The organism is Flavobacterium sp. UGB4466 (assembly GCF_903469665.1).
Classification (GTDB): Bacteria; Bacteroidota; Bacteroidia; order Flavobacteriales; family Flavobacteriaceae; genus Flavobacterium; species Flavobacterium lipolyticum.
This window is the reverse complement of sequence record NZ_CAGKLC010000019.1, coordinates 1-57,671: the sequence shown is the minus strand read 5'-3', so window position 1 is coordinate 57,671 and position 57,671 is coordinate 1. Positions and strand designations below refer to the sequence as shown.

General features: G+C 35.8%; 52 protein-coding genes (1 of these 52 running past the window's edge). 34 read left to right on the top strand and 18 right to left on the bottom strand.

Going from position 1 to position 57,671, the window contains the following annotated elements:
• The 13 genes from sprA to JO950_RS07555 all read left to right on the top strand — a co-directional run.
• On the top strand, positions 1-6,458 hold the 3' portion of the coding sequence (sprA, locus tag JO950_RS07615; RefSeq protein ID WP_202702109.1) for a cell surface protein SprA. Its footprint begins 766 nt before the window's first position; the window shows 6,458 of its 7,224 coding nt (coding positions 767-7,224); its start codon lies off the left edge, out of view; it ends in the stop codon at positions 6,456-6,458.
• Positions 6,459-6,546: 88 nt separating this feature from the next.
• A complete protein-coding gene (gene gcvH / locus JO950_RS07610) occupies positions 6,547-6,927 on the top strand; it encodes a glycine cleavage system protein GcvH (RefSeq protein WP_026110132.1) in 381 nt (126 codons plus the stop codon).
• 4 nt (positions 6,928-6,931) lie between these two features.
• Entirely contained in the window at positions 6,932-7,303 is a 372-nt protein-coding gene (locus JO950_RS07605; protein WP_237732309.1) for a VanZ family protein, read from the top strand.
• Between the two features lie 368 nt (positions 7,304-7,671).
• Positions 7,672-8,415: a deoxyribose-phosphate aldolase gene (gene deoC / locus JO950_RS07600; protein ID WP_202702107.1), complete on the top strand. Its 744-nt coding sequence runs from the start codon at positions 7,672-7,674 to the stop codon at positions 8,413-8,415.
• An 18-nt stretch (positions 8,416-8,433) separates the two neighbouring features.
• The gene (locus JO950_RS07595) at positions 8,434-10,557 is read left to right on the top strand and encodes an energy transducer TonB (RefSeq protein ID WP_202702106.1); all 2,124 of its coding nucleotides are present in this window, start codon (positions 8,434-8,436) and stop codon (positions 10,555-10,557) included.
• Between the two features lie 160 nt (positions 10,558-10,717).
• Positions 10,718-11,620, top strand: coding sequence for a heme o synthase (gene cyoE / locus JO950_RS07590; RefSeq protein ID WP_017497889.1), 903 nt, complete (start codon positions 10,718-10,720; stop codon positions 11,618-11,620).
• A 2-nt stretch (positions 11,621-11,622) separates the two neighbouring features.
• Entirely contained in the window at positions 11,623-12,222 is a 600-nt protein-coding gene (locus JO950_RS07585; protein ID WP_017497890.1) for a cytochrome c oxidase subunit 3, read from the top strand.
• A 42-nt stretch (positions 12,223-12,264) separates the two neighbouring features.
• A complete protein-coding gene (locus JO950_RS07580) occupies positions 12,265-13,251 on the top strand; it encodes a cytochrome c oxidase subunit 3 (protein ID WP_202702105.1) in 987 nt (328 codons plus the stop codon).
• Positions 13,252-13,269: 18 nt separating this feature from the next.
• Positions 13,270-13,620, top strand: a complete 351-nt coding sequence (locus JO950_RS07575; protein WP_202702104.1) for a cytochrome C oxidase subunit IV family protein — start codon at positions 13,270-13,272, stop codon at positions 13,618-13,620.
• Positions 13,621-13,698: 78 nt separating this feature from the next.
• Positions 13,699-14,340 (top strand): hypothetical protein, encoded by a 642-nt coding sequence (locus JO950_RS07570; RefSeq protein ID WP_202702103.1) that lies wholly within the window; start codon positions 13,699-13,701, stop codon positions 14,338-14,340.
• A gap of 10 nt (positions 14,341-14,350) precedes the next feature.
• Positions 14,351-15,040 (top strand): SCO family protein, encoded by a 690-nt coding sequence (locus tag JO950_RS07565; protein WP_202702102.1) that lies wholly within the window; start codon positions 14,351-14,353, stop codon positions 15,038-15,040.
• Between the two features lie 2 nt (positions 15,041-15,042).
• Entirely contained in the window at positions 15,043-15,582 is a 540-nt protein-coding gene (locus tag JO950_RS07560) for a DUF420 domain-containing protein (RefSeq protein ID WP_017497895.1), read from the top strand.
• Complete coding sequence (locus tag JO950_RS07555; RefSeq protein ID WP_202702101.1) at positions 15,575-15,877, top strand: hypothetical protein; 303 nt, start codon at positions 15,575-15,577, stop codon at positions 15,875-15,877. Before JO950_RS07560 ends, JO950_RS07555 begins: the two co-directional genes overlap by 8 nt.
• A 71-nt stretch (positions 15,878-15,948) precedes the next feature.
• Here JO950_RS07555 and JO950_RS07550 read toward each other — a convergent pair whose 3' ends face one another.
• Positions 15,949-17,355, bottom strand: coding sequence for a DUF4403 family protein (locus JO950_RS07550; RefSeq protein WP_202702100.1), 1,407 nt, complete (start codon positions 17,353-17,355; stop codon positions 15,949-15,951).
• 180 nt (positions 17,356-17,535) lie between these two features.
• Here JO950_RS07550 and JO950_RS07545 point away from each other — a divergent pair, with 180 nt between their 5' ends.
• The 7 genes from JO950_RS07545 (at position 17,536) to tsaB (ending at position 25,369) form a co-directional block, all read left to right on the top strand.
• Positions 17,536-18,237: an ABC transporter ATP-binding protein gene (locus JO950_RS07545; protein WP_017497898.1), complete on the top strand. Its 702-nt coding sequence runs from the start codon at positions 17,536-17,538 to the stop codon at positions 18,235-18,237.
• Positions 18,230-19,474, top strand: a complete 1,245-nt coding sequence (locus tag JO950_RS07540; protein ID WP_202702099.1) for an ABC transporter permease — start codon at positions 18,230-18,232, stop codon at positions 19,472-19,474. Before JO950_RS07545 ends, JO950_RS07540 begins: the two co-directional genes overlap by 8 nt.
• 2 nt (positions 19,475-19,476) lie before the next feature.
• A complete protein-coding gene (locus JO950_RS07535) occupies positions 19,477-20,742 on the top strand; it encodes an ABC transporter permease (protein WP_202702098.1) in 1,266 nt (421 codons plus the stop codon).
• 40 nt (positions 20,743-20,782) lie between these two features.
• The gene (locus JO950_RS07530) at positions 20,783-21,898 is read left to right on the top strand and encodes an efflux RND transporter periplasmic adaptor subunit (protein ID WP_202702097.1); all 1,116 of its coding nucleotides are present in this window, start codon (positions 20,783-20,785) and stop codon (positions 21,896-21,898) included.
• A gap of 80 nt (positions 21,899-21,978) precedes the next feature.
• On the top strand, positions 21,979-23,361 hold the full coding sequence (locus JO950_RS07525) for a TolC family protein (RefSeq protein ID WP_202702096.1): 1,383 nt from the start codon (positions 21,979-21,981) through the stop codon (positions 23,359-23,361).
• A 6-nt stretch (positions 23,362-23,367) separates the two neighbouring features.
• Complete coding sequence (locus JO950_RS07520) at positions 23,368-24,660, top strand: efflux RND transporter periplasmic adaptor subunit (protein ID WP_202702095.1); 1,293 nt, start codon at positions 23,368-23,370, stop codon at positions 24,658-24,660.
• Positions 24,661-24,694: 34 nt separating this feature from the next.
• Positions 24,695-25,369 carry a tRNA (adenosine(37)-N6)-threonylcarbamoyltransferase complex dimerization subunit type 1 TsaB gene (gene tsaB / locus JO950_RS07515; RefSeq protein WP_202702094.1) on the top strand — a complete coding sequence of 225 codons (675 nt, stop codon included), beginning with the start codon at positions 24,695-24,697 and terminating at the stop codon, positions 25,367-25,369.
• Positions 25,370-25,375: 6 nt separating this feature from the next.
• Here tsaB and JO950_RS07510 read toward each other — a convergent pair whose 3' ends face one another.
• The 3 genes from JO950_RS07510 to JO950_RS07500 form a co-directional block, all read right to left on the bottom strand.
• Positions 25,376-26,188 carry a mechanosensitive ion channel family protein gene (locus JO950_RS07510; protein WP_202702093.1) on the bottom strand — a complete coding sequence of 271 codons (813 nt, stop codon included), beginning with the start codon at positions 26,186-26,188 and terminating at the stop codon, positions 25,376-25,378.
• Positions 26,189-26,275: 87 nt separating this feature from the next.
• Entirely contained in the window at positions 26,276-26,683 is a 408-nt protein-coding gene (locus tag JO950_RS07505) for a YtxH domain-containing protein (RefSeq protein WP_202702092.1), read from the bottom strand.
• A gap of 161 nt (positions 26,684-26,844) precedes the next feature.
• Complete coding sequence (locus tag JO950_RS07500; RefSeq protein ID WP_202702091.1) at positions 26,845-27,744, bottom strand: NifU family protein; 900 nt, start codon at positions 27,742-27,744, stop codon at positions 26,845-26,847.
• Between the two features lie 146 nt (positions 27,745-27,890).
• Between JO950_RS07500 and JO950_RS07495 the strand changes: the two genes are divergently transcribed.
• Positions 27,891-28,880, top strand: coding sequence for a type IX secretion system membrane protein PorP/SprF (locus JO950_RS07495; protein ID WP_202702090.1), 990 nt, complete (start codon positions 27,891-27,893; stop codon positions 28,878-28,880).
• A gap of 9 nt (positions 28,881-28,889) precedes the next feature.
• Positions 28,890-29,408 carry a gamma carbonic anhydrase family protein gene (locus tag JO950_RS07490; protein WP_202702089.1) on the top strand — a complete coding sequence of 173 codons (519 nt, stop codon included), beginning with the start codon at positions 28,890-28,892 and terminating at the stop codon, positions 29,406-29,408.
• 81 nt (positions 29,409-29,489) lie between these two features.
• Here JO950_RS07490 and JO950_RS07485 read toward each other — a convergent pair whose 3' ends face one another.
• From JO950_RS07485 to JO950_RS07465, 5 genes are all read right to left on the bottom strand, one after another.
• Positions 29,490-30,206 carry a LytTR family DNA-binding domain-containing protein gene (locus JO950_RS07485; protein ID WP_202702088.1) on the bottom strand — a complete coding sequence of 239 codons (717 nt, stop codon included), beginning with the start codon at positions 30,204-30,206 and terminating at the stop codon, positions 29,490-29,492.
• A 137-nt stretch (positions 30,207-30,343) separates the two neighbouring features.
• Positions 30,344-31,450 carry a sensor histidine kinase gene (locus JO950_RS07480; RefSeq protein ID WP_202702087.1) on the bottom strand — a complete coding sequence of 369 codons (1,107 nt, stop codon included), beginning with the start codon at positions 31,448-31,450 and terminating at the stop codon, positions 30,344-30,346.
• Positions 31,451-31,723 carry a DUF4907 domain-containing protein gene (locus JO950_RS07475; RefSeq protein ID WP_229999843.1) on the bottom strand — a complete coding sequence of 91 codons (273 nt, stop codon included), beginning with the start codon at positions 31,721-31,723 and terminating at the stop codon, positions 31,451-31,453.
• 49 nt (positions 31,724-31,772) lie between these two features.
• Positions 31,773-32,777 (bottom strand): kelch repeat-containing protein, encoded by a 1,005-nt coding sequence (locus JO950_RS07470; RefSeq protein WP_202702085.1) that lies wholly within the window; start codon positions 32,775-32,777, stop codon positions 31,773-31,775.
• Positions 32,778-32,793: 16 nt separating this feature from the next.
• On the bottom strand, positions 32,794-33,636 hold the full coding sequence (locus JO950_RS07465; protein ID WP_202702084.1) for a DUF6268 family outer membrane beta-barrel protein: 843 nt from the start codon (positions 33,634-33,636) through the stop codon (positions 32,794-32,796).
• A gap of 231 nt (positions 33,637-33,867) precedes the next feature.
• Here JO950_RS07465 and JO950_RS07460 point away from each other — a divergent pair, with 231 nt between their 5' ends.
• Together JO950_RS07460 and JO950_RS07455 are read left to right on the top strand one after the other, a co-directional pair.
• Positions 33,868-35,196, top strand: a complete 1,329-nt coding sequence (locus JO950_RS07460; protein ID WP_237732308.1) for a DUF4270 family protein — start codon at positions 33,868-33,870, stop codon at positions 35,194-35,196.
• Positions 35,197-36,432 (top strand): aromatic hydrocarbon degradation protein, encoded by a 1,236-nt coding sequence (locus tag JO950_RS07455; protein ID WP_202702083.1) that lies wholly within the window; start codon positions 35,197-35,199, stop codon positions 36,430-36,432. It abuts the gene before it with no gap.
• Positions 36,433-36,436: 4 nt separating this feature from the next.
• Here the strand turns inward: JO950_RS07455 and murI are convergent, their stop codons facing one another.
• From murI to JO950_RS07415, 8 genes are all read right to left on the bottom strand, one after another.
• The gene (gene murI / locus JO950_RS07450; protein ID WP_202702082.1) at positions 36,437-37,213 is read right to left on the bottom strand and encodes a glutamate racemase; all 777 of its coding nucleotides are present in this window, start codon (positions 37,211-37,213) and stop codon (positions 36,437-36,439) included.
• Positions 37,214-37,926: 713 nt separating this feature from the next.
• Positions 37,927-38,430, bottom strand: a complete 504-nt coding sequence (locus JO950_RS07445; protein ID WP_017497918.1) for an OmpH family outer membrane protein — start codon at positions 38,428-38,430, stop codon at positions 37,927-37,929.
• Positions 38,431-38,445: 15 nt separating this feature from the next.
• Positions 38,446-39,456, bottom strand: a complete 1,011-nt coding sequence (locus JO950_RS07440) for an OmpH family outer membrane protein (protein WP_202702081.1) — start codon at positions 39,454-39,456, stop codon at positions 38,446-38,448.
• 42 nt (positions 39,457-39,498) lie between these two features.
• Positions 39,499-42,246 carry an outer membrane protein assembly factor gene (locus JO950_RS07435; RefSeq protein ID WP_202702080.1) on the bottom strand — a complete coding sequence of 916 codons (2,748 nt, stop codon included), beginning with the start codon at positions 42,244-42,246 and terminating at the stop codon, positions 39,499-39,501.
• Entirely contained in the window at positions 42,179-42,919 is a 741-nt protein-coding gene (locus tag JO950_RS07430) for an isoprenyl transferase (protein ID WP_070905629.1), read from the bottom strand. Before JO950_RS07430 ends, JO950_RS07435 begins: the two co-directional genes overlap by 68 nt.
• 5 nt (positions 42,920-42,924) lie before the next feature.
• The gene (locus tag JO950_RS07425) at positions 42,925-43,614 is read right to left on the bottom strand and encodes a DUF6089 family protein (protein WP_202702079.1); all 690 of its coding nucleotides are present in this window, start codon (positions 43,612-43,614) and stop codon (positions 42,925-42,927) included.
• 173 nt (positions 43,615-43,787) lie between these two features.
• The gene (locus tag JO950_RS07420; protein WP_202702078.1) at positions 43,788-44,675 is read right to left on the bottom strand and encodes an NAD kinase; all 888 of its coding nucleotides are present in this window, start codon (positions 44,673-44,675) and stop codon (positions 43,788-43,790) included.
• 95 nt (positions 44,676-44,770) lie between these two features.
• Positions 44,771-45,430 (bottom strand): CBS domain-containing protein, encoded by a 660-nt coding sequence (locus JO950_RS07415; protein WP_202702077.1) that lies wholly within the window; start codon positions 45,428-45,430, stop codon positions 44,771-44,773.
• Positions 45,431-45,546: 116 nt separating this feature from the next.
• On the opposite strand from JO950_RS07415, the gene JO950_RS07410 reads away from it, so the two are divergent.
• From JO950_RS07410 to JO950_RS07395, 4 genes are all read left to right on the top strand, one after another.
• Entirely contained in the window at positions 45,547-46,260 is a 714-nt protein-coding gene (locus tag JO950_RS07410; RefSeq protein WP_017497925.1) for a pyridoxine 5'-phosphate synthase, read from the top strand.
• A 34-nt stretch (positions 46,261-46,294) separates the two neighbouring features.
• Entirely contained in the window at positions 46,295-47,281 is a 987-nt protein-coding gene (locus tag JO950_RS07405; protein WP_202702076.1) for a YhcG family protein, read from the top strand.
• A gap of 80 nt (positions 47,282-47,361) precedes the next feature.
• On the top strand, positions 47,362-49,641 hold the full coding sequence (locus JO950_RS07400; protein ID WP_202702075.1) for a TonB-dependent receptor: 2,280 nt from the start codon (positions 47,362-47,364) through the stop codon (positions 49,639-49,641).
• A 7-nt stretch (positions 49,642-49,648) separates the two neighbouring features.
• Positions 49,649-50,545, top strand: coding sequence for a DUF4249 domain-containing protein (locus JO950_RS07395; RefSeq protein ID WP_202702074.1), 897 nt, complete (start codon positions 49,649-49,651; stop codon positions 50,543-50,545).
• A gap of 5 nt (positions 50,546-50,550) precedes the next feature.
• Here JO950_RS07395 and JO950_RS07390 read toward each other — a convergent pair whose 3' ends face one another.
• The gene (locus JO950_RS07390) at positions 50,551-51,927 is read right to left on the bottom strand and encodes a hypothetical protein (RefSeq protein ID WP_202702073.1); all 1,377 of its coding nucleotides are present in this window, start codon (positions 51,925-51,927) and stop codon (positions 50,551-50,553) included.
• Between the two features lie 198 nt (positions 51,928-52,125).
• Between JO950_RS07390 and JO950_RS07385 the strand changes: the two genes are divergently transcribed.
• The 6 genes from JO950_RS07385 (at position 52,126) to clpX (ending at position 57,661) form a co-directional block, all read left to right on the top strand.
• Positions 52,126-52,890, top strand: coding sequence for an alpha/beta fold hydrolase (locus JO950_RS07385; RefSeq protein WP_202702072.1), 765 nt, complete (start codon positions 52,126-52,128; stop codon positions 52,888-52,890).
• A gap of 39 nt (positions 52,891-52,929) precedes the next feature.
• Complete coding sequence (locus tag JO950_RS07380) at positions 52,930-53,418, top strand: YdcF family protein (RefSeq protein ID WP_202702071.1); 489 nt, start codon at positions 52,930-52,932, stop codon at positions 53,416-53,418.
• A 40-nt stretch (positions 53,419-53,458) separates the two neighbouring features.
• Positions 53,459-53,803: a phage holin family protein gene (locus JO950_RS07375; protein ID WP_202702070.1), complete on the top strand. Its 345-nt coding sequence runs from the start codon at positions 53,459-53,461 to the stop codon at positions 53,801-53,803.
• Positions 53,804-53,921: 118 nt separating this feature from the next.
• Positions 53,922-55,244: a trigger factor gene (locus JO950_RS07370; protein WP_202702069.1), complete on the top strand. Its 1,323-nt coding sequence runs from the start codon at positions 53,922-53,924 to the stop codon at positions 55,242-55,244.
• A 306-nt stretch (positions 55,245-55,550) separates the two neighbouring features.
• Entirely contained in the window at positions 55,551-56,225 is a 675-nt protein-coding gene (gene clpP, locus JO950_RS07365) for an ATP-dependent Clp endopeptidase proteolytic subunit ClpP (RefSeq protein WP_017497934.1), read from the top strand.
• 203 nt (positions 56,226-56,428) lie between these two features.
• Positions 56,429-57,661, top strand: a complete 1,233-nt coding sequence (gene clpX / locus JO950_RS07360) for an ATP-dependent Clp protease ATP-binding subunit ClpX (RefSeq protein ID WP_202702068.1) — start codon at positions 56,429-56,431, stop codon at positions 57,659-57,661.
• The last annotated feature ends 10 nt before the right edge of the window (positions 57,662-57,671 follow it).

The window sequence follows — 57,671 nt, the reverse complement described above, 5'->3', positions numbered from 1 at the left end:
GAGTTTTCTCAGAACAGAAGTCACAAACCAAGAGTATAGTTGCAGAAGGTGGCGGTACCGTACAGAACTTTGATTTGTATGCACTGGATTACGATAACGACCGACATTTCTTCTTATCTCAGTATTTCAGAAATAAATACGATACATCATTAAAAAGCTATCCTTTTATCGATAGCCGTGTTCAGGTTACCAGAATAGAAGTTTGGGTAACTAATAAACAAAATAGGGTCGCAACCAACAACAATAACTTACGTAACATTATCGCGCTTCAGGATTTAGGAGAAGGACAGGTTACGGGAGTTCCGGACAATCAGGTGGTGGTGATAAGCAATCCGGTTGGATTTTTTAATAACCCTATCGATACACCAACAAACAACACTAACAATAAATACGATCCGGCTACTATTGGAAAACCAGGAGCCTACCTAAACTCTAATATTAGAGAAATCGTAACGGCAAAATCAGGATTTAATAACGCAAATACCAGCGAAGGAACAGATTATTCTGTATTAGAAAACGCCAGAAAATTAACAGCAAACGAATTTACTTTCAATCCGCAATTGGGATACATTTCCTTACAGCAGCGTCTGGCCAATGACGAAATTTTAGCAGTAGCATTTGAGTATACTGTTGGAGGAAAAGTCTATCAGGTAGGGGAGTTTGGAAGTGACGGGGTTGACGGAACTGTAGTGACCGGAAACAACAATGCCAATAAAGCGATTATTACTCAAAGTTTAGTGTTAAAAATGCTGAAGAGTAATTTGACGAACGTTCAGAATCCGGTTTGGAATCTGATGATGAAAAACGTGTACCAAATTCCTCAGGCGTATCAAATCAAACAAGACGATTTCAGACTAAACATACTGTATACAGATCCTTCCCCAATCAACTATATTTCACCGGTACCGGGAACAACATTCCCTGCAAATCCTACCGCAGATAATAAAGTAGAGCTGACCCCTTTATTGAATGTCTTTAATCTGGACCGATTGAATTATAACAATGATCCGCAAGCCGGAGGAGATGGTTTCTTTGATTATATTCCGGGAATTACAGTAGACGTTCAGAATGCTCGAATTATTTTTAGTACCAAAGAGCCTTTTGGAGAATTGTTATTTAAAAAGTTACAAAATACAGGTTCGGGTGAGAACTACGACGATCCGACGACCTATAATGCCAATCAGAAAAGATATGTGTTCAGAAACATGTACCGAAACACTCAGTCCGGAGCTTTGCAGGACAGTGATAAGAATAAATTTTTACTAAGAGGAAAATACAAATCATCAGGAAGCAATGGTATTCCAATCGGAGCGTTTAATGTTCCGCAGGGATCTGTTGTGGTTATGGCAGCCGGAAGAAGACTGGTGGAAGGGATCGATTATAGCGTAGATTACCAATTAGGACGTGTTCAGATTTTAGATCCTTCGCTTCAGGCTTCTAATACACCAATTGAGGTGTCATTGGAGAATAACTCAATTTTCGGACAACAGACCCGAAGGTTTATAGGTTTCAATGTTGAACATAAAATTTCAGATAAATTTATTGTAGGAGGAACTTATTTGAAAATGAACGAAAGACCGTTTACTCAAAAATCAAGTTACGGTCAGGAATCTGTAAACAATACAATCTTTGGATTCAACGGAAATTACTCTACCGAAGTTCCTTTCTTCACCAGATTAGTTAACAAATTACCAAACATAGATACAGATGTTCCTTCCAATCTTTCGATTAGAGGAGAAGTAGCTTTCCTAAAACCGGATGCTCCAAAAGCCAGTGATTTTGAAGGTGAGGCAACCATTTATATTGATGACTTTGAAGGTTCGCAGTCTACCATCGACATGCGATCAGCGTATGCGTGGAGTCTGGCTTCGACGCCATTTGTAAACTCTATCAATGACAATACTTTTAATGCCAATTCAACTACGTTAGAATATGGCTTTAAACGTGCAAAACTGTCCTGGTATACTATCGACCCTGTCTTTTACGCTTCAAAACCATCGGGTATTTCAAATGATGATTTGTCATTAAATACCACGAGACGTATTTATAGTCGGGAATTATATCCAAATACAGATATTGCTCAGGGACAGATTCAGGTAGTGAATACACTGGACTTAACGTATTACCCTTCTAACCGCGGACCTTATAACAACAATCCGAATTTTGGTGCAAGTCCCGCCGGTTCTAATTTTGGAGGAATCATGCGTGCTTTGAATTCGACCAACTTCGAACAGGGGAATGTCGAGTACATCCAGTTTTGGGTAATGGATCCTTATGTGGGTAATGGAGAAGCAGCAGTTAATAATACCGGAAAAATTTATTTCAACTTAGGAGAAATCTCGGAAGACGTTTTAAAAGACGGAAGAAAACAATACGAAAACGGATTAGGCCCGGATCAGATCATGGTAAATCCCAGACCGCTTTGGGGAGATGTTCCGGCATCACAATCTTTAATTTATGCCTTCGATAATAACGCAGGTAATCGTAGCAATCAGGATGTTGGTTTAGACGGTTTACCCAATTCGAAAGAAGCTTCAGTATATACAAATTACGGTGGAGAAACAGATCCGGCCGGGGACGATTATACCTATTATCTGAATACTGATGGAGGCGTTTTAGACCGCTATAAAAATTACAATGGTACAGAAGGGAACTCTCCCGTAAGTATCGATTCCCCAAACCGTGGATCAACAACTTTACCGGATGTTGAAGATATCAACCGTGATAACACCATGAGTACCATCAATGCCTATTATGAATATAGCATCGATGTAAAACCGGGAATGCAGGTGGGGCAGAATTTCGTTACAGACATTCGTGAAGTAAGCAATGTTGAATTGCCAAACGGATCAACGACAACAGCAAGATGGATACAGTTTAAAATTCCGGTTGCTCAACCGCAAAATACTATCGGAAATATTACCGATTTCAGATCGATTCGTTTCATGCGTATGTTTATGACCGGTTTTAGTGATCAGATGACTGTTCGTTTTGGAGCTTTGGATTTAGTGAGAGGAGAATGGAGAAGATATACCGGTACACTTGATGCCAATGATACAAATCCGGCTGACGATGGAACAGAGTTTGATGTTGCGGCAGTAAACATTCAGGAGAATGGTACAAAATGTCCTGTGAATTACGTGGTGCCACCGGGCGTTCGTAGAGAGCAGTTGTATAATAACAATACGATTATCAATCAAAATGAGCAAGCCTTAGCGGTTAGAGTGAGCGGTTCAGGATTACAATATCAGGATTCAAGAGCGGTTTTTAAGAACGTAAGTGTAGACATGCGTCAGTACAAAAAACTGAAAATGTTTTTACATGCTGAATCATTGCCAAACGAAAATACGTTACTCGATGATGAAATGGTAGGTTTTATCCGTTTTGGAAATGACTTTACACAAAACTTCTATCAGGTCGAAGTTCCTTTAAAAGTGACCAGAACCGGAGGGTCCTGTAGCATAAGTCCGGATCAGGTTTGGCTGGAAGAGAACAATATTGATTTAGCATTGGAGTTATTGACCCGAATGAAAATTAAGGGGATGACTGTTGATATTAATTCTGATAAAAGAGATGTTAATGGGATTTATTATCCGGATGACGATCTGAGTATTGGCGGAGGTGATGGAGACGGCAGATTAAGATTAGGAATCAAAGGAAACCCTAATTTTGGTTTAGTCCGAACATTGATGGTAGGTGTTAAGAGTAGGGCAGATCATAAAACCATCAAAGGAGAGATTTGGTTCAACGAACTTCGAATGGCCGATCTGGAGAACAAAGGTGGTATGGCGGCAATTTTAAATATCGATACCAATATGGCAGATTTTGCTACCGTATCGGCTACCGGTAAAAAGAGTACCATTGGTTTTGGATCTTTAGAACAAGGAGCAAATGAGAGAAGCCGTGAAGATCTTCAGCAGTATAATATTGTTACCAATTTGAATTTAGGAAAATTATTACCACAAAGATGGGGAATCAATTTGCCGTTTAATTACGCAATTGGAGAAGAAGTTATCACACCAGAATACGACCCGTTCAATCAGGATATAAAATTAAAACAGCTGATTAAAGAAACGACCGATGAGGCAGAGAAAGAAAACATCAGAACCAGAGCTGTTGACTATACCAAAAGAAGAAGTATTAACTTTATCGGCGTAAGAAAAGACAGAGCACCGGAACAGAAGCCGCATGTTTATGACGTTGAAAACTTCACCTTTTCACAATCGTACAATCAGGTAGAACGTCACGATTATGAAGTGGCAGATTACGTAGACGAGCAATCGAATAGTGCCGTGAATTATGCGTACACCTTTCAGCCAAAAGAAGTGGTTCCGTTCAAGAAGACTAAATTCATGAAGAAAAGTGAGTATTGGAAAATGCTGAGTGATTTTAATTTTAATTATTTGCCTTCAAATGTTTCCTTTAACACGAATATTTTGAGACAAAGTAACCGCCAGCAATTTAGAGAAGTGGAGGTACAGGGAATTGGTCTTGATCCGTTGTACAGACGAAACTTTGCCTTTAATTATCAGTACGGTTTTGGTTTCAATTTAACGAAATCTTTAAAAATTAACTATACAGCTGCATCCAATAATATCGTAAGGAATTTTCTAAATGATGACAATACACCAAAACAGGATTTTAATATCTGGGACGATTATTTTGATATTGGAACACCAAATCAGCACGTACAACAGTTAGTGTTGAACTATGATATTCCAATTCATAAAATTCCGGTTTTAAGCTTTATCAAAGCAAATTATTCGTATACCGCCGACTATACCTGGCAGCGCGCTTCGACTGCATTATCTGAATATGTTGATCCTGTCAGCGGAGGTACTTTTGATTTAGGAAACACTATTCAGAATGCCAATTCGAATACACTTACGACAACGCTTAACATGAACATGCTGTACAAGTATTTAGGATTAACTCCAGGTCCAAAAACAGGAGCAAAACCTAAAGCGGCAGCACCGCCAAAACCGGGGGAGAAGATTGTAAATACGGCAAAACCGGCTACCACTAGCAGTCCATTCTATGATGGCATGATTGGTGTTCTGACCAGTATAAAAAATGTTCAGGTAAATTATACCGTGAATAGTGGAACCGTTTTACCGGGGTATACACCGGGTGTTGGTTTTTTCGGAACATCGAGACCTACTTTAGGATTTGTTTTCGGAAGTCAGGACGACATTCGTTTTGAAGCGGCGAAAAGAGGATGGTTAACCTCTTACCAGGATTTTAATCAAAGTTTTACTCAGGTAACCAATAAGCTTCTGAAAGTAACGGCGAACATCGACTTATTGCCTGATTTGAAAATTGACCTGAACATGGATCGTAATTATTCTGAAAATAATTCAGAGCAGTATAGTGTTGTTAAAAATAATGTGACCGGAGATTTAGATTATAAGGCTTTGTCACCGTATAATTATGGGATGTTCTCTATTTCAACAGTGCTTATAAAAACAGCATTTTCGACCAGCACTGCAACAGAGTCTGCCGCATTTGATGATTTCAGAAACAACCGTATGATTATAGCAAACCGTCTGGCAGAGGAGCGTTATGGTGCAGGAGCGCCAATTCCGAGATATGGAGATGCTAATAACCCAATTCCGGCTCCTACAGATCCTAATTATAAAGTATATACTGCTAATGAAGGGTATCCGATAGGATTTACCAAAAGCAATCAGGCGGTTTTATTACCAGCATTTTTAGCAGCCTATACAGGTAGTAATGCATCAAGCAGCTCGACAGATATTTTTAGAAGTTTTCCAATTCCAAACTGGAGTATTAAGTACAACGGTTTAATGCGTTATAAATATTTCAAAGACAAATTCAAGCGTTTTTCTTTGCAGCATAATTACAGAGCATCGTATACCATCAATCAGTTCAGATCTAATTTTGACTATATAGAGAAGCCTAATGGACAGGATGTGAATACCAATTTCTTTAACAAAACCATCATGTCTAATATTAACCTCGTGGAGCAATTCAGTCCGTTAATTAGAATGGATTTTGAATTGAAAAGCTCATTACGTGTATTGACAGAGATTAAAAAAGACAGAGCTTTGTCTATGAGTTTTGATAATAATTTATTGACCGAAGTAAAAGGAATGGAATATGTGGTAGGTTTGGGCTATCGTTTTAAAGATGTAATTTTCTCCTCAAGACTTGCTGATTCACCAACGGGAATTATAAAAAGTGATATCAATATTAAGTGTGACTTCTCGTATCGAAATAATGAAACCTTAGTGCGCTATTTAGATTATGACAACAATCAATTAGCGGCAGGACAAAATATATGGTCGTTAAAACTTACGGCAGACTATGCATTCAGTAAAAACCTGACGGCGATATTCTATTACGATCATTCGTTTTCGAAAGCGGTAATCTCGACATCATTCCCTTTAACGAATATTAGATCAGGATTTACACTTCGATATAATTTTGGGAATTAATTTTGAATTTCTAAAGAGGATTTTATTATAAGATTATTACATTTGTGCCTCAATTATTAAACTATCAATTTTCAAACACACAACTATTATGAGCATACCAGCAAATTTAAAGTACACAAAAGATCACGAATGGGTTAGCATCGAAGGAGATGTTGCAACAGTAGGAATTACTCATTTTGCACAAAAAGAGTTAGGAGATATCGTGTATGTTGAAGTAGAAACTTTAGATCAAAAACTTGACAGAGACGAGGTTTTTGGAACAGTTGAAGCTGTAAAGACAGTATCAGATTTGTTTTTACCATTAACAGGAGAAATCATTGCCTTCAATGAAAATCTTGAAAGCGAGCCTGAAACTGTGAATTCTGATCCTTACGGAGATGGATGGATGATTAAAATTAAAATTGCTGATGCATCAGAAATTGATTCTTTATTGTCTGCTGACGCTTATAAAGAACTTATAGGTGCCTAAACAATTGCTCTTAATCTGGGCAATTATCTGCTCAGGAATCATTACTTATTTTTGTTTAACAGATTCCAGTAATATTCCGGCGGTAAATTTTCCGAGTATAGATAAGATTGTCCATTTTTGTTTTCATTTTGGATTTACAATTTCCTGGATTTTGTTTTTCAAAAAAGAGCTGAAAGGAAAAGCACCAGACGATTACAAAGCCTATTTAATTTCATTTATATTTTCTGTTTTTTTCGGAATTACAATCGAAATTCTGCAAGGTGTTTTAACGGTTACACGAGCATCAGATGTAACAGATGTTTTAGCCAATACACTTGGAGCTATTTTTGGCATCTTTGCCGCTATAGTTTTTAAAAAACAAATCGATAAAATTTAAGAATATAAAACCCGCTTCGGTGGGTTTTTTTGTGCTCTAATCTTAACACTTTCAAGGCTGGTTAAAGCTTTGCGGCTTCGCGAGCAATGTTATTTAGTCCGGAAAAAATGAAAAAAAGATTTAATATTTTTGATTAACGATTTTTGATGTCAGATGTTTGAAAGGATATAAAATTGATAATTGAACTATTGAGCAGCATTAGGTCAGAAATCTGCAATCGTTAATCTTCATTCTAAAATCATCTAATTTAATGATGTTCCTTTGTTTTAAAAGAAACCCGTGGCTACTTTACGTAAATCTTCCCGGCCTTTGCAGTTCATTCTAATTTAAAATGTACTTTTGCAGAATTCTCAGAACACGCGCAAATCATGAATGTTAAGCAATATTTGGACTCTACGTATTTAAAAACAGCCTCCCAGGCAGGACTTTCGGAAGCAGAAAATACCCTTGTGGTTAAAAATGCTATTGAAGAGGCGATTCGCGAAGGCTTTAAACTAATCATGATTCGGCCTGAACAGGTGGTTTTGGCAAAAGAAATGATTCATAAAGCCAATTCGACTTTGCTGATCGGTACAGTCATTGATTTTCCTGAAGGGGACTCAGATTTAGAGTCTAAATTAAAAGAAGCCAACAAAGCAATAGAAGACGGAGCAGATGATCTGGATTTTGTTTGCAATTATAAGGCATTCAAAGAAGGAGATGTTGACCTGGTCAGACAAGAGATTTTAGTGGGAACACAAATTGGTCTTGCAAGTAATAAAACAGTGAAATGGATTATTGAAGTTGCGGCCTTAAATGATACACAGATCATTCAGCTTTCGGCATTGATCAAAAATGTAGTGATGTCTCATTTTAAAGAAGAAAACTACGCTTCAGTTTTTGTGAAGTCGTCCACTGGATTTTATAAAACCGAAAACGATTTGCCAAACGGAGCTACCCTTCCAACAATTATAATGATGTTAGAAAACGCATCACCTTTGCCTGTTAAAGCTGCCGGAGGAGTTCGGTCTTATCAGGATGCCATAGAAATGATTCGCTTAGGTGTAAAACGAATCGGAACCTCTGCTGCAAAAACAATTGCGGATGGAGGGAATACCTCAAATCAATATTAAATAAAAACCTAAATTTACGTGAATAAGATTGCCCTGTCTTTTATTTTAACCTTAACCGCTTTGTTTGCTTTTTCGCAGGAAAGTAACAATACTTCAATCAAACCTGGTTTCGCTGCAGAACAGTTTCCGGTTTTTCCAAACTGTGAAAATCTTCAATCCAAGCAACTAGAAAATTGTTTTTATAAAGAAGTGCAGGATTTTGTATTTCAGAATTATCAGGTGCCTGAAAATCTAAAACAAGCCAATTATAAAGGGGAAGTAAAAGTCTTATTTGAAGTAGATGCAAATGGCGAGTTTAAAGTGATTTATGTAAACGCGTTAAACGATGCGTTATCAGAAGAAGCTAAACGTGTTTTTAAGAAGTTTCCCAAGATCAAGCCTTCTACCTATAACGGAAAACCAACTTATTCTAAATACACAATTTCGATCGATATTCCTTTAAAAAGTGCCGATCAGATTGCTCAGGAAGCATTGGCTGCTGCCCAAATTTTAAAGCCTCTGGAAAAGCCAATGACAGAACTGGATAGTATTGTGTATAAAAAATACAACAATCCGGAATTTGAAAGTCATTTGAATATTCCGTTTTCACACAGCTATTATGCACAGTTTGATAAAGCAATGAATCAGGTGGGAAGTAATAATCATACCGCATCAAAGCCGTATACGTATGCTGAAGTTTCAAAATATTATAATTTAAAAGCAGTAAATCAATCCCTTCAGAAAAATGTCTCCAGTTGGCTGGGGAGAAAATTCTGGAATGAAAATATGGTTCAGATTCAGGGAGAAGATTATTGGCTGTCCTTAAATCCTATTGTGGATCTACAAATGGGAAAAGCTTCGGATTTGGATGCTTCCTATACCTACGTAAATACACGTGCCTTAAATTTCAGAGGAGGATTAGGAAAACAAATCAATTTTACCACAACTATCTTTGAAAGTCAGGGGCGATTTGCGGGTTATTATAATGATTTTGCCGAGACACTAAAACCGTCGGGAGGAAATCCGGCTATTCTTCCGGGAATGGGAATTGCCAAACGATTCAAAACGGATGCTTATGATTTTCCTTTAGCAGAAGCAAATATTACCTACGCGCCAAGTAAATTTTTTGATCTGCAATTGGGTTATGGAAGAAATTTTATTGGTGACGGATACCGTTCATTGCTCGAAAGTGACGGAGCAAGTCCGTATCCGTATTTTAAAATCAATACCACCTTCTGGAAAATAAAATATACGAATACTTACATGTGGCTCAAAGATGTTCGTCCGGATGTGACCCTGGAGAGAACTTATGCCACAAAATTCATGGCCAATCATTACTTAAGTTGGAACGTGTCTAATAAACTGAACTTGGGCTTTTTTGAATCGGTAGTCTGGACCGATACAAATAATAGAGGTTTTGATATTAATTTTGTGAATCCAATTATTTTCTACCGTTCTGTCGAGTTTGCATCATCATCAAGAAGTGGAAATGCATTATTGGGAGTAACGTCTAAATACAAGTGGAGCAATACTGTTAATTTGTATGCTCAGTTTTTATTGGATGAATTTTCATTAGGAGATATGAAAAGCGGAGACGGCAGCTGGAAAAATAAATTCGGATACCAATTGGGAGCAAAATATTTCAATGCATTTGAAGTAAAAGATTTGCTGCTGCAGTTAGAATACAATCATGTGCGTCCGTATGTATATGCGCACAGTGCGGTGATTACCAATTATGGGCACAACAATCAGAGTGTAGGACACCAATGGGGAGGCAATTTTTCGGAACTGGTGGCAATCGGACGTTATCATAAAGGGCGTTATTTTGCTGATGCGAAATTTACCGTTGGAAAAAGAGGTTTGGACTTTGATACCGCTGAAGATAGCTTTAATTACGGAGGTAACATTTATAAAAACTATGATGAGAAACGACCGTATGATAAAGGTGTAAAAGTAGGACAGGGGAATAAAACAAATGTTTTTATAGCAGATATACAAGGGGGATACCTGATAAACCCGATGACGAATCTGAAACTGTTCGGAAGTTTTTTATATCGAAATTTTGATCCCACGAAAAATACACCCACAACTTTTAAGCAAAGTACCACCTGGTTTTCTATCGGATTGCGTTCCGATATCTTCAATTGGTATTTTGATTACTAGTGTTTTTAATAAGATTTTTTGATATAATAGTGTTAAAGATTTGCAAGTCCTTATTTTGTAAAGGTTTTATTGAAAAAAATCTAATTTTATAGGTCTAAATTCTACAATCTAATTTGTACATTTGCACCACTCAAAAAAAAACATACAAATAATTACTGTATTGAACGCGACTAAAAATACATTTTCACTAAAATCAATATTTACCGATTTCAAAGAGATTACCAAAGCTGGTTTAGCAATCAGCGTATTGTTCTCTTCTGTGGCCGGATATTTATTGGGAGTTAATGAGGAACATCCTTTTAAATGGAGTGTTTTGGCAGTTTTGGCAATCGGTGGATATTGCATGGTTGGAGCTTCGAATGCATTTAATCAGGTGATCGAAAAAGATATCGATGCTTTAATGGACCGAACCAAAAATCGCCCGGTTCCTTCAGGACGCATGTCTCCAAAAATGGCTTTGTTTGTAGCAAGTTTGCTTACTATTATTGGTATTGCCTTGCTTTACACTATAAATGCTAAGTCGGCTATGTTTGCCGCAATCTCCATATTCTTATACACCAGTATTTATACCCCTTTGAAAACGGTAACTTCGTTGTCTGTTTTTGTTGGTGCTTTTCCGGGGGCAATTCCTTTCATGTTAGGCTGGGTTGCCGCTACAGGAGAATTTGGTATAGAGGCCGGAACGCTGTTTTTGATTCAGTTTTTTTGGCAATTTCCTCACTTTTGGGCAATTGGCTGGTTTTTGTATGAAGATTATGAGAAAGCCGGAATCTTCATGTTGCCAACAGGGAAAAAAGATAAAGGAACCGCTTTGCAGGTTATTTTATATACAGTTTGGTTGATTGTTGCTTCGTTATTACCGGTTTTAGGATATACAGGGCAATTGTTTATTTCGCCAATAGCAGCAATTTTAGTGTTTTTGTTAGGTTTATGGATGTTGTTTTATGCAGTACGTTTGTATCAGTTAAGAACACCAAAAGCAGCGAGAACATTAATGTTGGTAAGTGTTTCGTATATCTCGTTACTGCAAATCGTATTTATAGTAGATAAATTTTTAAGATAGTTATGGAAATGACAATGACAAAAACAGAAACGGCAGCGGAAGAGAAGCTAAGGAAAGCCAAATCGGCAAAACTTATCCTCTTGTTTGCAATGGTAAGTATGACCATGATGTTTGCCGGACTTACAAGTGCTTTTGTGGTAAGTAAATCAAGAGCCGACTGGTTGAAGAATTTTGAATTGCCAACGGCATTTTATTATAGTACAGCAGTTATTTTGGCTTGCAGTGTTACTTTTTACCTGGCTAAAAAAGCCATTCAGAAAGACAATAGAAGTGCTACTACAGCTTTACTTTTGGGAACTTTAGCTTTAGGGATTTTGTTCGTGGTGCTGCAATTTGCAGGTTTTGGACAAATCGTAGAAAGCGGGTATTATTTTACAGGAGAAGGTAGCTCAATTACTACAACATTTTTGTATGTAGTAACCGTGACACACTTGTTACACTTGGCTGGAGGATTAATTTCACTTTTAATTATAATTTATAATCATTTTAAACAAAAATACAATTCGACTCAAACTCTTGGTATAGAACTAGGTGCGATGTATTGGCACTTTTTGGATTTATTATGGTTGTATTTATTTTTATTTTTATATTTCTTTAAATAAGAAAAAAACGTAAATTTGGGAACTTTTTAACGAATATCTTTTATGGGAGCGACAGTTACTACTGCAAACAACGACGAAAAAACTTGGGGAGGCGGTCATGAGATCCAGCCATTAGGAGCAAGTTATGGTAAAATGATGATGTGGTTTTTTATCGTATCAGATGCCTTAACATTCTCTGGATTCCTTGCTGCTTATGGTTTTTCAAGATTTAAATTTATTGAAACCTGGCCTTTGGCTGATGAAGTGTTTACTCACTTTCCTTTTATGCATGGCGTTGCGGCACCAATGTATTATGTAGCCTTAATGACTTTTATTTTGATTTTCTCATCTGTAACAATGGTTTTGGCCGTTGATGCAGGTCACCAATTGAAAAAAACAAAGGTTGCAATTTATATGTTCTTAACGATTATTGGAGGTTTTATCTTCGTAGGCTCTCAGGCCTGGGAGTGGAAAAACTTCATTAAAGGAGAGTATGGAGCAGTTGAAACAGCAGGAGGAAGTTTACTGCAGTTTGTTGATAAAGATGGTAAAAGAGTTGCTCTTGCTGATTTTGCGGTTAAATTACCGGAACAAAGAGAAGCTTTAACAAGAAGCCATTCAACATGGTTTATGGAAGATGCTCAGGCACAGCCAACTTATACAGTTGCAGAAGTTCAGGCAGGTTTTAAAGCTCATCCTGAAGTTTTAATCAGAACAGAACAACTTACAGATAAAAAGAAAAAAACAGTTTTATCAAGAGAAGAGTCTGAAGCTCGTTTAGCAAGTGCTAAATATGTGGTTGAAGGTGCTAATTTGATTAGAAACGAATACGGAAATAAATTATTTGCTGATTTCTTTTTCTTCATCACAGGATTCCACGGATTCCACGTATTTTCAGGAGTTATCATTAATATCATTATCTTCTTTAATGTATTATTAGGTACTTATGAAAAAAGAAGAAGCTACGAAATGGTAGAGAAAGTTGGTTTATACTGGCACTTTGTCGATTTAGTTTGGGTATTTGTATTTACAGTTTTCTACTTAGTTTAATTTTAGATTTTAATTATTATGTCACACGAGCACGTATCAAATACAAAAAGAATCTGGTTTGTTTTTGCATTACTATCAGTAGTAACTACAGTAGAGGTTATTTTAGGTATCTACAAACCTGCATCATTAGAGTTTAATCATTTTGTTGGCTTGAACTTATTGAACTGGATTTTTTACATCCTTACAATTTTCAAAGCTTATTATATAGTATGGGCATTTATGCACATGGAAGGTGAAAAAAGCAGCCTTAGATGGTCTGTTGTAGCACCTGTTATTTTCCTGGTATTATATCTATTGTTTACTCTGTTAACAGAAGGACATTATATTTATGGGGTTTTTAAAGATTCTACTATTAAATGGAATTTTTAACATGATATTAATTCGAAAAGAGTCCCGATAACATCGGGATTTTTTTATTTTTGTACCTCAATAACTTGTACAGATATAATGAAAAAAAATATAGTTCTCTTTGCTCTTTTTGTTTTGCCAATTGTAGCCTATTTGTTTTTTGCTTCAGGGGTTAACAGCTTTACTACACTTCCTGTTATAACGCCAAAAATTAAAGATTTCGGTGATTGGAAATCCCTGAATGGAAAGAAAGTTTTGTTGGATAAAAAGATCACGGTTCTTGGCTTTTCAGGGTCTGAAATTTTAAGCAATCGAGGGAATTACTTTAACTTAAACGAAAAAATTTACAAGCGCTATAACGGTTTTGAAGATCTCCAGTTTGTAATACTTTGCCCGTTAGGAACCGAAGCCGATGCGCAAAAAGTAGTAGATGCTCTTAAACCTTTTACAGACGTGAAAGGCTGGAACTTTGTCTTCGCTTCACCTGAGGAAATTCAGGCATTTTACGATCAGCTAAAGTTAAAAGGAAAATTAGATCAGAATCTTGGAACTCCGAATGTTTTTATCGTCGATAAAGAAAGAAATCTTAGAGGAAGAAAAGATGCAGCTGAATACAAAGAAGGGTATGACACTTTTCATCCTTCAGAGCTAAGCAATGAAATGCTGGATGATTTTAAAATCATTTTATACGAATATCGTGCTGCTCTAAAAAAGAATCACAACGCAACTAAACAACTTTAATCTTTCTATCATGTTTAAGAATAAATCATATATCGGTATTTCGTTTATTATTTTAATTTTTGGAATTTATGCCGTTCCTAAAATTGTTGACAGAGTTAAAAACGGAGACATTGTAAAAGGAAACCGTCTGGACAATGTAGGATTGAAAACTTCAAAGGCTGATGGTAAATTGATGAAAATTGGACCAGCGCCGAAATTTGAATTGACCAATCAGTACAATGCTAAAGTTTCGAATGATACTTACAAAGGAAAGGTGTATGTGTTAGAATTTTTCTTCACAACTTGCCCGTCAATTTGTCCGAAAATGAATTTAAGCATGCTGGAGATCGAAAAGACTTTTTTCGGAAATCCAAATTTCGGAATCGTATCCATCACAATTGATCCTAAACATGATACGCCGCAGGTTTTAAAAGAACATGCTAAGTTATTAGGAGTAAAATCTTCTACCTGGAATTTCTTAACGGGGGATAAGAATACGATCATGGAATTGTCTAATAAAGGATTCAATTTATATGCCGGAGAGAATGAAAAAGTGAGCGGTGGTTTTGAACATTCAGGTTTGTTCGCTTTAATTGATAAAGAAGGAAATATTCGTTGCAGAAAAGATGAATTCGGAAACCCAAATATCTATTATGACGGATTAGATAAAAAAGGAGTTAGAGACATACAGGAAGATATTAAAATATTATTAGAAGAATAGAAATGGAAGATCATTCATTAGAGAAAAAATTTAGTAAGTTTATTGTTGCGGTTTCAATTGTAATTCCACTTGTGGTAGCCATTTTATTTGGTGTAAAATTGAAAGACTTAGGAATTGAAGTTGAGCCGCTTTCGTTTCTGCCTCCAATTTACGCAACAACAAATGGTATTACCGCTGTAGTTTTAGTTTGGGCTGTATTGGCCATTAAAAATGGAAAACGTAAGCTCCATGAACGCTTAATGACTTTAGCGATTGGACTTTCGGTAGCTTTTTTAGTAATGTATGTGGCGTATCACATGACCTCCGATTCTACTAAATTCGGTGGTGAAGGAGCAATTCGTTATATCTATTTCTTTATTTTGGTGACTCATATTTTATTGTCTATTGCCATTATTCCATTGGTATTAATAACGTACGTACGTGCATTGGCAAAACGCTTTGACCGACATAAAAAAATTGCTAAAATAACATTTCCGCTATGGTTGTATGTTGCAGTTACCGGTGTTGTGGTTTACTTAATGATTTCTCCTTATTATGCTTAAAATGGAAAATAGATTAAAGAATAAAGAAAATAGAAAAGCAATTAGAAGTAGGTTTGCGAATTTTTTATCAACGAAATGCTTCTATATTCTTGCATCTATTCTCTTTTCGCTAAGCGCAAATGCTCAATGTGCGATGTGTCGTGCAGCGCTTGGTGGAGATTCAAATGTTAAAAAAGCAGAAGCAGTAAATAATGGAATCGTATATTTAATGGTTATTCCGTATTTATTGGTGGCAGTAATAGGTGTTCTGATTTACAGAATGTACCAGTCAAAAAAGAAAAAAACAGATAATTAGTCAATTAGACAATTAGATAATGTGGCAATTCATTCATTATCTAATTGTCTAATGATCTCATTACCTAATTATTATTTCAAACCGTTAACCGAGACATTTACGGTACCGTTTATTTTGATAAAGGCAATAATGGCCTGATTGGTTAGTTGAATTTTATCAAACTGGATGTCTTCCATTTTTCCATTGACAAAAACACCCGGCAATGGAGAATAGTTTTTAAGATAAGCCGCCATGTTTTTCTTGCCTTCCTCTAAATTGGGTTGTATCGAATAACGACAGCTCTCTTCCATTTTTCTTAAAACATAGCCCTGACCCAACCAGCTTGCCGTGCGCATTAATCTGCTTTTGGTATCTAAAACGTAATCCAGTTTTTCAAAGTAAATTTCTTTAGTCTGAGGATTGTATTGAGGAAATCCGTTTAAATAAAGCGTTCCGTTTACAGAGCCTAAAACATCTAGAGCAATAACCATCTTTCCGTTTTTATGCCAGATGGATACATTTTTTACCGTCACTTTTTTGCTGCCCGAACCAAATTCCTGACCTGCAAAATTCTTAGTCATAATCTTTGAAGCATCAACATAGGTAGATATGGCAGCAATGTTTGCTGAAATCTGATTCGGAATTTTAGCGACAGGTTTCAATATGATTTTATTGGCACTGAATTTAGATTCAGGTTTTTTGCCTACGATGGTTTCCATGTTGCATTTCATTCCCATGTCCAGTAAAAACTGATCATTTTTTAATTTGGCATTGGTTGAATACACTTCAACAGGAACAATTCTAAGCCAGCTTTCGTAAGTGTCACTCAGTTGAAAAGGAGTGCAGATTTTTTCTAAGGCAGTTAAAACATTTGGTTTGAAATCCATTGATTTTTCGATAGCCTCGTCTATTTTCTTTTCAATTTTTGATTTAAAAATAGAAATTGCAGGGTTTATTAGATAGGTAATAGGCATGCTTTTACCAAAAATCTGCATGGTCGGACTTTCGCTCCAGTCTAATGATTTAAACTCCGTTTTAGTGTTTAATTTCCAGTTTGTCAGTGCCACTTCACTGGACAGGGTAATCACACCATTCAGATTAAACTCTCTGATGTCGTAAAGTTCAACGCCCAGTTTTTTGGTACCGATTCGGTATTTAACAGTGGCTTTTAAAGGCAGGATTGTTTTTATCTTCTTGTCTGGGTTTGCGGGGTCATTTTGAATTTTTATAGGCGCCTGCTTCCAGATTTTCATTTCGATATCGTCGTCGTCGATCGTATTGTCTTCATAAATCAATCCGTTTAAAAGTGTATTGGTTTGATTTTCAATATCGCTAAGTTTTACTGTAATTGGTAAATTGATAAAGGAGGGGTTTGCTTCGTAAACTAACGGACTTGCGTCATCCGGCTCCGGTTTTAGGGTTTCCAGTTTTTGGGCTGTAGAGCAGCCTGCAAGTACAGCAAGTAGGGTGAATAAGGAGATAATGGAAGAAAACTTCATCGTTATGATTTTTTTTAGTCTGACAAAATTAATAAAACAATTATATTATTATAAAAATGTGTAACAATTAGCAAACAAGTGAGTCTTATTCAAAGAAGAAGAGATAATTATTAACGTTTTCTTACCATAAAATAGTTAAGAAAAATGCTATTATTGTTTTAAAATTTAACAATAACCACCATGATTGAGATCAAAGATTTGCACAAATCCTATAAAATGGGTAGTTCGGAGTTACATGTGTTAAAGGGAATTAATTTTAATATTGAAGAAGGTGAGCTGGTTGCAATTATGGGATCGTCAGGATCAGGTAAATCAACGCTTTTGAATATTTTAGGAATTCTGGACGAGGCTGATTCCGGTAGTTATATTTTGGATAAAACCCCGATCAAAAAGTTAAACGAAACAATAGCGTCTAAATACCGCAATAAGTTTTTAGGATTTGTATTTCAGTCTTTCAATCTGATCAATTATAAAACTGCTCTCGATAACGTTGCAATGCCTTTGTATTATCAGGGAATCAAAAGAAAAGAGCGTTATGACATCGCGATGAAATATTTAGAGAAAGTTGGACTTGGTTCGCATTCTCATCACTTACCCAATGAACTTTCAGGAGGTCAGAAACAGCGTGTTGCCATTGCAAGAGCTTTGGCTTCAAATCCGAAAGTTTTATTGGCAGATGAGCCAACAGGAGCATTGGATACTAAAACTTCTTATGAGGTTATGGAACTGATTCAGGGGATTAACGATGAAGGAAAAACAATCCTAATCGTAACTCACGAACCTGATATTGCCGCAATGTGCAAAAGAAATGTAGTCCTGAAAGACGGATTAATTATCGATGATAAAAAGGTAGAACAAGTTAGAGCTTCATCTTATGTTTAATATTGAGCGTTGGCAGGAAATATTTGAGGCAATCTCTAAAAACCGGTTGAGAACATTTCTGACCGGAGTTTCTGTAGCGTCAGGGATTTTTATTTTGGTGATTTTGCTTGGAGCAGGAAAAGGGCTTCAGAACGGAATCGAGAAACAATTTGAAAATGATGCAAAAGGAATAATTGAAGTCTGGTCTGAAGCAACAACCAAAGAATATAAAGGACTAAATCCGGGAAGGCAAATTCAGTTAAGAAATAGTGATTATGATCTTCCGGTTAAAAAGTTTGATGATGAGATTGATAAAAAGTCACCTGTACGTAGTACCTGGGGCGGGATTGTGAGTTACGGCAAAGAATCAGGAAATTATCTGTTTAGAGGGATTAGTTCGGATTATGTCTATCTTGAAAATGCAACTATTGTTAAAGGACGTTTCATTAATAATAGTGATATGATACATAATGCGAAAGTGGCGGCTATTGGTTTGAAGGTGGAGCAAGATCTGTTTAAAGGGCAAGAAGCGTTAGGAAAAGAGATTTTAGTCAATAATATTAATTTTAAAGTGATTGGGGTTTTTACAGATCCTTCAGGAGAGCGCGAAGAATCAAGGGTTTATATGCCTATGACGACGAATCAGCGCGCTTATGGAGCTGGTGATAAAATAGACGCAATGCAGTTTGTTTTAAATAAAAAAATGAATTATGAAGAGGCACTGGCGCAATCAAGAAAATTCACAGCAGAGGTAAAAGCCTTGTTGAAAAGCAAAAACGTTATTGCACCTGATGACAATAGCGGCATAGGTGTTTTTAATTCAGTGGAAGAAGCGAAACAATTTTATGATTTAAATCTGTATATCAGATTGTTCTTTTGGTGGGTTGGTATTTGTACGATCATTGCCGGAGTTGTGGGAGTAAGTAATATTATGCTAATCATCGTAAAAGAAAGAACAAAGGAAATTGGAATACGAAAAGCACTTGGAGCTTCCCCTTTTTCAATTATTTCGATGATCCTTCATGAATCTATTTTTATAACCACTATTGCTGGATTTATAGGCTTATTGGCTAGTTTAGCGTTATTGGAATTTGTGGGACCGCTGGTACAAAGTGAATATTTTAGAAATCCTGAAGTTGACTTTAGTGTAGCTTTAACCACGCTTGTACTGCTTGTATTTGCGGGGGCGATGGCAGGGTTTTTTCCGGCATATCGAGCAGCCAAAATTAAACCGATTGTAGCACTTAGAGACGAATAATTATGTTTAAAAAAGATAATTGGGACGAGATTTTACAGGCTCTGACAGCCAACGTTTTCAGAACCATTCTAACGGCATTCGGAGTGTTTTGGGGGATTTTTATTTTGGTCATTTTATTGGCAGCTGGTAATGGCCTGGAGAATGGTGTGAAAAAAGGTTTTGACGGAATTGCGACAAATACGATGTTTATGTGGAGTCAAACCACAACCAAAGCCTACAAAGGTTTGCCTAAAGTACGCCGTTATGATTTCAGAAATAGCGATGTTGCAGCATTAAAATCAGCTTTACCGGATCTGGTGTACGTGTCTCCACGAAATCAGCTGGGTGATTTTAACGGAACCAATAATGTAGTTCGTGGTACCAAAACTTCTGCATTTACCATTTACGGAGATTATCCGGAGTTGATTAAACAACAGCCGATGGATATCATTAAAGGGCGATTTGTCAATCAGCAGGACATTCTCGAAAGACGAAAAGTTGCGGTAATTGGTAAAGGAGTGACCAATGAACTTTATGGAAAAGAAGAAGAAGCGATTGGAACTTATGTGAAAATCAACGGGATCAATTTCATGGTGGTGGGGGTTTATAAATCAAAACAGCAAGGGGGGAATGCAGAGCAGGAGCAAAAAAATATATTTATTCCCTTTACTACTTTTCAGCAGGCTTTTAATTTTGGAGATAAAGTAGGGTGGATGGCACTAACCGCAAAAGACGGTACATCTATTACCGATTTAAAACCAAAAATTTTAGAAAAAATAAAAGCACTTCACTCCGTTAATCCTGCTGATGAAAGAGCGGTTGGGAATTTTGATTTATACGAACAGTACAATAAAGTGCAAAGTTTATTTAACATCCTAAAAATTATTGCCTATTTTGTAGGGACTTTGGTTTTGATTTCGGGAGTAATTGGTATTTCGAATATTATGCTTATTGTAGTGAAAGAACGTACCAAAGAAATAGGTATTAGAAGAGCTTTAGGAGCAACTCCTGCAGCGATTCGTGGGCAAATTTTATCTGAATCTATATTTTTAACGATTATTTCAGGAATGCTGGGTATTGCTGTAGCTACCGGAATTATCGCGCTCTTAAATATGGCTTTAGCTTCGATGCCACCGGATAGTAACACGATGTTTGCTAATCCAAGCGTCGATTTAGGAGTCGTATTTGTAGCTTTAATAATATTAGTAGGATCTGGTTTGCTGGCAGGGTTTATTCCGGCACAAACCGCAATTAATGTGAAGCCTGTAGATGCTTTACGAACAGAATAAATTATCAATCAGAATATAATCGAATTAAACTGAAAACACAATGAAAAAAGGAGTAACCGTAACCATTTTAATCTTTATTGCTATAGTTTTCTTTGGCGCACTGTATTACCTGTACGCTAAGAATCAAGAGTCTCCAATTGTATTTAAAACGGAGAAAGCAGAGATTAAAACCATCATCAAAAATACCATTGCAACCGGTAATATTCAGCCTAATGAAGAAGTCCTGATCAAACCAAACATCTCAGGTATTATCGAAGAAGTGTATATCAAAGCGGGAGAGAAAATTAAAGCCGGTGATCTTATTGCCAAAATTAGAGTTGTAGCCAATGTTTCTAACGTAAGCAGTACACAGAATCAGGTACAGACTGCCAAAATTGCTTTAGACAATCAGGAAAAAATATATCAAAGACAAAAAACATTGTTTGATAAGGACGTAATTTCAGCAAATGATTTTGATGCAGCACAATTAGCGTACAAACAGGCCAAACAAAACTATCTGGCAGCAAAGCAAAGTTTAGATATTGTTAAAACTGGAACAACAACTTCACTTGGAAGTTATGCCAATACGTTAATCCGTTCAACAGTAAACGGAATGGTACTGGCAGTTCCGGTAAAAGTAGGAAATCAGGTTATTGAGAGTAACAATTTTAATGAAGGAACTACTATTGCGAGCGTAGCTGATGTGGGAAGAATGATTTTTATTGGAAAAATTGATGAATCTGAAGTGGGGAAAATCAAAGAAAAAATGCCAATTGAAATTACCGTTGGAGCGATCGAGAATAAAAAATTTGAAGCTGCTCTGACCGATATTGCGCCTAAGGGAGTGGTAGAGAACGGAGCAATTCAGTTTGAAATTAAAGCAGCTTTGGTGAATAGAGATGCTACTTTTATCAGAGCAGGTTTAAGTGCAAACGCTTCAATTATCTTAGAAAAAGCAGATAAAGTTTTGGCAATAAAAGAATCACTGGTACAGTTCGATAAAAAAACGCAAAAACCCTATGTTGAGATTGAAACTAACCCTCAGAAATTTCAAAGAAGAGATTTAGTTTTAGGAGTAAGTGATGGAATTTATGTCGAGGTGAAAAGCGGAATCAAAGCTTCGGATAAAATTAAAATCTGGAATCAGGGTTTGATCAATGAAGAAGAAAATAAGTAATTTGAGCAAATAAAGAATTTTTGATTTTTAAAAAATGTTAAATTTGTGTAGTAGGGTTACTATGCTTTCATTCAAAATATATGAAAATAAATAAATATAATAGTCTGGTTTTTGCGGTGTTATTCGGGTTTGGCTTGTCTGGTCAGGCGCAAACCAAGAAATGGACTTTGGAAGAATGTGTTCGTTATGCATTAGAAAATAATATCACAATAAAGTTGTCAGAACTGGATGTTCAAAATGCAGCGATTGACAAAAGGGCTGCCTTTGGAAGTTATCTTCCGTCAGTAAGCGGCAATGCATCACATTCCTGGAACATTGGTTTGAATCAGGATCTTACAACCGGTCTTTTGCGTAATCAAACAACACAGTATTCTTCTGTAGGTTTAAGTGCGGGAGTCGATATTTATAAAGGTTTGCAAATTCAAAATACGTATAGAAGAACAAAACTTGCCATCATAGCTTCACAGTATCAATTGATGAAAATGCAGGAAGATATTTCGCTGAATGTGGCCAATGCCTTCCTTCAGATCCTTTCGAATAAAGAAGATTTAAAAATAAAAAAAGAACAGCTAACGATTGATGAAAAACGTTTGGCTCGTTCAGAGGAAATGGTTAATGCCGGGACTATTCCCAGAGGTGATTTGTTTGATTTAAAAGCAACTGTAGCAACTGATAAACAAAATATCACCGTTTCAGAGAATAATTTCTTAATCTCAAAATTGAGTTTGGCCCAACTTTTACAACTAAAAGAATTTACAGATTTTGATGTGGTAGATGATACTAACGCAAAAGATGAAAATAACATTATGGCTCAAACTCCCGATGAGATTTACAATAAAGCAAAAGAAACAAGAACTGAACTAAAACTGGCACAAACCAATCTTGAAATTGCACAGAAAAGTGTTACCATTGCAAAAGGAGCTTATCAGCCAACATTAAGAGGATTCTATGGATTCGATACCAGAGCGAGTTACAGTGACCGAACCAGATTGGATGAAAATAATAAACCATACCTAGTAGGGCCGGATCCAATATTTCAACAGTTTAGTGACAATAAGGGACATAGTTTTGGATTTCGTTTAGATGTGCCAATTTTTAACGGTTTTTCAGTTCGAAATAATGTAGAGCGTAGTAAAGTAAGTTTAGAGAAATCTAAAATAGATTTAGAGCAAAAAAGTTTAGATTTGCAACGTAATGTTTATACAGCTTTTACAAATGCAAAAGGAGCTTTAAATACTTACGAATCGTCTACCGTAACATTAGAAGCAAGACAGCAGGCCTATAACTATGCGAAAGAAAAGTATGATGTAGGTTTAATGAATTCTTTTGATTTTACTCAGGCGCAAACATTGTTAACCAATGCACAGTCTGATGTGATCAGAACAAAATACGATTATATATTTAAAATAAAAATATTAGAATTCTACTTTGGAATTCCAATTGTTCCAATTGTTACAAAATAATTTATTATGTCTAAAAAAACGATTTATCTTTTAGTAGGTGGCGCAGTAGCACTTATTGCAGTTTTAGTTGGTCTTTCGAAAGCAGGAGTTATTGGGAATAAGGATGAAGGAACAGAAGTAGAAATTTCAAAAGTAATAGCTTCAACAATTGTTGAAACAGTTTCGGCAACAGGAAAAATCCAGCCTGAAATTGAAGTGAAGCTTTCGTCAATGGTTTCGGGAGAAATTATTGCGTTAAATGTAAAAGAAGGGCAGGTGGTTAAAAAAGGAGATTTATTGGTAAAAATAAATCCTGATTTGTACACCTCCGGTTTAGATCGTACTGTGGCTAATCTGTCAGGAACTAAGGCTGGTTTAACGCAGTCTGAGGCTAGTTATAATGAAGCAAAAGCAAATTACGACCGTAACAAAACGTTATACGAAAAAGGAGTAATTTCAAGATCAGATTGGGATAAGGCAATTTCGACTTATGAAGTAGCCAAGGCCACCAAGCAAAATGCATATTACAATGTTAAAAGTGCTTCGGCATCGGTTACAGAGGCCAGAGACAACTTAGGGCGTACTTTAATTTATGCTCCTGCTGACGGAACTATTTCAGTTTTAAATGTGGAACTGGGAGAGCGTGTCTTAGGAACGCAGCAAATGGCCGGAACGGAACTTTTACGTGTAGCCAACTTAAACAATATGGAAGTTGAAGTTGACGTAAACGAAAATGACATCGTTAAGGTGAAAATTGGTGACGAAGCTAACGTGGAAGTTGACGCTTATCTGAAAAAGAAATTTAAAGGTATCGTAACCAGTATTTCTAATTCGGCCAGTACAGCATTAACTTCTGATCAGGTAACAAATTTTAAAGTTAAAGTACGTATACTGAAAGAATCTTATCAGGATTTACTGGAAGGACAACCAAGTACTTATTCTCCTTTCAGACCTGGAATGACGGCTACGGTTGATATTCGTACCAAAACTAAAAACAATGTTTTGGCAGTGCCAATCAGTTCGGTTGTGGTTAAATCTGATACAGCCGCGGTAAAAGACTTTAAGGTAGAAGATCCAAACGAAGATAAAAAAGCAGCTCCGAAAAGCGATAAAAAGTTTGAGTGCGTTTTTGTAAAAGTAGGAAACAAAGCCCAAATTAAAATTATTAAAACCGGTATACAGGACGATACGAATATCGAAGTAATGACAGGATTGAAAGCAGGAGATGTTGTTATTACAGGACCTTATACCACTGTCTCTAAAGATTTGAATTCCGGAGATAAAGTAAAACTCAAAAAAGCAGATACTTCTAAGAAATAATTTGCGTCATAATAAAAATTTAAAATTACATACATTGTCTTTTATTCTCAATATTGAAACCGCTACCAAAAATTGCTCCGTATCCATTGCTAAAAACGGAGAAACCATTATATGCAGGGAAATTGCCGAAGAAGGTTATTCACATGCTGAAAAACTCCACGTTTTTATCGAAGAGGTAATTGCTGAAGCTGGTGTCGCGATTGAGGATTTAGTGGCTGTTGCCGTGAGTCAGGGACCAGGGTCTTATACCGGTCTGCGTATTGGGGTTTCGGCCGCGAAAGGATTGTGTTTTGCCTTAAATATTCCTTTGATTGCAGTTGATACTTTACAAACATTAGCTTCACAGGCTAAGGTTTCCGAAGGGAAAATTATTCCAATGCTGGATGCCAGAAGAATGGAAGTGTATAGCGAAATATTTGCAGCTGATTTAAAAGTGGAAAGAACAATTCAGGCTGAAATTATTACTGAGGATTCTTTTAAGGGGTATACAGAGACTGTGTATTTTGTAGGTGATTGTGCCGAAAAATGCAAAACAGTTTTAACCCAATCAAATTTTGTGTTTTTGGAAGAGATCAAATATCCTTCGGCTGCTGCGATGAGTAAGATCAGTTATGATAAATATCAAAAAAGCGACACTGTTGATGTCGCTTATTTTGAACCTTATTATTTAAAAGATTTTATGATGGCTCCTCCATCAAAAAAAGCATAAACCTTTTTATTTTTGAAGAGTATACGGCTGAACCGAAATTCCGGCTTCATCTAATGCCGCTTTACAATTCTCTAAAGTCTCAGAAAAAACAGCTCCATAATTAGCGTTTTTTGCCCATGGACGTACGGCAAACTCTACAGAACTTGCGGTTAAGTTTTTTACAAAAACCTCAGGAGCAGGTTTTTTAAGTACTTTTGGATTGTTGTTTAAAACGTTCAAAAGAATGTCCTTTGCCTTTTTTATATCAGAATCATACGAAACCGCAAAAGTCAAATCGGCTCTTCGTTCTCCTTGCATTGAATAATTGATAATGGTACCGTTTGATAAAGCTCCATTTGGAACAAAAACAGTTTGATTGTTAGCGGTTAACATCTTGGTTACAAAAATCTGAATTTCTACAACTGTTGCAATAACTCCACCTTGTGTTTCAATCGTATCGCCTACTTTGAAAGGTTTGAATACGATAATTAACATTCCTCCTGCAAAATTGGATAGAGAGCCCTGTAAAGACAAACCTACGGCAAGACCCATCGCTCCTAATATGGCAACAAAAGAGGAGGTTTCGATACCCAATTTTGAAATAAAGGTCACAAACAATAAAATTCGAAGTGCCCAAATCAATATGTCAGAGAGGAATCGGGTCAATGTGGGATCCAGATTTCTTTGGATCATTATTTTTGTGATGATTCTGCTGATTAATCGGATGGCATAGATTCCGACAAATAAAATGATGAATGCCGAGATTAATTTTGGAGAATAATCAATTAATACGTTAATAAATTTAGCAGCATAATTGCTAATCTGTTCTGAATTGTACATATTTTTAGAATAAAAAAACCTTCCCAAAGAGAAGGTATATTAGTTTTGCAAATATAAAAATATTTCCCGGTATAAGAAAAAGGAGTTTTATTCCTTGTTGGTAGTCCCATCAATAACATCATCAGCTTTAGTAACCGTTTTTTCGCTGCTATCCGTTACGGTTTCTGAAACAATTGCTTTAGTTTCTCCGGTTAGTTCGGTGGTTTTTTCTTTTACAGAATCAATTACATCGCTTATAGAATCAGATGCTTTTTCAACATACTCGCTAACAATATCTTTCGCCTGATGCGCATAATCCGTTGCTGTTTCAATCAGCGGTTCTGATGCTTCTTTGGCTTTTGCGAAAGTTTCTTCGGCGAAGGTTTCTGCTTTATCAATATAAGGAGCAGCGGCCTCTTTGGCTTGTTCAAAAGTGGTTTCGGCCTGATGTGCCAGATCAGTAGCAGAATCTTTGGCTGTGCCAAATAAGTTCTTAAAGAATGAAGATAATCCCATAGTCTTGATATTGATTGGTTTAGAATACAATATTAACTATTTTTAAAATAGTACAGCGTTATTTGATTAATAATTTGCTGATAATTAGTGAGATATATGTTTTAATTAAAAAAGCGCCTGCCAATGACAGACGCTTTCGGTATTTTATAAAGGATAAAAAATTAAGCGTTTACAGCCTCTACTTTTATGGCTTCGTCATTTAACATGCTTTTTAGCATATTTTCGATTCCGCTTTTTAAAGTAAAAGTTGAAGACGGGCAGCCACTACAAGCTCCTTGTAGAATTACTTTTACCGTTTTGTCCTCTTCATTATAAGAATCAAAAGCAATATTTCCACCGTCAGCAGCAACTGCCGGTTTTACATATTCTTCAAGAATGTTAATGATTTGTTGCGAAGTAACATCCAGTTTGTCAAATGCTTCGTCTTTTGTGATATCATTTTTTGTAGCCACTTCAATTAGACTTTCATCTAAAACAGTTCCTCCGTTTTCGATAAACTGCTTGATAAAAGTTCGTACTTCAAGTGTGATTTCCTGCCAGTCGTTGATGTCGTATTTGGTTACCGAAATATAATTTTCATCAATAAAAACTTCTTTTACATACGGGAATTTGAACAACTCTTTGGCCAGTGGAGAAGAAGCAGTCTGATCGATATTTTTATATTCAACCGCATTTCTTGTCAGCATTCTGCTCACCACAAATTTTAGAGCTGCAGGATTTGGAGTTGTTTCTCCATAAACGGTGATCGGCTGTTTTTTAGCTTTGGTTTCATCGGCATTAATGATTACGCCACCTTTGTCTACAAATGCAGTAATTTGTTCGGCAACGGCATCTTTTACATCCTCCCATTCTACAATACTATATCTTTCGATGGCGATAAAGTTTCCTGAAATATAAACGGTTTTTACAAACGGTAAATAAAACAATTGCTGTGCTAAAGGGGAGGCTTGTGCTTCGTCAATATTTTTGAATTCGAAACTTTGATTTTGAGTAATAAAATCTTCAAATTCGAACTTTAAGATTGTTGGATTTTGAGTTTCTTTTATGGTGATTTTTGTCATGAGTTGTAATTTTTTACAAATTTAGTAAAGTTATTTTTTGCTAATACCTACTATTTGATTTTTTAATAAAAGAATTAAGACTCTTTTCCAATAAATCTTATTAAATTTGTGGCGCCTCAAATTTATTAGATCAATATGATGTTTTTATGAAGTTTAGAATCAGAGTTTTATTGTTTTTTTTAATTGTATCAACCTACTCTTACTCACAAGAAGGGATACCAGTTTATTCGGATTATTTGTCAGATAATTATTACCTCATTCATCCGTCTATGGCGGGAGCGGCAAATTGTGCCAAAATTAGATTGACTGCCCGAAAACAGTGGTTTGGTCAGGAGGATGCTCCGTCTTTGCAAACCCTGACTTTTAATGGCAGGATAGGAGAGCGTTCAGGAGCCGGGATTATTATTTTTAACGATAAAAACGGTTACCATTCTCAAAAAGGGGTAAAACTTACCTATGCTCATCATATCTTGTTTTCCAGAGATGAACTCGATTTAAATCAGCTTTCATTTGGTATTAGTGGGGGAGTGATTCAGAGTCAATTGGATGAAACTAAATTTGGAACTACTTTTGACCCTATCGTTTTTGGTTCTATTCAAAAAGATTCGTACTTTAATTTAGATATTGGAGCATCGTACAACTATCTTGATTTTTATGCCCATGCAACAGTTCAGGGCGTTCTGGAAACCCGAAGAGAATTGTACACCGAATATGAAAGTAATAATCTGAGAAAGCTTCTTTTAAGCGCGGGATATGTTTTTGGAAAAAGAAGTAAAGTGACCTGGGAGCCATCTGTATTGTTTCAGGTGTTCGATAAAACAAAAGAAAAGACTATCGATTTAAACCTTAAGGCTTATAAAAATATGGATTTTGGAAGTCTTTGGGCTGCCTTGTCTTATCGAAAAGGTTTTAATGGTACCCAGTACGGCACTAATAGTGGAGTAGCTGCGCAAAAACTACAGTATATCACGCCAATCGTTGGGGTGAATTATAAAAATTTCATGTTTGCCTATACCTACTCTCAGGTTACCGGTGATGTGAAATTTGATACGGGTGGTTACCACCAAATTACACTGGGAATCAATTTATTTTGTAAAAAGGAACGTTACGACTGTAATTGCCCTGCCATTAATTAAAAATTTATTATGCTGATTAAATCTGTAAACGGAAAAACACCTTTGATTCCAGAAGATTGTTACGTGGCCGAAAATGCTACAATTGTAGGCGATGTGACTTTTGGAGATTCCTGCAGTGTTTGGTTTAATGCCGTTATTCGTGGTGATGTTAACTTCATTACTATTGGAAATAAGGTGAACATTCAGGATGGTGCTATCATCCATTGTACGTATCAAAAACACCCTACTATTATAGGCAGCAATGTTTCCATAGGACACAATGCCATTGTTCACGGCTGCACGATTCACGATAATGTTTTGATTGGTATGGGGGCTATTGTTATGGATAATTGTGTGGTTGAAAGCAACTCGATTATTGCAGCCGGTGCTGTCGTTACTCAGAATACGGTCATAACTTCAGGAAGTATTTATGCAGGTGTCCCGGCTAAAAAAGTAAAAGATATTGATCAGTCTGATTTTGCAGGCGAAATTGAGCGTATTTCAAACAATTACGTCATGTATTCCGGCTGGTTTAAAAACGAAGAATAAAAATAAAAATTTCAAAAATAAAATTCCAAATTCCAAGGTTTGACACTTTTGGAATTTGGAATTTTATTTTTGAAATTTAATCTAAAGGTTGATTCTTTCGAAGAAAGAAGTCTTATAGCTTTCACTAATAGGAATACGTTTATCACTAATCAAAACTTTATTCTTCTGAATGGATTTCACGTGTTTTATATTGATGATATAAGAGCGGTGAATTCGGGAAAAACCTTTGTTCGAAAGCAGATTTTCAAGCTTAATTAAACTGATTAGTGTGAGAGTAAATTTGTTATCAATAGTATAAATTTTTACGTAATCTTTTAGTCCTTCAATAAATAGAATGTCAGAGAAATTCATTTTTACATTTTCGTACTCCGCTCTTACGAACATAAAATCCTGTTCCAGTTCCGGCGAAGTAGTGTGTTCTGAAATAACCTGAACTGTTGTGGTCGGATTTAATACCTGCTGTGCCCGCACGACCGATTTTAAAAACCGGTGAAACGGAATGGGTTTGACCAAATAATCGACTGCTCCGAGGTTGAAACCTTCAACAGCATAATCAGAAAAAGCAGTTGTGAAAATAACCAATGGTTTTTTCTCGATCGTATTTAAGAAATCGATTCCTGAGAAATGCGGCATCTGGATGTCCAGAAAAATCAAATCAACATTGTTTTGATTGATGAAAGAAATGGCATCAATGGCATTGTTAAAAGTATGGATCAATTCGAGAGAATCTACTTTTTGAACAAAATCTTCCAGCAATTCAACTGCTAAAGGTTCATCGTCTATAATTACACATTTCATCTGTTGAAGTTTTAGTTTTAAAGTTTTGTTTAGCGCCAAAAGTACTTTTTAACCAATAAAATAAGTTTTAAAATTATCATAAAAATACGTAGAAGAACTTTTGGCTTTTATAACAAAGTAACCTTATGTAAAAAGGTTTAATCTATCGCGGTTTGAATTTTATCCAATTCCAAATTCAAATGCACGCGAAAAAATTCGTCGTCTTGTGTGATATCAAGTTTATGCGCATTGGGATAAAGTAGATCCAGTCGGTTTTGAATGTTGACCAGTCCAATTCCTGAGTTGTCAGGATCTTTACTATAGTCTTCAATCGTATTTTCAATCCAGAAATCCAGACTGCTGTTTAGAATGAATATTTTAATTTTTACGTGAGCAGCACCTTTGTAATCGGTTCCGTATTTGAACGCATTTTCGACAAAGGAAATCAATAATAAAGGTTCAATAAATTTGTTTCTGGTGTCTCCATGAACATTGATTACGATGTCTTCAATATTGTTTAATCTGAGTTTTTGCAATTCAATGTAGTTCTGGATGTAATTGATTTCTTTTTCTAAATCGACCGTTTTGTTATCGGTTTCATACAGCATATAGCGCATCAATTCTGATAAGGTAACGATCGCATCCGGAACTAAATCTGATTTTTTGTGTGCCAGAGAATAAATACTATTTAATGAATTGAATAAAAAATGCGGATTGGTTTGTTTGCGCAGATAGATCAACTCTGTATTGGTTCGGTGTGTTTCGGCGATTAATTTGTTTTGCTGATTGTTGTAAAATTCGGTCAGTGTTCTGATAACTGCACTAATGGTAATGATCAAAATATAAAAAAAAGAGGGACCGATTTTAAAAAATAAGGGCTGTTTTGTAGCCACAAAAGTCTTTAGTCTCCCGCCTTTATGGATCAGTTTAAGAACTTCCGGCGGCGGTAAAGCTTTTACGACTCGTGTCTGAGCAAAATCAGGAATAAAATAATTGAGTCTGATAACCATAAAAAGTAAAATCAGGGCAGATACAAACACAAAGTACAGCCAGTACTTTTTTTCCAACAGCAAAACAGGAACCAGATAAAAATAGTTCAGATAAAACAAAACAATTCCGGTACCCCACTGCACATAAAAATCAGGACTAACTTTAAACGGACTTTCATAAAATTGAATTAATGAAGTCAGAATAAAGAAAATCCAAATGATACCATGAAATAGAATTTTGTTTGAACTGGTATTTCTAATCGTATCTACTGTCATTTATAATTTTATTTTTAATAAAATTAAGTCATTTTTGGTTATTGTGGGGGATCTATTTTGATGGAGTCTGGTTACTACCAGCTGAGCCATTTTTAGAGCATCACTTTTTGTACTAAAGCTTTTAGAGTCGTTTATGACCGGAATAATAGCCTGCTTGATAATGATTTTATCCTTTAAAGCAATCGAATAACCCCAACCTGACGTAGTTTTGAAGGCTTCGATCGTAAAAGGTTCCTTTTTCGCACAGGCTAAAAATTGTAAAATAAGTGCCATAAGCAATACATTCTTGCGGATTTTACTCCAGAAGAACGGTATTTTTATTTTAGTTGTCATTACTTGTTTGTGCTTCTAACGGTTTAAATTCCCACGCATCATCAAAATAGGTTGAACCCGTTCTTCCCAGCATATAAAAACCACGATTGTTGATGGCAAAGCCAACGGCATCTGTTCTGGTCGCCCCTTCCATAGGTGTTTTTTCTGCCCATAAATCCGTGGTGGGGTTATATTCCCAGATGGTTTTGATGTTATCTCCTCCTACAACATATCCCAAACCATTCATGGCAAAAGCAGAGGCATTTGAGCGAACAACAGCATAATCATCATTGTAGGAGCTGTCGTCTTCAGTATCTTTATCAATGTCTCGTTTTCTGGTCCATGCCTCAGTCACGGGATCAAATTCCCAAAAATCCTCCTGATATACTCCGTTATTAATTCCCGTTCCCAAATAAACTTTATCGGCAATTACAAAAGCAGTGGCATTACGTCTTTTATTTCCGCTAAAACCATTTACAAGCGTCCAGCTATTGGCTTGATCGTTGTACTGATAGAAATCTTTCAGGTAATTTCCATCATAACCGGTTCCAAAATAGGCTTTTCCACCCGCCTGAAAACCTACCGCTGCGTAGCGGCCTGTTCCGGCAAAATCAGTCTTTTGGACCCAGGTATTGCTGCTGGGATCGTACTGATAAAAATCTTTTAATTTATTAGTTCCGTCATAACCCAAACCAATATATCCTTTTTGATTTAAGGCAAAAGCCGAGGCAGAACTTCTTCCAATACCCGGAAGATCCGCTTTTTGTTCCCAGTAATCTCCCGTTGAATTATACGACCATAAATCTTTCAGATAAACATCTCCGGTATAACCTGTTGCGACATAAGCAAAATCGCCAATGACAAAACTGGTCGCACTGGATCTTGCGGGTCCGTCGAATGCCGATTTTTTAACCCAGTTTCCTATTAGCTCCTCGCTGCTGTCATTGCTGCAGCTTATAAAAAAGAGACCAGAAAACAGCGTCGCGAATAGTATTCCTTTTTTTAAATTATTCATAATGTATTAAGTTTATTTATTGTTTGTATTTGATGCCAATTCCTAAGACATAACTGTTACCGGTATTAAAATCATAAACTCTATGATTGTCTTTGTCTGTTCTACTGTATTTCTTGTCAAAATCATAGCCGGCCTTAAAATTTAGAAACCAGTTCTTGTCTACATTTCTTTCATATTCGAATGCTGTAGTCATTTGCGACAGCGTAGCTTTCGCTGCGTTATCAATTGCTTGTTTTGCCTCATCCAGATGATAAAAATTACCGTTGAAGCTATTGGTCAGATTAAAAGTGTTGCGAATATTATTGGAGTACGAAATCTTTGAATCCGGGAAGCCAATTAGCAAACTGCTTTCATTGCTGAATTTATAATTGAAAGACACTACAGGTAAGAACTTAGGATTACCCAGTACAGCTGATCTCGAAATTCCAATTGTAAGTCTGGCTTTTGAATTGAACTGCTGACTCATTTCCAAACTTCCCAAAAGAGAAGTGTCATCCAGACCCGGACTGCTTTGAAAATTTACTGTGGGAACAATCGAAAAACTCATATTAAATGTATTGGAGAAATCATGTGAAATTTTAAAATTGTTTTTAATCTGATTGAAATGCTCCTGGTTCTCCTGTGTTTTGTAGCTGCCTGCTTCGTAATTCACGTTTAAATTCGAATACGCTAACGTGTTTGTTATTTTGTTTTTAGTATCAGTCTTTTTGCTGTAGGATAGAACAATACTACTTTCTGTAAAATCAGCTTTTGCAGTTGGCTCTGTTTTTAAATCCAGGTTAATGCCAATAGTCTCCTGAGCTTCCATACTGAAAAACGAAATCAAAAAAAACGAACGAATTAGTATTCTTATTTTCATTACTTATTTATTGGTTCAAAAGTAGGAGGCTAGTGGTTTTAAAAAAAAGAAGATATATGTATGGCGATTTTTGATAGACTAAACAGCCGATTTCAAAGCCGAACGAGGTATTTGATGATGTAGATCTGTTATAGATATTTTTTGGCTGTTTATAGTGTAAAAAAGCATGACGGTATATGTTATGATGTGTCGCGAAAGAGTGCCATTTATATTTGTTCAAAAAATTAGAATATGCACAAGTACATAGGAATGTTATTTTTGGCGATGACTCTGTTTTCATGCGGAACCGATTCGGATACGGGTGAGTTTGTAGTGGGGTCTGATTATCTGGCCGTGGGCAATAAAGTTATTTTGATTGATACGATGACTGTGGAGATGTCAACTATAAATTTTGACTCTTTGATTACCTCCGGGAAAAACCGTATTTTAATTGGAAATTATGAAGATCCTATTTATGGAAAAGTGAAATCGAACAGTTATTTTCAGTTGGCTTCCGATTCTTATTCTTTAAAAAATGACGGATCTGATACAGAATCCACCAATTATGTTTTTGATTCTATTTCGATGATTTTGAAATATGATAAATATTATTACGGAGATACCACTAGAGTACAGACCTTCAATATTCATCGTTTAAATCAAAAAGTAAAACCAAACATAAACGATAAGAATTTTTACAATAATTCGGTTTTAAGTTATAGTGATGAAAGTCTGGGGACCATTTCATACAAACCCAGGCCAGTAGGGAAAGATTCGATTAGTCTTAAGATGGACAATGCTTTTGGAGTCGCTCTTTTTCAGAAACTAAAAAAGAGAGAAATCACAGATTTTGATAGTTTCAGCGAATATTTAAAAGGACTTGTTCTGGTTCCCTCTGTTTCGAATTCAGCAAACGTTATTGGCTTTCATGTTGCGTCGAGTAAGGTACGGCTGTATTATTCCAAATATCAGGCGAATACGGAAGAAGTTCCATATATCTTAGATTTTAAGATTTCGGATGCACAAAAGCAATTTAATGCAGTCTCGTTAGATAAAACAGGAACTATAATTCAAAATCTGCCTGCCTCGAATAGCAAGCTGTCCAGTGCATTAACCAATCGTCAGGGATTTATTCAGTCCGGTACCGGAGTTGCCTGTCGGATTGATTTCCCGAACATCAAACAATTGAAACGTATTTCGGCTAATGGTGCGATTGTAGATGCGCAATTGTTTTTAAAGCCTGTAAACAATACGTATTCAGAAAAATATCCGCTGGAAGATTCTTTAAAAGTTTATGTTAGCGATAATTTAAACCGGATCAGTACTTCGTTGGTCAATTCGGCCGGAACGGCAGTATTTGGTATTCTGAACAAAAAGAAGGATGAATTCAATGAGAATGTTGGATACTCGGTCCCAATTGGTTATTTTCTGCAGAAAGAAATGCTGAAGCAATCTAGTTCCAGATCTTCTCTTATCCTCACTTTGCCAGGGATTTCTAAGACAGTTAACCGGATTGTTTTAGGCGATCAGAAACATTTGAACAATAAGCTCCTGCTTAAAATTTATTATATCTCTTATTAAATGAAAAGTAAAATTGCCTGTTTAAGCTGCCTCATTTTGATGTCGCTAACGTCGTTTTCTCAAAGTATTTCAAGTTCTCCCTACTCGCTGTATGGTTTAGGAAGTGTGTACGATTCTGATTTTGGAAACATTCCTTCTATTGGGTCTTCAGGAATTGCTTTGCCTTCTGCCACTTTTATCAACAATCTAAATCCGGCATCACTGGGATATTTGCCGCAGAATCATTTTATGTTTGATATTGGAGGAAAAGCTATTTCGACTACTTATCAAAGCAGTTCAAGAAGTGAAAGCCGCAATAATTTTCAGTTTTCCCATTTGGCTTTTGCTTTTCCGGTGACTAAAAACTCAGGATTTAGTATCGCAATACGCCCGTATTCAAGTGCTACTTTTAAAATCTCGAATTTAAAATTACCGATCGAAAACAGCCAGGATTTTTACTATCTAACGGCGACTGGTTCCGGAGGATTAAATAATCTGGATTTGTCTTACGGCTACCGATTTGGTAAGAAATGGTCTGTTGGAGCTTCGGCCTCTGTATTGTTTGGAAATACAAAAGACAACAGAAGCTTCTTAATTATGAATTCCATTACAAGTATTCAGAAAAAGACACATTACAATGGTCTTCGGGCAACAGTAGGTGCGCAGTACCAGGTGGATTCTACTCTTACCATTGCGACAACATTTAAAGTGCCGACCCAGATTAGAGCATCCAAAGTGCAAACCGTTCAAACTATTGCCGATGATGTTGTCACAACTATAGAGTCTGATGTGGCTTCAGGCACAGACGATTATTATATGCCTTTAGAAATGGGTATCGGGATCAGTAAACGCTTTAAGAACAACTTAAACATGACGCTGGATTACGAAAAAAGCTTGTGGGGCAGTACCAATCAATCTGAATTGTACGGCAATTTCGTAAATCAGGATCGGTTTGCCCTGGGATTCACATACAGTGGAAGGAAAAATATTCGTAAATATTGGGATAGGGTTCAGTATGCCGCCGGTGCAAACTTTGACACCGGTTATCTGGAAATTGATGGCAAAAGAATCCATAATGCCGCAATTTCAATAGGGCTTAATTTACCTCTGGAAAACACCTATTCGTCTTTAAATATTTCCTATTCGTACGGACAAAGAGGAAGGGTTTCGGATAACCTGATCAAAGAAAATTATCATAAAATATCCCTTAATTTATCCTTGGACGGAATTTGGTTCGTTAAGCGAAAATTTGAGTAACGAATTAAAAATCCTTCTCGATAACAGGGTATTTATGGTCTAAAATAGATTTTAAAACCTCGGGATTTGAATTGACATAAAATACGGGTTCGCTTTTCGGATTGGCAGTAAAACCAACGGTTTCTCGCAGGATATTTTGTGTTTGTCTGGCAACCGCTTCTCCTGAATCGATAATGTGAATGTGTTCCGGAAGTATCTTTTTGATTTGAGGAATCAGGTAAGGGTAGTGACTGCATCCCAGAACAAGATAATCGATATTGGCATCAATCATAGGGCGTAAATAGGATTCCAGTAACTGAGTCATTTCCGGAGAATATAAGTTCCCGTCTTCAATAAGCTGAACGAGCCCGTGACCTACTTGTTCGATAATAGTGGTATGCTGAAACATCTCAGCTGTTTTATTGAACAGTTCGCTGTTCAGTGTTCCTTGCGTGGCCAAAATTCCAATAACCTGGGTTTTCGAATTGTTGGCAGCCGGTTTAATTGCCGGTTCAATTCCGATAAAGGGAATATCATAATCAGCGCGAAGCTCGCGAATCGCATTGGTAGTAGCAGTATTGCAGGCAACCACGATCAGTTTACAGTTTTGTTCCAGTAAAAAATCTACATTTTTTTTACTTAGAGCAACAATCTCTTCTTTTGTTCTTTGACCGTAAGGAGCATTTTTGCTATCGGCTAAATAAATAGTCTTCTCGTTAGGAAGCAGATCATGAATGGCGTTCCAGATGGAAGTCCCTCCAATACCGGAATCAAAAACGCCTATAGGATTGTTGTTTGTCATAGGACAAATTTAATGTTTTTTGATATAAATGCATATCCCAATTGAAAGGAAATCTTTGAATGTTTTTGTTTTTAACGGCATTTTAACTTGAGTCGAATTGTGACAGTTTAACCGCAAAGAGCGCGAAGATTTCGGCAAGGTTCGTTATGTTTTTGTGGATTGGGAGTTAGATTTTGGAGTGATTGGAAGAGAAGTTTTCCAGAATCCTTTGTAAAAAGCATTTGGTTTACGGTTTGACTCTCAGATTGAATTATTTGAAGGCGATTGCTCTGAAAGAGCCCCAGCAACAGCATAGTGCAGCGCACTATCAATAAGAGTAATCATTGTAAAAGCCCTGAAGGGGCGAAAGCCTAATCACAAAGAAAGGCTCTTGTTTAATTTGATATTGTCTTTACAAAGTTTTTTTTGGGTAAAGACCTTTATAGACTCTATATGCTTTTGCCCTTTCAGGGCATTACTCACACTTAACTTAGTTCATAGTGCGTTGCACCATGTTTGTGATTATAGGCTTTCAGCCTTTATTATTGCTCTGAAAGAGCCTCAGCAATAGCATAGTGCAACGCACTATCAATAAGAATAATCATTGTAAAGCCCTGAAAGGGTGCAAGCCTGATCTCAAAAGAGAAGCATTTATCCTATTTCGGGGAGATGCATAAAAAAACGGTCCGTACTTTAAAGTGTACGGACCGTTTTTTATGTAAGGAATTCGTTTATTAGAATCCTAAATCTTTTTTTACATCAGCAGTAATGTTTGGACCATCAGCTAATAATAAAGTAGAACCGTCTAAAATGTATTGGAAACCTTTAGCTTTTCCAACTTTTTGGATAGAAGCTTTTACTTTTTCCATTAATGGTTTTACGATGTCAGTTTCTTTTTGTTGTAATTCTTTTTGAGCGTTGTCTCTGTAGTCAACAATTCTTTTTTGCATGTCCTGAACTTCTTTAGAACGTTCTCCGTTTACAGCATCAGTTACAGTTGCAGCTTCACCTTCGTATTTTTTGATTTTTACTTGATATTCGTCAACCATTTTTTTGTATTCAGCATCATATGTACCACTTAATTTTTGCAGTTGGTTTTGAGCGTCTAGCATTGCAGGCATTTTCGACATAATCTCGCTAACATCAACGTGAGCTACCTTAGCTTGCGCGTTCATCGTGTTACTTGCTCCTAAAACTAGTATTGCAGCAATTAGTAAAGTTTTGATTTGTTTCATCATTTTTAAAAATATTAATTAATTATTGGTCGTATTTGTTTTTTGTGTTTCGGCTTCTTTTGCTTTTTTCGCCGCTTCTCTTTCTTCTAAAATTTTCTTTCTTCTTTCTTCTAATTCTTTTTTGCGCTGTTCGTAAAGCTTTTGCCTTTCTTCAGCTTTATTTACAGCAGGCTGAGCCGGTGCTGTTCCTTCGGTTGGTGTGACAGCAGCTGGTTTAGCTGTTGTGCCATCCGTTTTAGCAGGCTCTGTTTTGGCAGGTTCAGAAACCGTGCCATTTTTTTTAGCATCCCTTTCGGCGGCTAATGCTTTTCTTCTGTCTTCGTATTCTTTTTTCTTGGCTTCCTGCTCAAGTCTTCTGTCTTCAATTAGTTTTGCTCTGGCTGCTTTTTTGTCATCAAGAGCTTTTTGTCGGTCCGCCATTGCTGGATTTTCATCAATTGCATTTTCCAGTTTTTCTTTGGCTTCCTGATCTTTTAATTGTTTTTTAGTCAGCTGCTCACGTTTGTCCGTACGGTTTAAAATACGGATTACCTGATCGCTGATGTCAAATTTCTTATTACTAAAAAGCATTGTTAAATCAGATGATTTGTCAAAGACAAAGTCGTAATTTTTTGCTTCAGCAATATCCTGAACTGCAGTAAAAACCTGGTCTTGTATTGGCTTTGCCAAACCTGCTTTCTGATGCATCAGATTTCCGTCAACACCAAATTGCTTTTGTTGATAATCCATCATTTCAGTTTCGAGAAATTTAATCTCGGTTTCTTTCTCATCAATAAGCTCTTTTGTCAGTAAAGCTCTTTCGGCTTTAAGGCTTTCTTTAAGATTATTGATGTCCAGTTTTTTGGTCTCTATTTCCTGTTTCCACTTTTGGGCCTTTAACTCTAATTGAGCCTTAGCTTCTTTGTAATCGGAAACATTTTCCAAAATATACTCCATATCGATGTAGCCAATCCTTGTCGTTCTTGTTTGAGCCTGACTTGTATTTGCTACAATCAGGGCTAAAAATATAAATAAAAATTGTCTTCTCATAACATTACTTTATTTGAAAATTTTTAACCAACTATTGTTTTTTTAGAATTGTTGCCCGATGATAAAGTGAATCTCTTTACCATGTGCCTTAGTTTCTCCTGGTTGAGGATCGAAACCGTAACCCCAGTCAATACCCAATAATCCAAATGCCGGCATGAATACACGTAGACCAACACCCGCAGAACGGTTCAAATCAAATGGGTTATAAGCTTTAAAAGTTGGGTATGATGAACCAGCTTCTAAAAACGCCAATGCATAAATCGATGCAGAAGCTTTTAATGTAATCGGATAACGTAACTCCATAGAGAATTTGTTATAGATTGTGGCTCCAATCTGTTCTCCATTTGCATTTACCGGAGTTAAAGAGTTGTTTTCATAACCTCTCAACTGTACCGTTTCTCTACCATCCATCGAGTAGTTTGCCATTCCGTCTCCACCTAAATAGAAACGCTCAAATGGTACCACTCCTCTTTCCTGGTTGTATGCTCCAAGGAATCCAAACTCTGTTAAAGTTCGCATTACTAATTTACCATAAAGTTTGGTAAACCACTCTCCTTTGAATTTAATTTTATAATATTCCAGCCAATTATATCTTTTTTGATCCACTTTCCCCTGGTCAACATCTGCACTTGCGTAATCAGAACCAACACTTACAACTCCTGCTTGTCCGTTTATGATTTCCGTTTTGGTATAATCTCCGGTATTCATCGGCTTGCCATCTGCACCAGATCTTGGATCTCCTGTGTATTGTGTTTTATATTCTTTTTGATTTTTTAGATCACCGTAATTAATTCCGTTAAACAATGAATAGGGAGGAGTTACTTTTGCAGAAATACTAAAGTCTGAACCATAGGTTGGAAATATTGGGTTAACCCCTTTATTGCTTCTTGAAAGTCCAATAGTATACGCTAAGTTTCTTGATGCTCCGTTACCAAAGGTAAACAATCCTGTGTTATAATTGTTCAAATCATAATGTTGGTAACTTACAGACTGTGATAATACGAAGTAATCGTCCGGCACAGTAAGTCTTTTAGCTAAACCAACCTGCAAGGTCAAGATGTTGAAACTTTTGCTTTTGTCAACATTTCTGGTAGCGAAATTGTTTAGGAATTGCTTACTGTATGAAATAGAAGAACTAAATTGTACCGGTTTCTTTCCTCCAAACCATGGTTCTGAAAATGACACACTATAGGTTTGGAAATAAGTACTTCCCTGTAAACGAAGTGCTACTTTTTGACCGTCACCCATTGGTAATGGTTTGTAAGATTCTTTATTAAACAGGTTTCTTGCTGAGAAGTTGTTAAATGATAATCCAAGGGTTCCAATGAAACCTCCACCACCGTAACCTCCCTGAAGTTCTACCTGGCTGGATCCTTTTTCTACAACATGGTATTCAATGTCTACAGTTCCTGCTGCAGCATCAACATTTTTGAATTTTGGATCAATGGCTTCAGGATCAAAGAATCCTAATTGTCCAATTTCACGAATTGTTCGAACTAACTGTTCTTTACTGTATTTTTCTCCCGGTTTAGTTCTTAATTCACGATAAATAACGTGGTCGTTTGTTTTATCATTTCCTACAACCGATATTTTGTTGAAGTATGCGATTGGACCTTCTGTAACTCTGATCTCAAAATCGATGGTGTCGTTTACTGTTTTTACCTCTACAGCATTAATGTTAGAGAATAAATAACCGTTGTTTTGGTATAAGTTTGTGATGTCTTCAGCATCAGGTTTTGTCTTGTCGGCAATACGTTTTTCCAGTAAAACACCGTTGTAAGTTTCGCCTTTTTTGATTCCTAAATAACGGTTTAATAATTGATCTGAATAGACTGTATTTCCTAAGAATTTAATATTTCCGAAGTAGTATTTGTTTCCTTCTTCCACATTAATTTTGATGGCCAGCATATTTTTCTTCTTGTCGTATTTAACAGAATCAGAAATAATACGGGCATCACGATATCCCTTTTCTTTATAAGCGGCAACGACTTTTTCTAAGTCAGTTTTGTATTTTTCAGGGATGAATTTAGAAGATTTTAAGATACGGAGTATGTTCTTTTGTTTGGTATCTTTCATAGCAGCTCGCAACTGATTTCCGCTAAGCTGTTTGTTTCCGATGAAATCGATACTGCTAATCTTGACCTTATCTCCTTTATCTACCCGTACAAGCATGTTTACATGATTACCTGCAGTACTATCAGGAGTATTGGTAATAGTAACTTTAGTGTTGTAGAACCCTTCTTTTTTATATTTATTTTCAATATAATTTTTAGTTGTCGTGATTAAGTTTTCGTTGACAATTTTGTTTTTGGTCAGATTATTGTCCTTAATTAAGCCTTCGATTTTATTTTTTTTGATCCCAACGAATTTAACTTCGTTTAATTTAGGGAGTTCGACAATGTTCAGATCCAAATAGATACTGTCGTTGTCGATTTTGTTAACATAAAAAGAGATTTCGTCAAAAAGGCCAAGTTTGCCTAATTTTTTAATAGCACCACTAATTTCTTCACCCGGAACGGCAATTTCCTGTCCTTTTTGAAGACCTGAAAATGTAACAACTGTTTGTTCGTTAAAGCTTATTTTACCAACAACAGAAACTTTGGCAAGAATATATTTTTTCCCCTGATCAAAAGGAACTCTTTCCTGCGCTTTAATTTGTGAAAAACTACCCAAAAGAAGTAGGGTAAAGACTATTTGTATTCTTTTTTGCAACACTAAAAAATTATTTAATTTGTTCACTGGTTTTTCCAAATCTACGTTCTCTTTTTTGATAACTAATAATAGCCTCATATAAATCTTGGTCTTTAAAGTCTGGCCATAAGACATTAGTAAAATATAGTTCTGCATAGGCGATTTGCCATAGCAAAAAATTACTTATTCTATGCTCTCCACTTGTTCTTATTAATAAATCTACGTCAGGTAAATTTTGCGTGTAAAGATGCTCATTTATAATTGAATCGTCAATAGAGTCTATTGAAATTATATTATTTTTAACTTTATCACTGATGATTCTAACGGCTTGTACCAATTCTTCTCTTGATCCGTAACTTAATGCTAAAGTTAAGGTCAAACGGGTGTTATTTTTGGTCTTTTCTATTACATCCAACAACTCTTTTTGAGCTGATTTTGGTAATTTTTCAAGGTTCCCTATAGCATTAAGTTTGATGTTGTTTTCCTGTAGGGTCCCAAGTTCTTTTTTTAAGGAATTGATTAAAATTTTCATAAGTGCTTCGACTTCCAGTTTCGGACGATTCCAGTTTTCTGTCGAAAAAGCATATAGCGTCAGGTATTCAATACCAAGTTTGGCACATGTTTTTATGGTGTTTTTTACAGATTTTGTTCCGTTTTCGTGACCAAATGCTCTTAAAAAACCTTGTTGTTTTGCCCAACGGCCATTCCCGTCCATAATAATGGCCAGATGTTGAGGTAAATTTGTTTTATCTATTGATTCTAGTAAATTCATTTTTATTATTCTGCGCAATAGCAAGGTTTTTCTCCAAAGGTATACGTTAAAGTAATACCAGAGAAGACATACCAATCATTATTATTTAAATTTCCAAACTGTAATATGTTTGTGTTTTTTGTATTTGGATTGCTGGAGTCCATAGCATCTGTAAAAGTATATCGTGCTCCAACTTCAGCTCCCAGAACAATACTTGGTGTTATGTTTGATTTTATACCTAATATAATAGGTATGGCAAACGAACTTGAACTTATGGATTGTGTTACGGTTGGACTTGATGTAAAGCGATACAATTTGTCGTACATAAAAAAGTTAAGTCCAGAGAAAATATACGGAGTTACTTTTCTGTGATAATCATGCAGATTGAAGTCGAAAAAATTGAATTCCAGACCAGCCGAAAGTTCTTTTACATTATTTTTAAAGCTATAGCCTCTTCTGTTTCTTCCTGTTTCAGATGAATCGAAATCGTTTCCTGTAACGGTTGATTGTGTATACGAGAATCGATAGGAGTGACGCGGACTTTTGTTCCATTTGTACAATACACCAAAAGCCAGTTTTTCCGGTGCAACATAGGTAGTTTTGCCTACATCTCCTACAAAGTTACTTCCACCTAAAAAAACACCAATCTCATTAATTTGAGCATTTAGTGTGATAAAGGGGAATAAACATAACAATAAATTAAAAATTTTCTTCATTTAATTCAAAATTGCGTGCAAATATAATAATTATCGATTCGAATCAAAGTTTGTTTAGCTAAATGTGCTTTTTTTTCAATTTACAATATGATTTTGAGCTATTTGGTGATGATTCGCTATATGCAGAACGGGAAAATGTAGTATTATCGTATAGTGGTAATTCAGAAAACCGCTTAATTTCTCTTGTCTTCTCCCCAGAGCAGTTTTTTTCTCAGTGTTTTCAGGAAAGTTTCGCCCGGTATTTCCACCATTTTTATTTTGAAATCGGTTTTTTTAATTTTTAGAACAGAATCATTTTTTACAGAGGTGATTCGGGAATCTAAAGAAACTAAATACTGGTCTTCTCTTCCGGTAACGCGAAGTTTGATTTCGGTATTGTCCGGGATAACCAATGGTCTAGCGTTTAAATTGTGCGGTGCAATAGGAGTAATTACCAAGCTTTCAACATTTGGGGTCAGAATAGGACCGCCGCAGCTTAAGGAATACCCTGTTGAGCCAGTTGGCGTTGAAATGATTAGGCCATCTGCCCAGTATGAATTTAAATATTCATTGTTTAGATACGTTTCAACTGTAATCATAGACGTGGTGTCTTTTCGGCTAACAGTGACTTCGTTCATTGCAAAGTTTAAATCGTCTTCGATGGTGTCATTTTTAGGATCACAGGTTAAGCTTAATAAAGTTCTTTCGGAGATGGTGTAATTTTTGTCAATGATGTATTGTAAAAAATTATCAATACTTTCTCTGGGAACTGTTGCCAGAAACCCTAATCTTCCGGCGTTGATGCCTAATATTGGAATTCCTGAGTTGCGAACCAGAGTTGCGGCTCTTAAAATAGTTCCGTCACCACCAATACTAATGAGCATTTCGTAACTATCGTCTAACGAAGTAGAAGAAGAAAAGGTCTTGTATTCCTTTTTAACGAGTTCTTTTTCGTAGAGCATTTTCAGAAAGTCTTCTTCAATTACCATTTCGACATTATTGGAATTGAAAAAAATAAAAATGTCTTTAATAATGGGGCCTGTACTGTTTTGGTAATACTGCCCGTAAATGGCTACTTTCATTCGTTAATTAGATAATTTGTCAATGTGTTAATCAGATAATTTGTCAATGCGAAGATTATCTAATTAACTAATTTGCTTATTGACACATTAATAATTTATATGTTAAGGTATTTGTCCAGGTAATCAGAACGTTCTTTTAAGCTGTTGATATAAGCGTCTTCCTGATGTTCGGATATGATTTCGTAATTGTATCGTCTAAAAGTCTGGATGATTTCATTCATGGGGCCTACACCAATTTTTACGGTGATCTGAACATTTTCTAAGTCAGCTTCAGAGACAAAACAGCCTAGGATTTTGCCATTATTGCTTTCTATAATTTGAGTGACCTGCCCCATAGAGTAATCTAAAAGTCCTTTTTGAACGATTATAATGCCGCCTTGCTCTTTTAAAAAAGGAGTTTCCTGAAAAAACTTCATGATGTCCTCCATTTCATAATAACCAATATAGGCATTGTTTTCGTCAAGAACCGGGATTGTATTGGTGTGATTTTTAGCAAATACTTCCAGAACGTCGAGCCAAATCATAGATTTTCGGGCAAAAAAACGTTCCAGGGTATATTTGTAGTCAATGGCTTTTTTGTCTGTATCAAAAGTTTCGACATCATCGGCGGCGATACTTCCAATAAAAATTCCGTTTTCCAAAACCGGAAAATGCGAAAAACTCAAATCAGCAAAAAAGTCCTGAACCGATGCTATCGTTTCCTGACTATCAATCGCTCTGAAATCATTGGTGATATAGTTTGTAATTTCTGTCATAAATCTATTGAAGATATTTCATGCAAAATAATCAAAAAATAGCAAAAAACGCTACGTTTTACTTTGTATTTTTGTCGTAACAAATATAGTGTTACCAGAATTAATTATCTATTTATATGACAAAGTTAAGTGTAAATATCAATAAAATTGCAACGTTGCGAAATGCACGCGGCGGAAATGTTCCTGATTTATTAAAAGTTGCGACAGATATTCAGAATTTCGGAAGCCAGGGAATCACAATTCATCCGCGTCCGGACGAGCGTCATATTCGCTATCAGGATGCCCGCGATTTAAAAGCAATTGTATATACCGAATATAATATTGAAGGAAATCCTCAGCATAACTTTATCGATTTGGTTTTAGAATGTAAGCCAACACAGGTGACTCTGGTTCCTGATGCAATTGGAGCGATTACCTCGTCTGCAGGTTGGGATACTGTAGCCAATCAATCGTATCTGACGGAAGTTATTCAGGAATTTCAACGAAACGGAATCAGAACTTCAATTTTTGTCGATCCGGTGCTGGAAGTTATAGAAGGAGCAAAAAAAACAGGAACAGATCGTATTGAGTTGTACACGGAAGCTTTTGCACATCAATACGGTTTAGGGAATAAAAACGGAATTGATCCTTATGTTGAAGCGGCAAAACTGGCTAATGAATTGGATTTAGGGATTAATGCAGGTCACGATTTAAGTTTGGATAATATTCAGTTCTTCAAACAAAATATCCCGGGATTGTTAGAAGTGTCTATTGGTCATGCTTTGATTTCAGAAGCTCTTTATCTGGGCTTGGATAACGTAGTAAACATGTATCTGAATAAATTGAAGTAAGTTTTAAGGTTTAGATGACTTAAATATTTGGATAATGATCACGAATCAGACCCCGTTGTTTTCAGAAGTAAAAGAAATTATTCTCCAGTCTCGTAAACGAGTCTTTAGAATGGCAAATTCTATTTTGTTGGAAACCTATTGGGAAATTGGGAGAGTAATTGTTGAAGACGAACAAAGAGGGAAAGATCGCGCTGATTATGGTAAAGCTACTTTAATGAATCTTGCTAATCAGCTTACACTTGAGTTTGGAAAAGGGTTTGATGATAGTAATCTGAGAAATATGCGCGCTTTTTACAAAGTTTTTCCAATTCGTGACGCATTGCGTCACGAATTGAGTTGGACACATTATAGACTACTGTCGCGATTGGTTTCGGAGGAAAAAATAAATTATTATCTGAACGAAAGTATTCAGAACAACTGGAACAGCAGGACGCTTCAAAGGCAAATAAATTCATTAGCATTTGAACGTGTTGTGGAGCACAAAAGTATCAAAGCAGAATCAGATACTATTCAAAATTTAATAAAAGACCCTTATATTTTTGAATTCTTAGGATTGTCAGCTGAAGCTAAAAATTCTGAGCGAAGCTTAGAAACATCTATAATAGATCATTTACAGCAATTTTTATTGGAGTTTGGAAAAGGGTTTGCATTTGTAGGGAGACAACAGCATATTGTTACGGATACGTCTGATTTTTATATTGATTTGGTTTTTTATAATTACATTTTAAAATGTTTTGTAATTATAGATTTAAAAACCGGATTACTATCTCATCAGGATATTGGTCAGATTGATATGTATGTCCGAATGTATGATGATTTAAAGAAGAGCGAATCAGATCAGCCTACGATTGGAATTCTATTGTGTTCGGAAAAAGATGAAACGATAGTGAAATATTCTGTTTTAGCAGATAAGAAAAGTGTTTTTGCAAGCCAGTATTTACTATACATGCCAAAAGAAGAGGAATTAAAAGCGTTGATAGAGAATGATATTCAGCGATTTCAGTTAGATTCTGAAAGTTAAGCGTATAAAAATAAAACCATAATTACTCTTAGAAAACACTTTATAATTGCTTATTTTCGCACTTTTCTTATTAAAATCAAGTGCCAAAACCAATTATCCTCCTTTTTTTATTCTGTTTTTCCAATGTATTTGCACAATCTAAAGTCAGTATAAGTGGAAATCTAAAATCTTCTGAACACGAGAATCTTGTTGGAGCAAGTATTTCTCTAAAAACAGCGATCCAACAATATTATACGTTGTCTGACTCTATTGGTAATTTCTCGCAACAGCTGCCGCCGGGACATGTAGAAATAGCAATCAACCAATTGGGTTATCTTACGAAAATCATTAATCTTAACCTCGAAAAAGATACGGTGCTTTTGATAGTGCCGGACAAAGATGTTTCCCATCTGAAAGAAGTTATAGTAAACAATGATAAAAAAAGCCCAATAACGACTTTAGCAGGGGGGAAATTAGCCTTTAATTTAAAAGAATTGTCTTCAGTTCCGACCGTTTTAGGAACTACTGATATTATAAAACTTTTGCAGCTGACACCAGGAGTGCAAAATTCAGGAGATGCAAACGGATATTTGTATGTTAGAGGTGGAGATCCGGGACACAATGCCATTTTGTACGATGGAACTCCTGTATATGGAATGTCGCACTTGCTGGGAATTTTCCCTTTTTACAATACCGATCATATTAAAGGTGTCGAGTTTGATAAATCAAGTTCGAATGCAAAATATGGAGGACGTTTGAGTTCAACTACACTCTTGATACCGAATAAAAAAATACCTTCAGAATTAGGGATCCAGGGAAATGTTGGAATTTTAGCTTCGCAGCTTACATTGGCCGCTCCTGTTGGTAAAAACTCAGGTTTGTACATTTCAGGAAGGAAAACATATATTGATGAAATTGTTGCGCCATTATTGCGTTCCGGTTCAAAAAACAATGATGTTCAGAATATGAAATATGGCTTCTCAGATGGAAATTTGACTTTTATTTCTCAGCTTTCTAAAAATAATCTGCTTTCTGTTGATGCTTTTGTTAGTGGTGATGAGTTGAAGATCGAGGACGGAAATCTTGCTTTGAATACTAGCTTAAAGTGGAGTAACGTCACCATTTCTCCAACTTTGGTTACTGCAATTTCTCCAAATGTTAGCATGTCAAATGCGCTATATTTTAGTCAATATTCTAATGAACTGAATATGGAACAGGCAACAATTGAATTTGGAGTTTCGTCGTATGTAAAAGATTTTGGATTTAATAATGCTCTTAAATATCAGATAGAAAATGTTCCTGTAGAATCGGGAATACAATACGTACATCATAATTTGCAGCCTCAAAAAGTGAATGTCGAGAATTTGACAGATGCTAGCAATACTTTTCAAAATAGCACAATTAATGCCAATGAGGCGGCTGTTTTTACGACTGTAAAGCCAAGATTTACAGATCGTTTAAGCGCCGAATTAGGTGTTAGGGTTAATTATTATACTTCAGGATCCCGTGATTCTTATTTGCATTTTCAGCCCAGAGTTTTATTGAATTATCTGTTAAACGAAAAATATTCTTTTTATGGATCTTATAACAGACAATATCAATACCTAAGTCTGATAACTACTTCAAGTGTTGGAATTCCTACTGATTTTTGGATTGCCAGTTCAGACGGCATAAAACCGCAATCGTCAGACGAGTTTTCGATTGGTTCTAATCAGAATATTTCGAAAAATTTCAGTACTTCTTTGGGAGGTTTTTATCGTTCGATGAAAAATCTGCTTGAATATCCGTACGGAATCACACAGTTTAATGAGGTTACCACATTCAAAAACGACTTGTTGACAGGAAAAGGAAAAGCATACGGATTAGAAGTGATGCTTCGTAAGAGCAATGGAAAGTTTACAGGTTGGCTGAGTTATACACTAAGCTGGTCAGATCGTAATTTTGAGGAGCTTAATAATGGAAAAACGTATTTTGCCAAGTACGACAGACGTCATAATCTGTCGATTGTTGGGATGTACGATCTGAATGCCAAATGGAATTTCGGAGTTACACAACTGTTTGGTTCCGGGAATCGCTTCACTATGCCAACATCCTGGTATTTCATCAATAATAATCCGGTTAAAGAGTATTCAGGTTATAACAATGCACAAATGCCTAATTATATCCGAACCGATCTTTCGGTGAATTATTTCTTTGTGAAAACGAATAAAAAAGAAAGTGCACTGAATTTCTCGATTTACAACACGTTCAATATCAAGAATCCGGTTTATGTAGTATTGAGTGTAAAAGAGAATAAGGACAAAAACAGTGTAATTGTAAAACAGGAAGAAAAGGTTTTGTATCGCATATTGCCTTCCGTAAGCTGGAGGTTTAAATTTTAAAAAAAAGATGAAAAAATATTTATTGCTGATTGCTGTTCTGATAGTGACAAGCTGTTCCAAAGATGATTTTGGTCAGCTAGGGACAGAATCTAAAATTGTAGTAGAAGGCTGGATTGAAGAAGGCGATTACGCTCAGGTTTTGCTATCGAGCAGTATTCCGGTTACCAATACAATAGATTCGACTAATGTGTTAAATCATGTTATACGTTCTGCAAAAATTACAATTTCAGATGGTATGACCTCAGAGGTTTTAAGGGTTAAGAATGATAAAAACAGAGTGCCTCCGTTTGTGTATTATGGTTCGGTTCTCAAAGGAGAAGCAGGGAAAGAATATTTTTTGAAAATAGAGTATTTAAACCGCGTGGTGGAAGCGACAACCAAAATTCCAAGATCGGTAGCCATAAAAAGTGCAGTGTACATAAAGAAGGCTGACACCGATACGACCGGTTATGTTTTTGTGAAATTTGATGATCCGGTAAACGAAAAAAACTATTATCAGATTGCAACCAGAATAGAAGGACAGGAGCCTGTTTTTGTTCCTGCGTTTTATGGCAATTTAGACGATAAAAATTTTACTACAGCCGCCGTATCCGTTCAAATTAACAGAGGCATTTTACTTTTTCCTAAAACTAAGTTCACCCCTTATTTTGCAGATGGAGATTTAATACTGGTAAAATTAAGAACTCAAAATAAAGAAGCTTTAGATTTTTGGAACAGCTGGCAAAACGAAATCGTAAACAGCAGAAATCCTATTTATCCGGCAAACACAAGTTTAAAATCAAATATTAAAGGCGGAATAGGAATCTGGGCAGGCTATGGTCAAAGTACCGTTGTTGTAAAGACCGCGGAAAAAATAAAGCCGTTTTTAAACTATTTTCAAAACGGCTTTAAGTTTATATTTTAAGAGGTTTATTTTCTCTCAAAAGCTTTGATGAAATCTTGAAACTTGGCATCAAGTTTTTCGAATCCTACAGAGAAGTAAGTGCTGAAAGAAACTTCAGTATTATCATTGAATTTTAAATAATATTCTTCTTCATAGTAAGCTCTTGTAAATGATTCTCCCGTACCATTGTGTGACCAGTAAGAATTTTTGGTATCCCAAACAGGTAAAGTGGTAGTGTAATCATAGTCTGATTTTTCGGAACGCAGAACAATATCTGCAATTTTAGTTCCGTCTTTCTTAGAAACTAAGACTAATTTTATGTTTTTGTTGAAAATAGTAGCTGTGCCTTCAGAATATTTTTTGTTATATGCATTTACTGCAGTGTAATATTCTTTATAGTTAGCTTTAGCGTTGTATGAGTCTGGGTAAGCAGGGTATGATATACTTTTCTCTAATGCCGCGTCATCAGCAGCTTCAGTAGCTAAATCAGTTTCAGCAACGATAATAAAATTGTCCATTAGTTTAATCAGTCCGTTTGCTTTGCCTCTGTATTGAACAAGTTTATCATCATTGATAAGAGCATCAATATTAGCAGAGCTTCCTGCGCTGAAGTCAAGTAAAGTTTTTCCGTTGTAGGTAAAAAGGGCTTTTGAAGTGTTTTCAGTTCCTTTTTTACCATTCATTTCCCAAGTATAACCATCATTTAAAACCATTTTATAAGTAAACTCATCAGGAGATTGGTTTTTTGAAGAATATTTGGCAGTTTGGGTAAAAGTCGCCGCTGTTGTATTGTCGATGGTCAAGATAGCATCTGTAGATGTTGGTAAAAAGAAATAATCATACACAGATGGGCTTTGGATATATTGTTGTTTTACAGCATCATAAGTCCATTTTCCGTAAGTGTCGATACTTTTTACTTTTACATCAGAAGCAACAGCTTTTACAGAAAGAATTGCATTGTTTGTTGTTTGTGTTTTTTTAGCCGGGAAAACGAATTTCAGTTCTGTTGTAGAAGCTGTTTTTACCCAGGTTTTTGCGGTATTGTCCCAAGTGTAAATACCGTAAACTCCGGAAACGTTTAAAATGTCTTCTATTTTATTGCTGTTTTTTCCGTTAGTAACGTCAACTTCACTAATCTCTAATAATCTGTTTAAGTTTTGTGTTGCTTCAATAGCACCAGAACTTTTAGATTTGTCTAATTGAACGAACATTTCATTAGCTTCTGCCTCTAATTTTATTTTTTGATCAGCAGGAGTTAATTTAGAATAAGGTTGTTTTAGAATAGCTGCAATTTGTTCATCACGAGTTTGTTCTGTTGGAGTTTCTTCTTTGCTGTCGTCACTAGAACAGGAAACCATAAGTTGAGAAGCAACTAAGGATACTAAAAATAATTTTTTAATCATGGTTGAGGTTTAAATTAAATAAAATTTTATTTTGATTTTTAAAGGCGCAAGTTACGGTTTGTATCTGTGCTTTCTTTACGGAAAGCCGTAAAGGCGCTAAGTTTTTTTAAATAAAGGAGCTTTGTCGAGGTTAATTAGTTTAAGAATTGGTGCATAACTTTTTTTACCTTTGCGGATAGTTTTTAAAACCCAATACAAATGTTATATTCGAAAATAGAAGGAGAAGGAAAACCTTTCGTAATCATGCACGGATTTTTAGGAATGTCAGACAACTGGAAAACACTTGCAGGTCAATATGTCGACGCGGGGTTTCAGGTTCATCTTCTGGATTTGAGAAATCACGGCCGTAGTTTTCATTCAGACGAATGGTCGTATGAGGCGATGGTACAAGACGTGTTTGAATATTGTCAGGCCAATCAGTTAAATAAAATAGAGCTGTTAGGACATTCAATGGGAGGGAAAGTGGCCATGCTTTTCGCTACTACACATCCTGAAATAGTCGATAAATTAATTGTAGCCGATATTGGCCCTCGATTTTACAAACAGCACCATCAGGATATTTTGGCAGGATTAAATGCCGTTGATTTTTCGGTAAAACCAAGTCGAAATGATGTTGAAGCAATTGTGGCGCAATACGTTCCCGATTTTGGTACACGACAATTTTTATTAAAGAATTTATATTGGAAGGAACCGGGACAGCTGGCTTTCAGATTCAATCTGGCAGTTTTTAATGATAATCTGGATGCTATCGGAAAAGCGCTGGCCGATGATTTAGTTTTCGATAAAGAGACCTTGTTTATAAGAGGAGGGGATTCCGGCTATATTTTAGATGCAGATTTTGAAGCAATACGCAAACATTTTCCTAAAGCAAAATTCGAAACCATTCCCAATGCAGGACACTGGCTTCACGCCGAAAATCCAAAAATGTTTTTTGAACTGACAGCAGGATTTTTAAAAGAGTAAGTTTTGATTTAAAAGGACTAGTTCTATTTAGTTTAAAAGATGAAAGTTTTAATAGTTTTGGGATCTCCAAATTCAGAAACAGGAGATTTGGGGCAGGTAGCTCTGGACAGGTTAAAGTATTGTTTGGATATTTTTGAATCAAAGGACAATTGCATTATTTGTACAGGAGGTTTTGGAGAGCACTTTAATACAGCGCCGCTTCCACATGCCAATTATGCTGTGAAATATTTAAAAGAGAAAGGACTTAGTGCTGAAAATTTTCTGGAGTGTGCCTTGTCTGCCAATACCGTCGAAGATGCGGTTGTATCAAAAAAGATAGTGCTCAATCACAACTTAAATTCGGTTGTGGTCATTACGTCTGATTATCATGTTGAAAGAGTGAAACTTATTTTTGATGAAATTTTAGGATTTGATCAGATTGAATATGTCGGAGTAACACATGATATTTCCGATAGTGAAAAAAAGAAATTACTGGAGCACGAAAAAAAAGCAATCAATGCAATTTTGAGCAAAGGTTTATATTATTAAATTTTAGTACTTTTAAATAAATTTTTAAAACCATACCATTATGAATTTACTACTCAGACTTCTTGTTACGGCAGGTTTAGTTTTGTTAATTGCCCACTTTTTACCTGGTGTTCATGTTGCCAGTTTTACCACCGCGGTAATTGTTGCGGTAGTTTTAGGGTTGTTAAATATTTTTATAAAACCAATATTAGTAGTTTTGACTTTACCGGTTACACTTATTACTTTAGGTTTATTTCTGTTAGTAATTAATGCAATTATTATTTTGTTCTGTACAAATATTGTCGGAGGCTTTGCCGTCGATTCGTTCTGGACAGCCTTGTTTTTTAGTGTTATCTTGTCTATCCTTCAATCGATCACCTATAAGATTATAGGAGACGACAAATAAAACAAATAGAGAAAGCGCGATTAAAACGTATTCTAATACAATAGATTAAAAACTTGGTTGGGTTGCAAAAATTTTATAATTTTGCGACCCAATTTTATTATGTAAATCAAAGAAGAAAATGGATATTAAAAGAGTAGCAATAGACGCTGTGAATGAAACTATTGTAATGACAGTTGTTCACATGGATTATAAAGGTCAGGTAGCAAAAAGAATAAACGAAAAAATGCCGTTGGCTACTGTAAAAGGTTTCAGAAAAGGACAGGTTCCTAAAGACCTGGTTGAAAAACAATACGGAAAAGCAATTAAGCAGGAAGAAGTTAAAAAAGTAGTTGATTTGGCTTTAGAGCGTTTTGTTCAATCTGAAAGATTAAATCTTTTAGGAACTCCGCTAGCTAAAGTAAACGAAAACTTTGACTGGGATGCTGAAGAATTAACATTCGAGTACGAAATTGGTTTAGTGCCAAACTTCGAAATTGATTTAGAAGCTAAAAACAATATCGTAAAATACATCGTGACTGCTGATGATAAATTAATCGACGGTCAGGTAGAGCGTATCCAAAAACAATTTGGAAAAGCAATTCCACAAGAAGTGGTAGTAGCTGATTCTGATTTGACAGGAACTTTCGCTAACGAAGAAAACGGAATCAACAATACAACTACAATCGCTGTAGCTACTTTCAACAAAGCTGCCGGAGATAAATTCATCGGTAAAAAAGTGGGTGATGTTGTAACAGTAAGCACAAAAGGTTTATTTGAAGACGATCACCAATTAATGGACTACCTAAAAGTAGGTCATGATAATGTTCACGGTTTAGATATCGAAGTAAACTTTACTATCGAGGCTATCAACGGAGCTGAATTGGCTGAATTGAACCAGGAGTTATTCGATAAACTTTTTGGTGAAGGAAAAGTAGCTTCTTTAGAAGATTTGAAATCTAAAATTAAAGAAGATGCTGAAGCTCAATTCGCTCAGCAAGCAGATCAAAAATTATTGTTAGACGTTCAGGACTTCTTGATCGAAAGTACAAAATTTGATTTACCGGCTGAATTCCTTAAAAAATGGTTGCAAACTGTTGGAGAGAAAAAACTTTCTGCAGAAGAAGCTGAAATTGAATATGCAAGATCTGAAAAAGGATTACGTTTTCAATTAATCGAAGGAAAAGCTTTAGCACAAAGTAATATCCAGATTAATTTTGAAGATTTGAAAGCTTTTACAACAAATGCAATCAAACAACAAATGGCTCAATTTGGACAGTTAAATCCTTCTGACGAAGAAGTTCAGACAATTGTAGCAAGAGTTTTATCAAACCAGGAAGAAGTGAAAAGACTTTCTGAGCAGGTAGTAGCTGAGAAGTTATTGGAAATCTTTAAAGAAAAAGCAAATCCAACTACAAAAGAAGTAACTTACGAAGAATTTATTGCCGCTTCATACGGAGAATAATTTTTTAGTCTGTAATGTCATAAAGTCAAAAGTTGTAAAGTCTTTCAAACTTTATGAATTTATTACAAACATGAACTAATAAAAAATAGTTATATTTGAGCGTCAATGGAAGTTTTTTCTATTGACGCTTATTTTTTGTTTCAGGTTTCAGGTTTCAAGTTTTATTACGTAATGTTAGAACTTGAAACGTGAAATAAATTATAAAATAAGACAAATTGACATCCTTTCTAAAAAGGTATGAAGTTTGTCTTTTGTTTTAAGTCACTTTCAGACTTTAGACTTTCAAACTTTAAACTAAGAAAAAATATGAACTACGGTAAAGAATTCAAAAAATTTGCTACAAAGCACCAGGGAGTAAATGCCATGTACTATGACAAAATTATAGCGGCAATGAACCCAACCAATATGACTCCATATATTATTGAAGAACGTCAGTTGAATATTTCTCAATTAGATGTTTTTTCCAGATTAATGATGGACAGAATTATCTTTTTAGGAACAGGTATCGACGACCAGATCGCGAACATTGTTCAGGCACAGTTATTATTTTTAGAAAGTGCTGATGCTTCAAAAGACATTCAGATTTATCTGAATTCTCCTGGAGGAAGTGTTTATGCAGGATTAGGAATTTATGATACCATGCAATATATCAAACCGGATGTAGCGACAATTTGTACCGGTATGGCAGCCTCTATGGGAGCAGTACTATTATGTGCAGGAGCAGCGGGAAAACGTTCGGCTTTACCACATTCAAGAGTAATGATTCACCAGCCATCTGGAGGAGCTCAGGGAGTTGCAACAGATATGGAAATCAACTTACGTGAAATGTTGAAATTGAAAGATGAATTGTATCATATTATTTCTCAACATTCAGGACAAACTTTTGATAAAGTACACAAAGACAGTGAGCGTGATTACTGGATGATTGCAGATGAAGCAAAAGAATACGGAATGATTGATGAAGTATTAAGAAGAAGCTAATTTTTTTTAAAGCTTCTAAGTTGCTAAGACGCTAAGATTCTAAGTGTTCTTTGTGATTTAAAATTTTAAATAAAAAAAATAAAAATATTAGAGCCTGTTTAAAATTTAAACAGGCTCTTAAACTGTAAAGAGTTAAGTTTTAAAGTTTTAGTTGAAAAACTTTAAAACTTAGTATCTTTGCAGCTTAGTAACTTAAATAAAGAATGGCAAAAGTAGTATTAGAATGTTCGTTTTGTGGAAGAAAAAAGCCAGAAACTAATTTATTGATTGCAGGTATCAATGCACATATCTGTGATAAGTGTATCGAGCAGGCACATGGAATTGTATTAGAAGAATTAAAATCAAGTGGAAGCGCAAAACTTGTTGGGGATTTAATTTTAAAGAAACCAAAAGAAATCAGAGCTTTCTTAGATCAATATGTTATTGGCCAGGATCAGACGAAAAAAGTAATGTCGGTTGCTGTTTACAATCACTACAAACGTTTAATGCAACAGCAATTAGACGATGAAGTTGAGATTGAAAAAAGTAACATCATTATGGTGGGGCAAACCGGAACAGGAAAAACACTGGTAGCAAAAACAATTGCTAAAATGTTAGACGTTCCTTTGGCTATCGTTGATGCGACCGTACTTACCGAGGCAGGTTATGTAGGAGAAGATGTTGAAAGTATTTTAACACGTTTGCTGCAAGCTGCCGATTATGATGTAACCAAAGCCGAAAGAGGAATCGTTTTTATTGACGAGATTGATAAAATTGCCCGTAAGAGTGATAATCCGTCTATTACCCGTGACGTTTCCGGTGAAGGAGTACAACAGGCTTTATTGAAACTGCTTGAAGGAACCGTCGTAAACGTGCCGCCAAAAGGAGGACGTAAACACCCGGACCAGAAATTTGTGGAAGTAAATACGCAAAACATCCTGTTTATTGCAGGAGGTGCTTTTGATGGCGTTGAGCGTATCATTTCTAAACGTTTGAACCGTCAGGCTGTTGGATATTCGACTTCTAAAAATGTAGACAATATCGATAAAGACAATTTATTGCAATACATTATTCCAAAAGATATTAAAGATTTCGGTTTGATTCCTGAAATTATTGGACGTTTACCGGTTTTAACGCACATGGATCCTTTAGACAAAGAAACCCTGCGTGCAATTTTGACACAGCCTAAAAATGCTTTGGTAAAACAATACCAAAAATTATTCTTAATGGATGAAGTTGAATTCACCATTACAGATGAGGCATTAGATTTTATTGTAGACAAAGCATTAGAGTACAAATTAGGAGCACGTGGATTGCGTTCGTTATGCGAAGCAATCTTAACCGATGCCATGTACGAATTGCCAAGTTCAGACGATAAAGTTTTAAGTATCGATAAAGATTATGCAAAACATACTTTGAATAAAAATCTATTGAAACGTATGGAAATCGCTTCATAAGTTTCTATAA

Excerpts from the sequence above, each read along its gene's own strand:
- gcvH (WP_026110132.1), top strand. The coding sequence starts at position 6,547 with ATGAGCATACCAGCAAATTTAAAGTACACAAAAGATCACGAATGGGTT.
- deoC (WP_202702107.1), top strand. The coding sequence starts at position 7,672 with ATGAATGTTAAGCAATATTTGGACTCTACGTATTTAAAAACAGCCTCC.
- JO950_RS07585 (WP_017497890.1), top strand. The coding sequence starts at position 11,623 with ATGGAAATGACAATGACAAAAACAGAAACGGCAGCGGAAGAGAAGCTA.
- JO950_RS07580 (WP_202702105.1), top strand. The coding sequence starts at position 12,265 with ATGGGAGCGACAGTTACTACTGCAAACAACGACGAAAAAACTTGGGGA.
- JO950_RS07575 (WP_202702104.1), top strand. The coding sequence starts at position 13,270 with ATGTCACACGAGCACGTATCAAATACAAAAAGAATCTGGTTTGTTTTT.
- JO950_RS07570 (WP_202702103.1), top strand. The coding sequence starts at position 13,699 with ATGAAAAAAAATATAGTTCTCTTTGCTCTTTTTGTTTTGCCAATTGTA.
- JO950_RS07565 (WP_202702102.1), top strand. The coding sequence starts at position 14,351 with ATGTTTAAGAATAAATCATATATCGGTATTTCGTTTATTATTTTAATT.
- JO950_RS07560 (WP_017497895.1), top strand. The coding sequence starts at position 15,043 with ATGGAAGATCATTCATTAGAGAAAAAATTTAGTAAGTTTATTGTTGCG.
- JO950_RS07555 (WP_202702101.1), top strand. The coding sequence starts at position 15,575 with ATGCTTAAAATGGAAAATAGATTAAAGAATAAAGAAAATAGAAAAGCA.
- JO950_RS07550 (WP_202702100.1), bottom strand. The coding sequence starts at position 17,355 with ATGAAGTTTTCTTCCATTATCTCCTTATTCACCCTACTTGCTGTACTT.
- JO950_RS07545 (WP_017497898.1), top strand. The coding sequence starts at position 17,536 with ATGATTGAGATCAAAGATTTGCACAAATCCTATAAAATGGGTAGTTCG.
- JO950_RS07540 (WP_202702099.1), top strand. The coding sequence starts at position 18,230 with ATGTTTAATATTGAGCGTTGGCAGGAAATATTTGAGGCAATCTCTAAA.
- JO950_RS07535 (WP_202702098.1), top strand. The coding sequence starts at position 19,477 with ATGTTTAAAAAAGATAATTGGGACGAGATTTTACAGGCTCTGACAGCC.
- JO950_RS07530 (WP_202702097.1), top strand. The coding sequence starts at position 20,783 with ATGAAAAAAGGAGTAACCGTAACCATTTTAATCTTTATTGCTATAGTT.
- JO950_RS07525 (WP_202702096.1), top strand. The coding sequence starts at position 21,979 with ATGAAAATAAATAAATATAATAGTCTGGTTTTTGCGGTGTTATTCGGG.
- JO950_RS07520 (WP_202702095.1), top strand. The coding sequence starts at position 23,368 with ATGTCTAAAAAAACGATTTATCTTTTAGTAGGTGGCGCAGTAGCACTT.
- JO950_RS07510 (WP_202702093.1), bottom strand. The coding sequence starts at position 26,188 with ATGTACAATTCAGAACAGATTAGCAATTATGCTGCTAAATTTATTAAC.
- JO950_RS07505 (WP_202702092.1), bottom strand. The coding sequence starts at position 26,683 with ATGGGATTATCTTCATTCTTTAAGAACTTATTTGGCACAGCCAAAGAT.
- JO950_RS07500 (WP_202702091.1), bottom strand. The coding sequence starts at position 27,744 with ATGACAAAAATCACCATAAAAGAAACTCAAAATCCAACAATCTTAAAG.
- JO950_RS07495 (WP_202702090.1), top strand. The coding sequence starts at position 27,891 with ATGAAGTTTAGAATCAGAGTTTTATTGTTTTTTTTAATTGTATCAACC.
- JO950_RS07490 (WP_202702089.1), top strand. The coding sequence starts at position 28,890 with ATGCTGATTAAATCTGTAAACGGAAAAACACCTTTGATTCCAGAAGAT.
- JO950_RS07485 (WP_202702088.1), bottom strand. The coding sequence starts at position 30,206 with ATGAAATGTGTAATTATAGACGATGAACCTTTAGCAGTTGAATTGCTG.
- JO950_RS07480 (WP_202702087.1), bottom strand. The coding sequence starts at position 31,450 with ATGACAGTAGATACGATTAGAAATACCAGTTCAAACAAAATTCTATTT.
- JO950_RS07475 (WP_229999843.1), bottom strand. The coding sequence starts at position 31,723 with ATGGCACTTATTTTACAATTTTTAGCCTGTGCGAAAAAGGAACCTTTT.
- JO950_RS07470 (WP_202702085.1), bottom strand. The coding sequence starts at position 32,777 with ATGAATAATTTAAAAAAAGGAATACTATTCGCGACGCTGTTTTCTGGT.
- JO950_RS07465 (WP_202702084.1), bottom strand. The coding sequence starts at position 33,636 with ATGAAAATAAGAATACTAATTCGTTCGTTTTTTTTGATTTCGTTTTTC.
- JO950_RS07460 (WP_237732308.1), top strand. The coding sequence starts at position 33,868 with ATGCACAAGTACATAGGAATGTTATTTTTGGCGATGACTCTGTTTTCA.
- JO950_RS07455 (WP_202702083.1), top strand. The coding sequence starts at position 35,197 with ATGAAAAGTAAAATTGCCTGTTTAAGCTGCCTCATTTTGATGTCGCTA.
- murI (WP_202702082.1), bottom strand. The coding sequence starts at position 37,213 with ATGACAAACAACAATCCTATAGGCGTTTTTGATTCCGGTATTGGAGGG.
- JO950_RS07445 (WP_017497918.1), bottom strand. The coding sequence starts at position 38,430 with ATGATGAAACAAATCAAAACTTTACTAATTGCTGCAATACTAGTTTTA.
- JO950_RS07440 (WP_202702081.1), bottom strand. The coding sequence starts at position 39,456 with ATGAGAAGACAATTTTTATTTATATTTTTAGCCCTGATTGTAGCAAAT.
- JO950_RS07435 (WP_202702080.1), bottom strand. The coding sequence starts at position 42,246 with ATGAGGCTATTATTAGTTATCAAAAAAGAGAACGTAGATTTGGAAAAA.
- JO950_RS07430 (WP_070905629.1), bottom strand. The coding sequence starts at position 42,919 with ATGAATTTACTAGAATCAATAGATAAAACAAATTTACCTCAACATCTG.
- JO950_RS07425 (WP_202702079.1), bottom strand. The coding sequence starts at position 43,614 with ATGAAGAAAATTTTTAATTTATTGTTATGTTTATTCCCCTTTATCACA.
- JO950_RS07420 (WP_202702078.1), bottom strand. The coding sequence starts at position 44,675 with ATGAAAGTAGCCATTTACGGGCAGTATTACCAAAACAGTACAGGCCCC.
- JO950_RS07415 (WP_202702077.1), bottom strand. The coding sequence starts at position 45,430 with ATGACAGAAATTACAAACTATATCACCAATGATTTCAGAGCGATTGAT.
- JO950_RS07410 (WP_017497925.1), top strand. The coding sequence starts at position 45,547 with ATGACAAAGTTAAGTGTAAATATCAATAAAATTGCAACGTTGCGAAAT.
- JO950_RS07405 (WP_202702076.1), top strand. The coding sequence starts at position 46,295 with ATGATCACGAATCAGACCCCGTTGTTTTCAGAAGTAAAAGAAATTATT.
- JO950_RS07395 (WP_202702074.1), top strand. The coding sequence starts at position 49,649 with ATGAAAAAATATTTATTGCTGATTGCTGTTCTGATAGTGACAAGCTGT.
- JO950_RS07390 (WP_202702073.1), bottom strand. The coding sequence starts at position 51,927 with ATGATTAAAAAATTATTTTTAGTATCCTTAGTTGCTTCTCAACTTATG.
- JO950_RS07385 (WP_202702072.1), top strand. The coding sequence starts at position 52,126 with ATGTTATATTCGAAAATAGAAGGAGAAGGAAAACCTTTCGTAATCATG.
- JO950_RS07380 (WP_202702071.1), top strand. The coding sequence starts at position 52,930 with ATGAAAGTTTTAATAGTTTTGGGATCTCCAAATTCAGAAACAGGAGAT.
- JO950_RS07375 (WP_202702070.1), top strand. The coding sequence starts at position 53,459 with ATGAATTTACTACTCAGACTTCTTGTTACGGCAGGTTTAGTTTTGTTA.
- JO950_RS07370 (WP_202702069.1), top strand. The coding sequence starts at position 53,922 with ATGGATATTAAAAGAGTAGCAATAGACGCTGTGAATGAAACTATTGTA.
- clpP (WP_017497934.1), top strand. The coding sequence starts at position 55,551 with ATGAACTACGGTAAAGAATTCAAAAAATTTGCTACAAAGCACCAGGGA.
- clpX (WP_202702068.1), top strand. The coding sequence starts at position 56,429 with ATGGCAAAAGTAGTATTAGAATGTTCGTTTTGTGGAAGAAAAAAGCCA.